The 57,671-nt window shown below is 44.7% G+C and carries 49 protein-coding genes and 1 riboswitch; of the genes, 20 read left to right on the forward strand and 29 right to left on the reverse strand.

Features of this window, described 5'->3' with window-relative positions; genetic code table 11:
- The coding region (locus RH86_RS17035; RefSeq protein WP_009387540.1) for a VCBS domain-containing protein at nt 1-893 on the reverse strand (893 nt) is incomplete at its 3' end.
- 824 nt (nt 894-1,717) lie between these two features.
- On the opposite strand from RH86_RS17035, the gene RH86_RS17040 reads away from it, so the two are divergent.
- The 3 genes from RH86_RS17040 (at nt 1,718) to RH86_RS17050 (ending at nt 6,586) form a co-directional block, all read left to right on the forward strand.
- Nucleotides 1,718-3,343, forward strand: coding sequence for a methyl-accepting chemotaxis protein (locus RH86_RS17040; protein ID WP_009387541.1), 1,626 nt, complete (start codon nt 1,718-1,720; stop codon nt 3,341-3,343).
- A 457-nt stretch (nt 3,344-3,800) separates the two neighbouring features.
- Complete coding sequence (locus tag RH86_RS17045; protein WP_009387542.1) at nt 3,801-6,146, forward strand: glycosyl hydrolase family 18 protein; 2,346 nt, start codon at nt 3,801-3,803, stop codon at nt 6,144-6,146.
- Nucleotides 6,147-6,334: 188 nt separating this feature from the next.
- Nucleotides 6,335-6,586 (forward strand): hypothetical protein, encoded by a 252-nt coding sequence (locus tag RH86_RS17050; protein WP_009387543.1) that lies wholly within the window; start codon nt 6,335-6,337, stop codon nt 6,584-6,586.
- Between the two features lie 97 nt (nt 6,587-6,683).
- On the opposite strand, the gene RH86_RS17055 is transcribed toward RH86_RS17050, so the two are convergent.
- Nucleotides 6,684-7,583 (reverse strand): DMT family transporter, encoded by a 900-nt coding sequence (locus RH86_RS17055; RefSeq protein WP_190275925.1) that lies wholly within the window; start codon nt 7,581-7,583, stop codon nt 6,684-6,686.
- A 256-nt stretch (nt 7,584-7,839) separates the two neighbouring features.
- On the opposite strand from RH86_RS17055, the gene RH86_RS17060 reads away from it, so the two are divergent.
- Nucleotides 7,840-8,646, forward strand: coding sequence for a lysozyme inhibitor LprI family protein (locus RH86_RS17060; protein WP_009387545.1), 807 nt, complete (start codon nt 7,840-7,842; stop codon nt 8,644-8,646).
- A gap of 110 nt (nt 8,647-8,756) precedes the next feature.
- On the opposite strand, the gene RH86_RS17065 is transcribed toward RH86_RS17060, so the two are convergent.
- Nucleotides 8,757-10,238 carry a carboxypeptidase M32 gene (locus RH86_RS17065; RefSeq protein ID WP_009387546.1) on the reverse strand — a complete coding sequence of 494 codons (1,482 nt, stop codon included), beginning with the start codon at nt 10,236-10,238 and terminating at the stop codon, nt 8,757-8,759.
- 194 nt (nt 10,239-10,432) lie between these two features.
- On the opposite strand from RH86_RS17065, the gene RH86_RS17070 reads away from it, so the two are divergent.
- On the forward strand, nt 10,433-11,062 hold the full coding sequence (locus RH86_RS17070) for a LysE family translocator (protein ID WP_009387547.1): 630 nt from the start codon (nt 10,433-10,435) through the stop codon (nt 11,060-11,062).
- 135 nt (nt 11,063-11,197) lie between these two features.
- Here the strand turns inward: RH86_RS17070 and RH86_RS17075 are convergent, their stop codons facing one another.
- Together RH86_RS17075 and RH86_RS17080 are read right to left on the reverse strand one after the other, a co-directional pair.
- Complete coding sequence (locus tag RH86_RS17075) at nt 11,198-12,568, reverse strand: alanine/glycine:cation symporter family protein (RefSeq protein WP_009387548.1); 1,371 nt, start codon at nt 12,566-12,568, stop codon at nt 11,198-11,200.
- Between the two features lie 123 nt (nt 12,569-12,691).
- Nucleotides 12,692-12,799, reverse strand: a riboswitch (glycine riboswitch).
- 422 nt (nt 12,800-13,221) lie between these two features.
- Entirely contained in the window at nt 13,222-13,563 is a 342-nt protein-coding gene (locus tag RH86_RS17080; protein ID WP_005597672.1) for a 50S ribosome-binding protein YggL, read from the reverse strand.
- A 228-nt stretch (nt 13,564-13,791) separates the two neighbouring features.
- Between RH86_RS17080 and RH86_RS20590 the strand changes: the two genes are divergently transcribed.
- Both RH86_RS20590 and RH86_RS17090 read left to right on the forward strand, forming a co-directional pair.
- Entirely contained in the window at nt 13,792-13,950 is a 159-nt protein-coding gene (locus tag RH86_RS20590; RefSeq protein ID WP_005597669.1) for a hypothetical protein, read from the forward strand.
- A gap of 17 nt (nt 13,951-13,967) precedes the next feature.
- Nucleotides 13,968-14,708, forward strand: a complete 741-nt coding sequence (locus tag RH86_RS17090) for a chromosome segregation ATPase (RefSeq protein ID WP_009387549.1) — start codon at nt 13,968-13,970, stop codon at nt 14,706-14,708.
- Between the two features lie 99 nt (nt 14,709-14,807).
- Here the strand turns inward: RH86_RS17090 and RH86_RS17095 are convergent, their stop codons facing one another.
- The 3 genes from RH86_RS17095 to RH86_RS17105 all read right to left on the reverse strand — a co-directional run bounded on the left by RH86_RS17095 (nt 14,808) and on the right by RH86_RS17105 (nt 17,976).
- The gene (locus tag RH86_RS17095) at nt 14,808-15,353 is read right to left on the reverse strand and encodes a hypothetical protein (protein WP_009387550.1); all 546 of its coding nucleotides are present in this window, start codon (nt 15,351-15,353) and stop codon (nt 14,808-14,810) included.
- Nucleotides 15,354-15,531: 178 nt separating this feature from the next.
- Nucleotides 15,532-16,029: a response regulator gene (locus RH86_RS17100; RefSeq protein WP_009387551.1), complete on the reverse strand. Its 498-nt coding sequence runs from the start codon at nt 16,027-16,029 to the stop codon at nt 15,532-15,534.
- Nucleotides 16,030-16,047: 18 nt separating this feature from the next.
- Entirely contained in the window at nt 16,048-17,976 is a 1,929-nt protein-coding gene (locus RH86_RS17105) for an ATP-binding protein (protein WP_038219881.1), read from the reverse strand.
- A 230-nt stretch (nt 17,977-18,206) separates the two neighbouring features.
- Between RH86_RS17105 and RH86_RS17110 the strand changes: the two genes are divergently transcribed.
- Together RH86_RS17110 and serC are read left to right on the forward strand one after the other, a co-directional pair.
- Entirely contained in the window at nt 18,207-19,475 is a 1,269-nt protein-coding gene (locus tag RH86_RS17110; RefSeq protein ID WP_009387553.1) for a DUF945 family protein, read from the forward strand.
- Between the two features lie 141 nt (nt 19,476-19,616).
- A complete protein-coding gene (gene serC, locus RH86_RS17115) occupies nt 19,617-20,699 on the forward strand; it encodes a 3-phosphoserine/phosphohydroxythreonine transaminase (protein ID WP_009387554.1) in 1,083 nt (360 codons plus the stop codon).
- A 109-nt stretch (nt 20,700-20,808) separates the two neighbouring features.
- Here the strand turns inward: serC and RH86_RS17120 are convergent, their stop codons facing one another.
- Entirely contained in the window at nt 20,809-23,229 is a 2,421-nt protein-coding gene (locus RH86_RS17120) for a YgiQ family radical SAM protein (RefSeq protein WP_009387555.1), read from the reverse strand.
- Between the two features lie 236 nt (nt 23,230-23,465).
- On the opposite strand from RH86_RS17120, the gene RH86_RS17125 reads away from it, so the two are divergent.
- Entirely contained in the window at nt 23,466-24,170 is a 705-nt protein-coding gene (locus RH86_RS17125; protein WP_009387556.1) for a hypothetical protein, read from the forward strand.
- Between the two features lie 126 nt (nt 24,171-24,296).
- Nucleotides 24,297-24,497, forward strand: coding sequence for a DUF4250 domain-containing protein (locus RH86_RS17130; RefSeq protein WP_005597651.1), 201 nt, complete (start codon nt 24,297-24,299; stop codon nt 24,495-24,497).
- An 86-nt stretch (nt 24,498-24,583) separates the two neighbouring features.
- Here the strand turns inward: RH86_RS17130 and RH86_RS17135 are convergent, their stop codons facing one another.
- Nucleotides 24,584-25,495 carry a LysR substrate-binding domain-containing protein gene (locus tag RH86_RS17135; protein WP_009387557.1) on the reverse strand — a complete coding sequence of 304 codons (912 nt, stop codon included), beginning with the start codon at nt 25,493-25,495 and terminating at the stop codon, nt 24,584-24,586.
- Nucleotides 25,496-25,782: 287 nt separating this feature from the next.
- Here RH86_RS17135 and metE point away from each other — a divergent pair, with 287 nt between their 5' ends.
- Nucleotides 25,783-28,065: a 5-methyltetrahydropteroyltriglutamate--homocysteine S-methyltransferase gene (gene metE / locus RH86_RS17140; RefSeq protein WP_009387558.1), complete on the forward strand. Its 2,283-nt coding sequence runs from the start codon at nt 25,783-25,785 to the stop codon at nt 28,063-28,065.
- An 86-nt stretch (nt 28,066-28,151) separates the two neighbouring features.
- On the opposite strand, the gene RH86_RS17145 is transcribed toward metE, so the two are convergent.
- The 3 genes from RH86_RS17145 to RH86_RS17155 all read right to left on the reverse strand — a co-directional run bounded on the left by RH86_RS17145 (nt 28,152) and on the right by RH86_RS17155 (nt 31,375).
- Nucleotides 28,152-29,834, reverse strand: a complete 1,683-nt coding sequence (locus RH86_RS17145) for an aspartate:alanine antiporter (protein WP_005597647.1) — start codon at nt 29,832-29,834, stop codon at nt 28,152-28,154.
- A 209-nt stretch (nt 29,835-30,043) separates the two neighbouring features.
- Entirely contained in the window at nt 30,044-30,310 is a 267-nt protein-coding gene (locus RH86_RS17150; RefSeq protein ID WP_005597645.1) for a GrxA family glutaredoxin, read from the reverse strand.
- 237 nt (nt 30,311-30,547) lie between these two features.
- Nucleotides 30,548-31,375 carry a delta-class carbonic anhydrase gene (locus RH86_RS17155; RefSeq protein WP_009387559.1) on the reverse strand — a complete coding sequence of 276 codons (828 nt, stop codon included), beginning with the start codon at nt 31,373-31,375 and terminating at the stop codon, nt 30,548-30,550.
- Between the two features lie 563 nt (nt 31,376-31,938).
- Here RH86_RS17155 and RH86_RS17160 point away from each other — a divergent pair.
- Nucleotides 31,939-33,192, forward strand: a complete 1,254-nt coding sequence (locus RH86_RS17160) for an iron-containing alcohol dehydrogenase (RefSeq protein WP_009387560.1) — start codon at nt 31,939-31,941, stop codon at nt 33,190-33,192.
- Between the two features lie 86 nt (nt 33,193-33,278).
- Here RH86_RS17160 and RH86_RS17165 read toward each other — a convergent pair whose 3' ends face one another.
- From RH86_RS17165 to RH86_RS17185, 5 genes are all read right to left on the reverse strand, one after another.
- On the reverse strand, nt 33,279-34,133 hold the full coding sequence (locus tag RH86_RS17165) for a MurR/RpiR family transcriptional regulator (RefSeq protein ID WP_005597641.1): 855 nt from the start codon (nt 34,131-34,133) through the stop codon (nt 33,279-33,281).
- A gap of 291 nt (nt 34,134-34,424) precedes the next feature.
- Nucleotides 34,425-36,065 (reverse strand): pyridoxal-dependent aspartate 1-decarboxylase PanP, encoded by a 1,641-nt coding sequence (panP, locus tag RH86_RS17170; RefSeq protein WP_038219870.1) that lies wholly within the window; start codon nt 36,063-36,065, stop codon nt 34,425-34,427.
- 201 nt (nt 36,066-36,266) lie between these two features.
- On the reverse strand, nt 36,267-36,779 hold the full coding sequence (locus RH86_RS17175) for a hypothetical protein (RefSeq protein ID WP_005597637.1): 513 nt from the start codon (nt 36,777-36,779) through the stop codon (nt 36,267-36,269).
- Nucleotides 36,780-36,866: 87 nt separating this feature from the next.
- On the reverse strand, nt 36,867-37,772 hold the full coding sequence (locus RH86_RS17180) for a lysine exporter LysO family protein (RefSeq protein ID WP_009387562.1): 906 nt from the start codon (nt 37,770-37,772) through the stop codon (nt 36,867-36,869).
- Between the two features lie 16 nt (nt 37,773-37,788).
- Nucleotides 37,789-38,709 carry an HDOD domain-containing protein gene (locus tag RH86_RS17185; protein WP_009387563.1) on the reverse strand — a complete coding sequence of 307 codons (921 nt, stop codon included), beginning with the start codon at nt 38,707-38,709 and terminating at the stop codon, nt 37,789-37,791.
- A 363-nt stretch (nt 38,710-39,072) separates the two neighbouring features.
- On the opposite strand from RH86_RS17185, the gene RH86_RS17190 reads away from it, so the two are divergent.
- The 3 genes from RH86_RS17190 to RH86_RS17200 all read left to right on the forward strand — a co-directional run bounded on the left by RH86_RS17190 (nt 39,073) and on the right by RH86_RS17200 (nt 40,763).
- Nucleotides 39,073-39,660, forward strand: a complete 588-nt coding sequence (locus tag RH86_RS17190; protein WP_005597633.1) for a TfoX/Sxy family DNA transformation protein — start codon at nt 39,073-39,075, stop codon at nt 39,658-39,660.
- Nucleotides 39,661-39,772: 112 nt separating this feature from the next.
- Nucleotides 39,773-40,162 carry a ribosome recycling factor family protein gene (locus RH86_RS17195; RefSeq protein WP_009387564.1) on the forward strand — a complete coding sequence of 130 codons (390 nt, stop codon included), beginning with the start codon at nt 39,773-39,775 and terminating at the stop codon, nt 40,160-40,162.
- 172 nt (nt 40,163-40,334) lie between these two features.
- The gene (locus RH86_RS17200; protein ID WP_009387565.1) at nt 40,335-40,763 is read left to right on the forward strand and encodes a VOC family protein; all 429 of its coding nucleotides are present in this window, start codon (nt 40,335-40,337) and stop codon (nt 40,761-40,763) included.
- 95 nt (nt 40,764-40,858) lie between these two features.
- Here the strand turns inward: RH86_RS17200 and copI are convergent, their stop codons facing one another.
- The 6 genes from copI to RH86_RS17230 form a co-directional block, all read right to left on the reverse strand.
- Entirely contained in the window at nt 40,859-41,380 is a 522-nt protein-coding gene (copI, locus tag RH86_RS17205) for a copper-resistant cuproprotein CopI (RefSeq protein ID WP_009387566.1), read from the reverse strand.
- A gap of 10 nt (nt 41,381-41,390) precedes the next feature.
- Nucleotides 41,391-44,540, reverse strand: a complete 3,150-nt coding sequence (locus RH86_RS17210; protein WP_009387567.1) for an efflux RND transporter permease subunit — start codon at nt 44,538-44,540, stop codon at nt 41,391-41,393.
- Nucleotides 44,537-46,267 carry an efflux RND transporter periplasmic adaptor subunit gene (locus tag RH86_RS17215; protein WP_009387568.1) on the reverse strand — a complete coding sequence of 577 codons (1,731 nt, stop codon included), beginning with the start codon at nt 46,265-46,267 and terminating at the stop codon, nt 44,537-44,539. The genes RH86_RS17210 and RH86_RS17215 overlap by 4 nt, the downstream gene beginning before the upstream one ends.
- A gap of 9 nt (nt 46,268-46,276) precedes the next feature.
- On the reverse strand, nt 46,277-47,692 hold the full coding sequence (locus RH86_RS17220; protein WP_009387569.1) for a TolC family protein: 1,416 nt from the start codon (nt 47,690-47,692) through the stop codon (nt 46,277-46,279).
- Between the two features lie 107 nt (nt 47,693-47,799).
- On the reverse strand, nt 47,800-48,198 hold the full coding sequence (locus RH86_RS17225; protein ID WP_009387570.1) for a hypothetical protein: 399 nt from the start codon (nt 48,196-48,198) through the stop codon (nt 47,800-47,802).
- Nucleotides 48,199-48,330: 132 nt separating this feature from the next.
- Nucleotides 48,331-49,437, reverse strand: coding sequence for a M20/M25/M40 family metallo-hydrolase (locus RH86_RS17230; RefSeq protein WP_009387571.1), 1,107 nt, complete (start codon nt 49,435-49,437; stop codon nt 48,331-48,333).
- A gap of 329 nt (nt 49,438-49,766) precedes the next feature.
- On the opposite strand from RH86_RS17230, the gene hppD reads away from it, so the two are divergent.
- From hppD to maiA, 4 genes are read left to right on the forward strand one after another with little or no spacing between them, the layout of a single operon-like run.
- The gene (gene hppD, locus RH86_RS17235) at nt 49,767-50,840 is read left to right on the forward strand and encodes a 4-hydroxyphenylpyruvate dioxygenase (protein ID WP_009387572.1); all 1,074 of its coding nucleotides are present in this window, start codon (nt 49,767-49,769) and stop codon (nt 50,838-50,840) included.
- Nucleotides 50,833-51,963 (forward strand): homogentisate 1,2-dioxygenase, encoded by a 1,131-nt coding sequence (locus RH86_RS17240; RefSeq protein ID WP_009387573.1) that lies wholly within the window; start codon nt 50,833-50,835, stop codon nt 51,961-51,963. The genes hppD and RH86_RS17240 overlap by 8 nt, the downstream gene beginning before the upstream one ends.
- Nucleotides 51,964-51,990: 27 nt before the next feature.
- On the forward strand, nt 51,991-52,998 hold the full coding sequence (locus RH86_RS17245) for a fumarylacetoacetate hydrolase family protein (RefSeq protein WP_009387574.1): 1,008 nt from the start codon (nt 51,991-51,993) through the stop codon (nt 52,996-52,998).
- The gene (gene maiA, locus RH86_RS17250; RefSeq protein ID WP_009387575.1) at nt 52,998-53,648 is read left to right on the forward strand and encodes a maleylacetoacetate isomerase; all 651 of its coding nucleotides are present in this window, start codon (nt 52,998-53,000) and stop codon (nt 53,646-53,648) included. Before RH86_RS17245 ends, maiA begins: the two co-directional genes overlap by 1 nt.
- A 78-nt stretch (nt 53,649-53,726) precedes the next feature.
- Here maiA and RH86_RS17255 read toward each other — a convergent pair whose 3' ends face one another.
- The 5 genes from RH86_RS17255 to RH86_RS17275 form a co-directional block, all read right to left on the reverse strand.
- The gene (locus tag RH86_RS17255) at nt 53,727-53,912 is read right to left on the reverse strand and encodes a hypothetical protein (RefSeq protein ID WP_005597603.1); all 186 of its coding nucleotides are present in this window, start codon (nt 53,910-53,912) and stop codon (nt 53,727-53,729) included.
- Between the two features lie 168 nt (nt 53,913-54,080).
- On the reverse strand, nt 54,081-55,121 hold the full coding sequence (locus RH86_RS17260; protein ID WP_009387576.1) for a J domain-containing protein: 1,041 nt from the start codon (nt 55,119-55,121) through the stop codon (nt 54,081-54,083).
- A gap of 139 nt (nt 55,122-55,260) precedes the next feature.
- Nucleotides 55,261-55,929 carry an OmpA family protein gene (locus RH86_RS17265; protein WP_009387577.1) on the reverse strand — a complete coding sequence of 223 codons (669 nt, stop codon included), beginning with the start codon at nt 55,927-55,929 and terminating at the stop codon, nt 55,261-55,263.
- A 164-nt stretch (nt 55,930-56,093) separates the two neighbouring features.
- On the reverse strand, nt 56,094-56,777 hold the full coding sequence (locus RH86_RS17270; RefSeq protein ID WP_005597597.1) for a DUF2786 domain-containing protein: 684 nt from the start codon (nt 56,775-56,777) through the stop codon (nt 56,094-56,096).
- Nucleotides 56,778-56,979: 202 nt separating this feature from the next.
- Complete coding sequence (locus RH86_RS17275; RefSeq protein ID WP_009387578.1) at nt 56,980-57,663, reverse strand: DUF3334 family protein; 684 nt, start codon at nt 57,661-57,663, stop codon at nt 56,980-56,982.
- Between the last annotated feature and the right edge of the window lie 8 nt (nt 57,664-57,671).

Raw genomic sequence — 57,671 nt, forward strand, 5'->3', positions numbered from 1 at the left:
CCGAGCGCGCCAGCTGGAGTGATTACGCTAGTTGGGTCAAATTTGGCTTCGCCGGTATCGGCATCAGTCAGGGTTAATACGCCTGAATCTGTTAGCACCGGATCGGTATCATCTTCCGTCACGGCGCCAATTGCATCGCCGGAAATAACGGCACTATCGTTGACCCCTGTAATGGTAATAACAATATCGTGAGTGGTGCCATCCACCGAGGCAACAGTGAATGTTTCAATTTTGGTTTCGTCTTGGGCAAGGTACTGCACGCTCTCGTTGTTTACGGAGTATGTCCAATTTCCTTGAGTATCAATCGTTAGCTCACCTAGAGCGTCTCTTGGGGTGACAATATTGTTTGGGTCAAAATTAGCATCACGTTTATTGTTGTCCTCAATGGTCAGTTTCCCAGAGTCGATCAGCAATGGAGAGGTCGCATCTTCAGTGACGGCTCCGCTATCGTTACCATCTATTGTCGCGGCAAGCTCGATACCTGAGTTAGTTTCATCGCTAAGAGCTAAAAGTGAAGGACGGTCACTTGGCTGATCGTTGGCATTAGTGTCAAAAAACGTTTCCGCGATCGTTGTTTGATTGTCTCTTGCTACCTGTGGAGAGAGCGTTGGTGCAGAACCTTTATTTTGGCCTGCCGCAGGATCTAAGCTTTCTTGTTGAGTCGGATCTTGGCCAAGATCTATGAGGTTTTGTACGCTTTGAATATCATCGGAGGAAGTTGTGGCAGTATCGGACACAATACGGATATCATCATTTGCAAGTAATGCAAAATCTTGTTCAGAATAAACGACTTCATTTTCTTTTGGTTGTTGGCCATCAGCAAGGACGCGTATTTCACCCTCTTGATTGACCGCAACTTTTGCTCCGGCAGGAATTAGCATTACCTTTTTCATAGTCACTCCTCATCGGTATCCAGATGCTATGAAATTTGTCTCGCATTCATAACTTAGCTGATGTATCGCAATCTTTATGCCAATAGAGTTGATGAAATAAGTTGTTTAAAAACAGTAAGTAATGTGTCTAATGACGAAATTTCTTCATCTATTTGGATTATGAGAATCAAAATAAAAATCAGGATGCGCTAGTTTTGATTTGTTGCTCAATATGGAGTGGATTCGATGGTAGTTGAGTGTCGCTGTTGAATGGCCGTTTTAAATCCTGTTCGTTTGGGTAAATCATTATTCTGCAAGTATGCGTGTTGAATAGCTCATTTTTTGGAAAAAAGATCACGTTTTATTGTCGATAAATTGGCGCTACCTTTTTGACAGTCAGTGTAATCCGCTTCGGAATTAACATTGTTAAAACCAATTTTAAACTTGTTTGAGTGTAAATTTTGTGATGTTTTTTTACTATTGTCACATGACGGCTCCGGCAAAGGTTTGCGTTGGGCTATGGTGCTATAACTAACTATAAAATATAACAATTTCCAGATCTGAAATTCGCGTGAAGGATGGTGATTTTCTGATTTACTTTATTGTATAAGTGCTGATATAAGGTTTTCGGGCGATGACTAAGTCATTAGACCAGTACCCTAAAGTAAGTCCCCCAATTCAGATACGCAGCGTTGTCGATTCAAGATCTCTTTGAATTACATCACCACTTATTTGCTTCAATTCACGTTTTACGTGCTTTTGTTGTGCTTCTTTTTGCTGCCTTTAGATTGGTGTGGGTATTGCCTGCGGATAAATTATTCAAACACTCCTAGGTTATGAGAATCATGAGCTACAAAGATTTGGCTGTGACAAATAAAATCGCTGTTGTATTTTCGGCGATCGGTTTAGTAATGATTGCGTTTGCATTCTTTCTATTGCAAGAGTTGAACAAAGTAGAATCGGAAGTGGTTAACTTTACCGACTCCACCATTCCAAGTGTGTTATCGGTAGAAGATATCTACTTTGATATGAATGCGTATCGTCGTAATCAATTTGCGGCGCTAACGTATCAAAAACGCGACCTTCCGCAGTTATTTACGACTATTTCATCACTTGAAAATACGATTGAAAATGATCTTGCTAAGTATCAAGCGACGGTTGTCGACGCTGATGAGCGCCGTGTATTTAGTCGCGTGATGAATGGTTGGAATAGTTACCAGCGTGTGTTGGGTGACTTTACTCAAAAGGTCAGCCGTGGGGATAAGACCCAAGCACAACTTGACCTTGTGGCAGCACTTAGTCAATTTGAAGAAGTGGGGGCGGCTATGGATGATTTGGTTAAAACAAACCTTACTTTTGTGGCCAATAACCGTCGCTCGATTATGGAAAGTGTTGATGAAGTGACCACTGCGACTAAGGTTTCCTTCTCTGCGTTGATTGCGTTTATGGTCTTTATTACTTTCTTCTTAGCGCGTCAAATTTGTCACCCACTGAATTTAGTTGTCGCACAATCCAAAGCGATTGCAGCAGGGGATTTGACCTTTCGTTTAGAGCGTGAATTGATTGGTAATGATGAACTAGGTCAATTAGCTGATACCAATATTGAAATGCAAAATCAGTTGCGTATGTTAATTGAAGATACCATTTCTGCGGTGACTCAGTTATCGGCTGCCGTTGAAGAGATGAGTGCGATATCAGAACAGTCTTCACTGGGTATGCAGCAGCAACAATCGGACATTACGGTGATTGCAGCCGCGATGGAGGAGATGAGAGCAACGGTTGCAGAAGTTGCTTGTAATACTGAAACCGCGTCTACGTCAGCTCTAGAGGCCTCGCAAGAAGCTAAGCAAGGCAATCTAGATGTTCAGTTCAATATTGAGCAAATTCAAATTGTGTCACGTGATATTGAACAAGCGGGTGAATTGGTTGAAGAGTTAGAACGCGAATCAAACAATATTAGTGTGGTCGTTGAAGTGATTCGTGGTATTGCCGATCAAACTAACCTGTTGGCACTGAATGCTGCGATTGAAGCAGCGCGTGCGGGTGAGCAGGGCCGTGGTTTTGCCGTGGTGGCGGATGAGGTACGTTCGTTAGCGGGACGAACGCAATCGTCAACCAGTGAAATTGTTAGCATTATTGAGAAATTACAAACCAGTGCTGCTCATGCGAAAACGGCGACAGAGCAAAGCTGTTCGAAGATCCGTGTTTGTGTCGATCAAAGCGTGCAAACAGGTAAAGCAATTCAGACGATTGAAGATACGATGATGAAAGTCACTGAGACCAGTATCCAGATCGCGACGGCATGCAATCAGCAAGATTCTGTGACAGAAGACCTCGGTCAAAATATTCAGAATATGAGTCTGTCGGCAAATGAAGTCGCTCAGGGCGCAGAACAAACCGCTCAATCGAGTATTGAACTTGCACAATTAGCAACGACGTTACAAATGTCATTGTCTCGCTTCAAGGTTTAGCTTACAAAGGCAAATTCGTGGGAAAAATGATGCTCTGATGATGGGGTATCATTTGAACCTATGAGGTCACTTGTGAGTAAATGAAAAGCTCTAGCTGCAATGGTTGGAGCTTTTATCCGATTTGTTGATTATGTTTTTCTTCGTCATTCTGCTAAAGAATACTTCTTCTTTTGTGCATTATTCCGGTTAGGTGTGAATTGTTAGGTTGATTATCTATCGATGATAAATATTTTTTATAAAATCGATATAATTATCTGCACTCTGTGTTTTTAATAAAATGACGTTCTAATTAAACCGCTATGTTGATACAAAAATTCACGCAACAAATGTTCGTTTGCACAATTATATTCGAACCATGCTGCCAACCTTTAAAATATCTATTCGCGTCGAAAATTAAGTAATGAAAAAGTAGTTACTGGTGAATTGACTCTCAATTACTAAGCGTGGATATAGACTAATGAAAAATCACATCAAGCTTACCGCTATTGCGGCATCTGTTGCTGGAACACTCCTTATGAGTACGGCTCTGCACGCCGCACCAACACACGATAAAAACGTGATTGGTTACCTAACCCAATGGGAAGCGTGGAAAGGGCCTCAACACGGTTTTACTGTTGCCGGTGAAGCGACTCATTTAAATGTTGATATGGATATCTATTCTATCTTGAACTATTCCTTTTTTGGCGTAGCAAAAGATGGCTCGTTGCATAGTGGGGATTTACGCAATAAGCAAATTTATCAACCAGATGCAGTGCAAGAGCCCGGCTCGTTATTGTATACCGATGTCTATTCAAGCTGGGATTTACATATTCTATGGGGTGAACTGGAATACTTATGGTCTTACCCAGGCAATGAAGCGTGGGAAGCAGAAAACTTAGCGCGTGTTCAAGCGCAAGGTTTTGTCCCTAATGGCAACGGCTGGTTGCATGAACCATCTGGTGTCAGCGGTGAAATGCCGATTCCTCTAAAGAAAGAAGGTGGCGCACCGGGTCTTATCGATTTGGCTAATGAGAAAGGCGTAAAAGTAATGGCCTCGCTTGGCGGTTGGAGTATGTCTAAACATTTCCCCGAAATGGCGGCCGATCCGGTTAAAAAAGCGCGTTTCCTTGCTGATATTGATAAGCTGATGGCATTAGGTTTTCACGGTATTGATATTGATTGGGAATACCCAGGCACTGGTGGGATGAACTTTAGCGGAACTGAAGCTGATTACGCCAATTTTGAACAATTGATGGAAGATATCCGCGCGCGCATTGGTGATGATAAGCTGATCACCGCGGCATTCAAAGCGACACCAGCAGCTTTAGAAGGCTTTAATTGGGAGCGTCTAGTGCGCTCAATGGATTACTTCAATATGATGACTTACGACCTCAATGGAGGTTGGTCAAACGTTACAGGGCATAACTCGCCACTTTATCCGTACCCAGAAGAAGAGTTCGCAGGTTTAACACTTGATACCTTGCGTGATTGGATGGTTAATGAACGCGGCATCCCGGCGGAAAAAATTAACTTTGGTGCGGCGTTTTACGGACGTGGTGTGCAAACAACCGCTTCAACGGCATATTTAGGCGCACCAACTGATAAACGCATGGTTAATTTTGAAGTGGACGGGCCAACCAACTCAGCGGTTGATATTACCAACTGGGCTAATTTCGAAGGCCAACCAAGTTATAACTATTTGACGAAACAGCCGGGTTGGGAGCATTTCTGGGATGATAATGCTCGTGTTCCTTACGCGGTAAACGGCAAATATTTCCTCAGTTACGATGACCCACAATCGATTCGTGAAAAGGCTGAGTACATTGTTAACAACGATCTTGGTGGCATCATTGTTTGGCAAGTGCATGGCGATATTGAATGTAATGGCACCTTCACCAGTTTTGGTAGTAAATTAAAGCAATGTTCAGAGCTCAGTTCACCACTGGCAGAACAGATAGATAATGTCTTTAGCCAAAATGTTGTACCCAATGCAGCGCCAGTATTAGTGGTGCCAGCGAATTTAAATGCGAATTCTGGCCAGTTAATTAGCTTTAAGGTTTCAGCGACCGACTCTGACGGCGATGCACTGACTTTCTCTGTGACGGGCGCAACGCTGGTCGATAACGGTGACAACAGTGCAACGGTAACTTTTCTAGCACCTGAAACCGCGCAAGATGTGGTTGAGCGCGTGACGGTGACGGTCACTGACGGCAAAAAGTCAGATAGCGAAGTGGTCACGATTAATGTGAAAGGCACTGGTGAAGAGGTAAATACGGCCCCAATTCTGAATGCACCAAGTTCCATTCAGGTTAACGCAGGCGATGTCGCAACAATTTCTGTATCAGCAACTGATGCAGAAAACGATACGCTTACCTTTACCACATCTCTTGGTACGATTGTGCAAACCGGTAATAGCGCGGTCATTTCAGTACCAACTTCGGAGTCGACTCAAGACAGTACCCTGAATGTCATCGTAACGGTTTCGGATGCGACCGATAATACGACGGCCGCTGTGGTTGTGAACGTTAAAGGCAATGAAGATCCAAGCGGTAATACTTGGAATAAAGACCAAGTTTATGTCGGTGGTGATTCGGTTATCTACAATGGCGTGACCTACACCGCGAAGTGGTGGACGCAAGGTGACGTACCGGGTGCGTCTGACGTGTGGCAAGAGAAAGATGACGGTTCGGTGAAAGCGTGGAGTCCAACGAAAGCCTATAACGGCGGTGATAAAGCTCTCTACCAAGGCGTAACTTACAAAGCCAAATGGTGGACAAAAGGCGATACACCGGGAACCGCTGGTGCTCCTTGGGAACAGATCTAGCTAGCCATTAATTGATTAGCAATAGCGAAAATATAAAGCTCTGGTGCAATGCCAGAGCTTTTTTGTTTTCAATAATGGGTATGCGGACAAATTTGCAATTATAGCTTGCCAATTTATCCGCGGAAGATTCTAGATTTCAGTGTTTAAAGGAGTAGATTCAGATAAGCGTTTGTAATGAGGACAAAATCATGACACCAAGTGATAAACAGTTATTAGATCAGATAGTAGAGTTAGAAGGCAAAGATCTCACCAAACTGAGCAAACAAGAAAAGCAGCTTTTCGATGCATTTGAAGCCCGGGCCCATGAGTTTGGTGTAACGATTGAAATTGCGAGTGAAGCGCCTATTGAGCAGATCAAACAGGGCACTTCATCTTACAGCATTGAACAGATGGAAAAGCATTTTCCTAATCAGATCATCATTAAGCGTACGCGAGATTAAGAGTGTTGTAGTTGAATCAATCCGTCTTCGAAAAGAGGATTTGTCTTGTGGCGTCAAAGAGTGACTTCTTGTGACTTTGAGCTGACGCCACTGAAGATTACCTCGCCCTAAACGGCGCCAGCAACTGTTTACCAAACACGTTAATTAGCGCGCCAGTAACAATTAGTCCACCACCTAGGTACGTCCAAATAGAGGGTATTTCGTTAAATACCCATACGCCAAGCAGAGCTGAGAAAACGATTTGTACATAAGAGTAGGCCGACGCTTTGCCTGCCGCTTGGGTCTGCATCGCTTTGGTTAACCCGTACTGACCAATTTGAGTAAAGATACCAACCAATACAAGCATCATGGTCAAAAACAAACTTGGCCATACAAAGCTATCCCACATCAGCAGCGTTGAGATGGGCAGTGCGACGAGTGGGAAATAGAAAATGATCACCGAGCTGTCTTCGGTTTGACTGAGTTTTCTTACAATTACGTAAGCAATAGAACTACCCAAAGCGCCACACAACGCAATCATAATACTAAATAAAGGCAACTCATCGGCGATCTCGCTATGCATATTTGGCTGCACCATTACCAATAAACCGGCCAGACAGAAGGCAATACACACGAGGGTCGATTTTTGCACACGTTCTTTGAGAAATAACATGCCAAGAAGAGCGGTAAAGACAGGGTGGACGTATTGTAAAATCGTCGCTTCAGCAAGCGGTAGCATCGTTACCGCGGTGTAAACGCACATCAGTGAGGCGGTGCCAACCGCACCACGTAAAAATAGTAGTGGTTTATTTTCTCCCCATATTGAAATCTTTTTTCGTTTTACATCTATGTAGCTGATAAGCAAAGAAACTAATGCCCTTGCAGCTACAATCTCAAACACCGGAATACCATAGTTGCTGACGTATTTGACACACGCAGACATTAACGCAAAGCCAAACGCAGAAAGGATCATAAATCTAACCCCGACAGGGATCAGAGAAAAAGAGAAGGCAGCCATAAGGTTTCAATCTAGTCGAGGGATAAGGAATCATAGCTTACTTTGGTCGGGGATCTATGTATTTCTGCTAGTTGCCGATATTTTGCTCTCAAGCGATCCCGTTATGACACTGACGCTCTTTTTGGTGAAATCTTGAGTCGTTTCAGCGTCTATAAGCCGGCAAACATGTTTTATTTCAATGTGATGTGACTCAGCATGTCCTTATTCTTGATAAGCTTGTATATAATGCCTACAACTAAAGAATTTGAGAAAGTAAATGAAATACCAATGGCTTTTCGTGGCTCTATCCATAACCCCTAGTTTTTTTCTTCAGGCAGCAAGCTTCGATTGCATTAAAGCGGCTTCTCCGACAGAGAAGATGATTTGCCAAGATCCAATATTAAATACATTGGATGAAATATTGGGTGAACAATATAAAGAGTTACGAACCCAATTAACGCAACCGCAACAACAGGCATTGAAGCAAGAACAATTGAATTGGTGGGAACAGCGCGACGGTCAATGCTCTCTTGGTATCTCGAAGTGCATTCCTAGTTATGGTCAGCGCATTGGTGAATTGCATCATCAGCTTGCTCTTGAATCGCTCAAACAAGAGCTACTACAAGTTACGAGTATGGAGCAGCTCATCAATAGCTCCAACTATCATGAGTTTTTAGCGGCGCGTTATACATTATTTGATCACATTTTCGAAACAGAAGATTACGTACGGAAGATGGGCTCAACAACGAGTATGTACTACGCACTGAAAGGAAAAGGGGATGAGTTTTCATTTGAAAATGGTCTTCTATTCGGTAGCGCGTGTGAACCTTCACATTGTGAACGAAAGGGGTTCATTCTGGTTGATCCTAAGACGTTGGATGCGGTATTTGGCATCATCGCGTTTAACGACAAATTTGACCGATATTTCTACGATAAACCTCAGTTGATTTTGTTTTACAACAATGATGAGTTTTTTGAAGCAAACCTACCGCTGATGGTGAATAAAGTAAAAGCGACGACGAAAGTGGAAAAAGTGATCCCCGTGAGAGCCAATGATTTTAACGATGATACTTCTTACTATTGATTCTTTTGGCTAAACAAGCTTGGCTTTGGCTCATAAACGTCTGACGCGATTTAAGGTAATCGAGCAAGCCGGCAGGTCATAGTGTAAACCTGCCGGCAGCTTTGTTGGTTTTATAGATAACGACTTATCAAATGCTGCTTAAAGTGAGCAGCATTGAGCGTTTCACCCGTGGCTTGCTTCACAAGTTCATCCGTTGTTAGCAAGCTGCCCTTACTCCAAATATTATCTGATAACCAAGTAAAGATAGGGCTCAGATCGCCACTGCGAATCGCCCCATCCACATCCACTGTATTTTTCATCACTGCCATGTATTGCGCTGCATACATCGCGCCGAGTGTGTATGACGGAAAGTAGCCGAATGCGCCGTCGGTCCAATGGATATCTTGCATGCAGCCGTTTTTGTAGTTTCCTTCGGTTGATAAACCTAGGTATTGCTGCATCTTCAAATTCCACAGCTCTGGTACGTCGGTGTGTTTGATATTGCCGTTGATCAGGTCTCGTTCGATTTCATAACGCATGATCACATGTGCAGGGTAGGTGAGTTCATCGGCATCAACACGGATAAAATCTTTCTTCACTCGAGTGTAGAGCTTTTGAAAGTTGTGCTGTGAAAAAAGTTCTGGGTTTGCCGTGTTGAAATGCTGTCCTGCAAGCCGCGCTAAATGTGCAATAAACGCATCGCTACGACCTACTTGCATCTCAAAAAACAGTGATTGGGATTCGTGAATACCCATTGAACGCGCTTCACCTGCTGGTGTGCCCGCTAACGATTTTGGTAAACCTTGCTCATAACGAGCATGACCCGTTTCGTGTACGATCCCCATTAGTGATTGGACAAACTCATTGTCATTGTAACGCGTGGTAATGCGAACATCGCTAGGAACACCGCCGCAAAACGGATGGACACTTTCATCTAAGCGACCGTGGTTAAAATCAAACTGTAGAAGTTTCATTACCTCAAGACCAAGGGCTTTCTGCGTTTCAGTGGCAAATTGTCCGTTTGGTTCTATGAAGCTTTCGTTTGATTGTTTATCGATGACTTGGTTGATGAGCTCCGGTAGCCATGATTTTACGTCAGAAAATAGCGTATCAAGCGAGGTCGTGGTCGTGCCGGGCTCGTAAATATCGAGCATCGCATCATAAGGGGTGAGGTTATTGGCTTCAGCGCGGATCTGTGCTTCTTCTTGGGACAGTTTAACCACTTCAGCCCAATTCTTTTCAAAACCTTGCCAGTCATTTTCTTTGCGTTGTGTTCGCCATGCATGTTCGCACTTCGAGCCTGCGAGCGACTTAGCTTGCACTAACGCTTCAGGAAGCAAGTTGGCTTGCTGCCATTGGCGCTTTAGTTCACGTAGGCTGGCTGTTTGTTCATTAGACAGTGATTGTTGTTCTGCCTCGGCAAACCAATCTGCCAGTTGCGGCTGAGTGTGAAGTGAGTGAACATGAACGGATAGCTCTGCCATGGCTTCAGAACGAGCTTGGTTGCCACCTGATGGCATCATTGAAGCTTGATCCCAACCGCAGATGGCAGCAAGGTGGTTAAAATGGGCAATTTTCTGTGAATGAGAAACCAGTTTTTCGAATGCGCTCATGGGGATATCTTCATCATGTGGAGTGAATTATCAGTCTAGCAATCAAGGCTGCGAAGATAAATTGTTTGTGGTGAGGAATTTATAGCGGTATAACGGTATAGCCGTCTATCTTAATGCCGTGAAAATCTTAGCGTCTATTTTTATGCGCGAGAATCACTCCATTTTACTAGTAATATTACAGGGAAGAAGTCGTTATGATCGTTAACTTTGAGGCGTTTCTCGTCGCCATTACCATTCTCACTTTGACGCCGGGACTCGACACTGCGTTGGTTATTCGTAATTCTTCACGCGGTGGTTTTTCAGATGGCGCAACCACAAGTTTAGGTATTTGTTTGGGCTTGTTTGTCCATGCGACCTTTTCAGCGATTGGTATTTCAGCCTTGTTGGCGCAATCTGCACAACTGTTTGCTGCTGTAAAAATGATTGGTGCGGCGTATTTGATTTGGCTTGGATTGAGTAGTTTACGCGCGATTATGAAAGGACAAGTCGCACCAGCGGCAGAACTCGCATTAGCGAGTCAGAATCTGAACTTAAAACGCTCTTTGCGTGAAGGTTTCTTATCAAATGTACTGAATCCAAAAACGGCGGTTTTCTATTTGGCGTTCTTGCCACAGTTTATCGATCCGGCGGGTTCGGCGTTTTTACAATCGCTACTGATGGCAGCGATTCATTTTGTTATTGCAATGGCGTGGCAATGTGGGCTGGCCGGAGCGCTCGATAAGGCGAAGGGATTATTAAAAAACAGCCGTTTTATGCTGTGGATGGAAGCAACAACCGGAGTAGTTCTCGTCGCCTTGGGCATAAAATTAATGCTGGAAGAGTAGGTGATGTAGCAAGACGAAAAGAGAGCAGTTACACGTCTACACAGTATGGAAAAGAAAGTGCTAGAAAAAAACGTGAAATAAAAAACGCGGCTGATGATAGCCGCGTTTTTTTATTTATATTCTATGGTCGCTATTTTAGGCTTTGGCTGATTCGAATTCATCGTTTTCAGTGGAAGCGAAAAATAGTCTGGTTTCTTCAACTACGACTTGGCGAAGGGCAATCAGACCAATGAGGTTTGGTATTGCCATCAGGCCGTTAACGATATCGGCAATAATCCAAATCATATCGAGATGTAGGAAAGCACCAGAGGCAACCAAACAAACGAAGATAATTTTATATGGCAGCACCGCTTTTGTGCCCATAAGGAATACGACACAACGCTCGCCGTAGTAGTTCCAACCCAAAATCGTGGTAAAGGCAAAGAAGATCAAGCCAATCGAAACCAGCATTGGACCGAAAGTATCCATGTTCAGACCGACGGCAAATGCGTGAGTCGTCATCGCGGCACCTGCCAGATCACCCTGCCATGCACCAGTTAGAATCAGAGCCAAGCCCGTCATGGTACAAATGATGATGGTATCGATGAAGGTGCCCGTCATTGAGATCAAGCCTTGCTTCACACATGAATCTGTCTTGGCTGCTGCTGCCGCCATTGGCGCACTACCTAGACCTGATTCATTTGAGAAGACACCACGAGCAATACCCGATTGAATGGCGAGCATGATACTGGCACCTAAGAAGCCACCCGTTGCTGCGGTTGAGGTAAAGGCTGAAACGAGAACGAGCTCTACCGCATCCAACAATTTGTCGGCGTTCATAATGATAACGCTTAGACAAGCCAGCACGTAGAACAGAGCCATGGTTGGAACGACTTTACCCGCCACTTTGGCAATAGATTGAATACCACCAAGGGTAACAAAGGCGACTAATAGCGTCAGAATGCTGGCTGAGATTTCACGTGATACGCCAAATGAAATTTCTGTTGCATCAAGAATGGCGTTGACTTGTGGGAAAGTACCAATACCAAAGCAGGCAACCCCAAGAGCAAATACAGCAAACATGATCGCTAATGCTTTAGAGCCCACACCATATTGTAGGTAGTACATCGGTCCGCCAACCATTTGGCCTTTGTCGTCGACTCGGCGATATTTCACTGCAAGTAGACATTCAGCGTATTTGGTTGCCATACCGAATAAAGCCGCAAGCCACATCCAAAATAGTGCGCCAGGGCCACCCAGTTTGATTGCGGTTGCAACACCAACAATGTTACCAGTACCGATGGTTGCAGAGAGGGCTGTACAAAGTGCAGCAAAGCTAGAAACGTCGCCTTGCTTATCAGAATCATCTTTACTAAAGATCATTTTGAATGCAGTTGATAAGTACCTAAACTGCAAAAGACCCAAACGGAAAGTGAAGTAGACGCCTGTTCCCACCAAAAGAATCAGTAGTGGTGGTCCCCAGACAAAGTTGTCGATTGTTTTTAGTAAAGATTGGAAGTTATCCATGGTTTCCCCTTAATTAAAAAAACTTTTAAGGAGAAGAGGGAAAGGTATGACGACATGAAGCATATCATCAAAAAATGAGTAGCATACTCGGCATATGAATACGCCAAGCTACGGATATAGTCTTTCCACTCCTCTGTCCTTTTGCCTGAGAGTTTCACCCTGCATTGTTGAAACAATGTAGGACTTGCTCCTTCGGCGACCGATTTAACGGTTCTCTCCAGAGGTTCCTCCAACTACAGTCCTCGCTACCCTAAGGTGGCACCTGAAAGATTTACTTCTTCGGTAGGTTATTATGCTCAAATGTTACCATTTAGTTAATAACCGCTCTCCTGCAGTCTTCATCGGAACAATTACTCAATTATTGAGTAAATGTAAGTCAATAGTGCTGGTCACTTTTGACCAAAGAACTGTATCACTTTTTTTGATCAATTCAACAAGTTTTTAAATCAAATTACGAAAAGATTTGACAGAGGATACGATTAGTCTAGCGAAGTGGATTTTTAGGCGAGAAAGGAGGGCGGTTACTTAAAAAGCGAGTATAAAAAACGCCCCACAAAGGAGCGTCTCAGCAATATAGAACTAAGCTACCGTGTTTGATCTCACTACGCTGTTGTATTCGCGAGCGGTATCTGGCGGCGGATTAGTGATATCGATTAGTAGAAGTAGTTCGCGTCAACTAATTCGCTAGCGATCAGTTCACTGACTTCTTCACGAGCGTCTAGCCAAGCCATTACTTGAGCTTTCTGCTCTTCAGTTACGCTTAGGTAGCGCTCCGATGCACAGATAAAACCTTCGAACAGTTCAAGACCGCCGCCGCCAAAGCAAAGGCCTAGGCTATCGATATAGTCGATGAAGTCGTCTACAAACACATCATAACGGTCGAAATCTGCAATGTTTGTTTTGCAGCTTACTTCAAAACCCATCATAGCGAATTCGCCTAGGTAAAGTTTTTTCAGGATACGACGTTTTTTGTTTTGCTGATTTAATGGTTTCATTTCTTTGCCTCGAATAAAAGGAACGGTTCTTTATACCCTAAATCTTGGTATTGCCCAAACTTAATGCCAGATTTATTATTTTATAGTACGGTAATCCACCAACTCTTTAGCTGCGAACGTCGATGATCTACATTTAAAGTAATAAAACGACATCGTTCTGACCTATTTTAGGTAAAAAATGGTATAAATGAGGCAGTTAAATTGGTGAGATTAGCCTAAGGAGAGGGTATGACAAGACTGATTGCAATCGTGTTTTTAATTGCGCTAGCTTATGTACTAGTTCGATATCGCACCAATGAAAAATTACAGAAATACGTGGTAATCACTCTGCTCTCAGGGTTTGTCGTGTACGTTACCACATTGATGATCACCGAACTTATGCGCTGAGCCAGTAGGAGCGAAGAGTGAATAACCAAACTGATATTGAAAGCACCGATGATGATGTTGTCGTGATAGAGGAGCGTGATAAACGCACTTATCTTTATATCGTGGTCGCTGGTGTATTGGGGTTAGCAATCGGTGGATTGATTGGATCTTCATTCACGGCCAAGCAATGGCAAAGTACGTATCTTGAGCTTCAAGAACAATACAAATCTCTAGAGCAAGATAGAGAGACCTTGGTGGTCACTGTAGAAAAACGTGTTGCTAAAGTGGATGACGAAGTTGAGCAAAAGCTGAAAGCGGCGATGGTTGAGCAACAAGCGAAGTTTGATCAACAGTTGCAAACGATGAATACCCAAGTGGCAGAATTGGAAAAAGCCAATCTTTCGCTCGAAGAGCAACTCGATGGTCAGAAGAAACAATTGGCGGATGCGAACAAAGCCAACAATAAACTTAACTATCAAGCCAACATGCAAGTTACTTTATTGGAACGTTCTCGTGAATTGTTCCAACGCGAACTACAAGTTAAACAGGAATTAGAAGCCTTGATGCAAGAGCGTCAAGAACTTGAACCTAAACTCGAAGCGTTAAAAACAGAGTGTGATACGTATTTAGATGGCACCTCTTGGGATGCAAAATCAGATTCTTGTGATAAACAAGATGAAGCGAGTTCGAGAATTAGCCAGATCAATCAAATGATTCGAGTACATCAGATGGATTTGGAGCAGATTAAGGCAATAGCTGAGCAGCTGGGTATGGAATAGGTTAGTTTACTATTTAATATCATGGTATTAAGAAAAATCCCGCCATTTTGGCGGGATTTTTTATGCTTGCCAAATAACTTCTTGGCCAAATCGCTAAACTTAGAAGCGGAAACGAGTGGTGAACATCACTTGGTCACCATAGAATTCGTTGATGCGAGCTTCTGCCCCTAGCGAGAATAGTTCAGTCGCGTGGAAGCGAGCATATGCAGCGCCCAACCAATCTTCGTTGTCAGAAATTGATACGTAGCCTAGCTTGCCACCAACCTCAAGTTGTGGACCAAGCCATTGGCGTACGCCAAGGTTCAGTTCCATACCCGTATCTGTGCTGATTGCTTTTGTATCTACCATGCGAAATAGGATTTCACCAGTTAGATCCGCCCAGTTGTTAATTGGCGCATGGAAGCCAACACCTGTTGACAAATCGTAGTCACCAGAAAACTCAGAATCAAGGCGAGCAACGGCGTGAGCGTTAGGGTGGATTGACTTGCTAATACCTGCACCGAACGTACCAGGGCTTGCACCGATACGTGCTTCAACGTAATCGTAGCTAAAGTTGCTCATAACCGTTGGGCTGTTTGGATCGTCCATCGCAAGTGACTGACCAGATACCAGCACTAGCGCCGCAGCTAAGATTGTTTTGCGCATAAGTAGATTAACCTATAATAATTAAATTCTGTGTTAGGGCGATTTGCCCGCAAAGCAGTGCGTATAATACTGGTTCATAAGCTCTGCTCACAAGGCAAAATGTCATTGTTTTGGCGTTATTTTTCCAATATTGAAACTAGCAGCAAGTGTTATGCCAGTTGCTTTGGTTAAAATGTGACTACTCTCCAAAACTCAAGCGATTTTCCGCAATGGCGTTAAAAATCTGTTCGGTGTTGAGAACGGCAGCCCATGGCATCAGTTCTGGCTCGTTGTCGATCATAAATTGAGTGAGCTGATCTTTGACTACTTGACGGATTTGATCGCCATCCCATGGTTTCGCTAAATAAAAATCGAGGCTTGCATGATTAATCGCTTCTACCGTGTCTTCTAAACCTGCTTGTCCCGTTAATAGCAATTTTCTGGCTTTGTTGGTTTCACGGTCTTCGCTTAGTTCAATCAAAAAACTAATTCCGGTTTGTTCTGGCATGATGTGGTCACACAAAATCAACGCAAGTTGTATCCCTTCACTTTGTGCTTCTTGAATGATTCCCTTTGCTTCAGCGACAGATTCTGCCCCTTCCAATACGAAGTGCTCTTCAAAACAGTCGAGATCTTGAATAACGCTATCTAATACTTCTCGTTCGTCATCGACACATAGGATCAGGTATTTATTCATGGTTTCTTCCTCGCTGAATTAAGCTTGCGCCTCTATCGGTAGCCATACCGACATTTGCGTGAATTGGTTTTCGACAGATTCGACTTCAATCTTGCCACCGTGCTGTTGAATTATCTGTTGGCATACCGATAAGCCAATACCGAGGCCAAAGTTGCCTTCACGTTTGGTAGTGAAATTGAGTTCGAAAATTTTCTCTTGCAGTTCCTTGGAAATCCCACAACCATTATCTTTTATTGCAATCACAGCCCACATTTTTCCGTAACGGGTCGTCGCTCTCGTGGTTACCGTCAGGCTTCCTTTATCTGGAAATACATCAATCGCGTTGGAAATGAGGTTGGTCCACACTTGTTGTAGCGCTATAGGCAAACAACGAATAGGTGGCAGTTCGGCGTAGTGCTTTTCGACGTTGTGGCGTTTGAGTTTATTTTCAAAGATCACTAACGTATCTTCAATGCCTTCATGAATATCGACGTAGTGAAAGGTTTCATCATCGGGGCGCGCATAGCCTTTTAAGCTTTTAACCATGTCAGCAATACGCTGAGCACAGACATTGATCGATCGTAGAGTTGCCCCCGCAAGGTGGTAATTTTCCAGCTCTACTAAGTCGTAGGTCGCCTGCTGCTGATCGCGCTTAACGCGTTGTGCCCAGTCGGCATCATTTTCTAACCCTAACTTAACCAACTTTTTGGCTAAACGACGATCGCCCACTTTTTGCTCGGTCTCTTTAGTGCGTTTTCGCTCATCGGCGGTAGAGCTAGGTCGTGATGATAGGGCTCGAGTTAAGATTTCGTCACCTTGTGTTTTGTTATCAGAGCTTTGATTGGCGACAAGCTGATGGATATTATCGGTAAGGGTATCGGTGCCTCGTAAAATGGCGGCAATTGGGTTGTTGAGTTCATGTGCCACTCCGGCAACGAGTTGGCCAAGCATTGCCATTTTTTCACGTTCGATAAGTTGCTGGTGGGCGGATTCGAGTGATTCAATGGTTTTTTGCAGCTGCAATTTAGTATTGATACTGCGTTGCAGACGGCGGTTAAAGTGCCGTAAGAGTAAGTTGGTAAACAAAGGCAGTAGAGCGGTGTTGGATTGCATGACTTTACTAAACTCATCACGATCGAGTTTGATGACATCAGTATCGGTTAACGTTACCGCGGTAGAAAAGGATGGTTCACCCGTCACAAATGACATTCCGCCGATTAAGTTGCCTTTGCTGTGACGAACCACTTCACGTTGCATGCCTAATTCATCTTTTTTGTACAGTGCCACTTCACCATTGGTGATGAACCACAAGAAACGGTTTTCTTCACCTTCTACGGTTAATAAATGGTCGCTTGAATAGTGTCGAATCGCTTGGTTTTCATCATGATCAGCAAAAAAGTCCGACAGGGCATCAATCACTTGTTCAGCTAATTGTGAATCGGATAAGCGGTGATGGTCAGAAATAAACCCTGCTTGGTAGTTGGCCATTTTCTGGTCGATATGTGCACGCAAGAGCTTTTGCTGTTCGAGAATTAGACTGTATGAGAGCAGGTTTTCTTTGTCATTCTCCACCACAAAAGTGGTGAGTTCTTTTTGTATGGTTTTGTAGACGAGGTTATCTTGCAACGGTTTGGTTAAACAGTGGTCCAATCGACCTTCGTTAACGGCAGAAAGGATGGCTTGAATATCTTGGCCGCAACTAACTAAGATCCTCCGTGCGTTTTGTGTCAATGGAGATTTATCAAGCTGGTTGAGAAAGTTCGCCCCGTCGAAATTTTCGTGGTGGCTGGCGATAACCAGCGCGACAGGTTGATCGTTATCCATGCAATACTGCAACGCGCAATGCGCATCTTCAATGCTGTCAGCGCAATGCACATCAAATTTTGATGTGAAGGCATTCAGCTCGCCACGTAGCTGTTCAATGCTAATAGGGTTGTTATCAAGGCACAGTAGGGCATATTGGTTCAATTCGTTTCGCAACCTGTAATTCGTTGGTTTAGACAAGTTACCGTAGCAAGAAACAAGCGTGGCTGCTGAGAGCTAAGTTATAGAAATCTTGCATCAATAAGAATTCAGTCAATACTCTGATTTATCTCAATGTTTTTTGGTGTAAACTGTAACGATTATTCGTCACGTTTGGCACAGCCGAATGGGCGAGATGATTCACGCTATAATTGAAACTACGGATACTTTAAATCATGAGTGACATGCAGCAATTAAAAAAATACGCCGCGATTGGTGGTGCTATCGCCCTCGCATTTTGTTGGCCTTTAGCCGTTGGTCAAATTGGGCAGAATGTCATTCAAGATGGTGTGACTCAGATGAATAACGACGCAATCACTGCGGAAATTGTTCAATACGATCGTGGCTATCTTTCTTCTACCGTTCAAACTCGCTATACCATTACCGATCCACTTCTTGTTGCTCAATTGGAGGCGGATGGTGTTCCTGCGCAGATCATGGTTGATAGCCAAATCAAACATGGCTTATTAAGCATCAGTGCTGATTCAGAAATGACGAATTGGCCTGATTTACCGTTAACATTGCATACGGTGACTCAGCTAAACGGTAACACCGACTTTGAGTTTAAATTGGATAATTGGCATCAAGTGAGTGAAGGAGAGCAGGGCGCTATGTTGTCTGTGACTCCATCAACGCTAAAAGGCCATGTCACGGTGTTGGGCGAAGTGAGCTACCAGCTTGATATTCCATCGATCGAAGTTGACTTTAACAGTGGTGAAAAGTTACTGGTCTCTGGCATTACTGGTGATGGAGAAGGTAAGCAGGTCAATAGTTTCTGGATTGGTGACCAGCAAATTTCACTGGCTGATATGGCGGTATTGGATGGTGATCAAACACCACTGTTTGCGTTGAAAAAAGCCAAGTATGCTTATTCTTCATTTATGGATGAGCAATCAAAACGTGTGACGACTAAGCACAATATCACGATGGCTGATCTATTAATGGAACAAGAGAAAGTCAGTAATTTTGAAGTTGATTTCGCCTTGGGTGATCTTGATGCTGTTGCGTTTGAACAGCTTGTATTAGCGTATCAAAATGCTCCAATGATGAATGCTGACGATATGCAAAACATTATTCCGCATGTTGATAGTTTGTTCTCGAATGGTTTTTATCTTTCTATGGATAAACTTGCCCTAACAATCGGCCAAGGCGAGTTTACTTCTCAGTGGAAGTTAACAGTTCCGCAAGGGACGAATGATGTATCACGTAACCCAATGAGCATCATGCCTGCACTGCAAGGCCATATTGATACCTTCGTATCGAATGGCTTGGTTGAACAATACCCAGCGTTACAGCAGGGTGTTGATGAAGGCATGATCATGGAGTTTGTTAAGCAAACAGACAATGGTTACCGTGTAAAAGCAGAGCTTAAAGAAGGCAATTTTGTCTTTGAAAATGGCCAGAAAGTGCCATTAATGAGCTTGCTATTGCCTTTGATGATGTAGCTTTTACTTTGGAATAAAGTAAAAAGGGATACGATTAAAATCAAAAGAGGTCTTAAGACCTCTTTTGTCACTTTTTTACTCGTTAAAAAAGTGGTATTAATGTGAACAGTCTTACACAAAGCATGAGCAAGGAAAGAATCCGTGGACAACGTATTTAATTTTAGCGCCGGACCAGCGGCTTTACCGAAAGCGGTAATGGAGCAAGCCCAGTCTGAATTGGTGAACTGGAATAATCTTGGTACATCGGTGATGGAAATCAGCCACCGCAGCAAAGAGTTCATCCAAGTTGCTGAAGAAGCAGAGCAAGATCTGCGTGATCTATTAAACATCCCAAACAACTACAAAGTATTGTTTTGCCAAGGTGGTGCACGTGCACAGTTTGCTGCCGTGCCTTTAAACCTATTAGGTCAGAACAATAAAGCGACGTATATTGATGCAGGCTTCTGGGCAGAAAGTGCCATTGATGAAGCTCAGAAGTATTGTGAAGTTGACTCGTACGTCGCTAAGACAGAAATTGATGGCAAGATTGCCGTTACGCCTGCTAGCGATTGGATTGTGGCGGAAGACTCAGCCTATGTGCATTTTTGCCCGAACGAGACCATTGATGGCGTGGAGATTTACGATCTACCGCAAACGGATAAGCCAATCGTGGCAGATATGTCCTCGAACATTCTTTCACAACGCATTGATGTGTCAAAGTATGGCGTGATCTATGCGGGCGCGCAGAAAAATATTGGCCCATCAGGATTGTGCATTGCGATTGTACGTGATGACTTATTAGATTTAGCGAGCCAAGTTGTACCTAGTTTCTTGAACTATAAGGTATTAGCTGAAAAAGACTCAATGTTTAATACGCCACCTACGTTTGCATGGTACCTATCTGGCCTCGTTTTCAAATGGTTGAAAGCGCAAGGTGGGGTAGAGGCGATGGAGCAACTAAACCGTGAAAAAGCAGCGTTGCTTTACAACTACATTGATAGCTCTGATTTCTATCGTAATTCAGTTCATTCAGCTAACCGTTCACGTATGAATGTGCCCTTCCAATTAGCGAAACCAGAATTGGATGAAGCATTTCTTGCTCAAGCAAAATCACGTGGTTTAGTTGCACTGAAAGGCCACCGAGTTGTAGGTGGTATGCGCGCTTCAATCTACAATGCGATGCCATTAGAAGGTGTACAAGCACTGGTAGACTTTATGCGCGAGTTTGAGGCCGCTAACGCTTGAACTGCTCCTCTTAGTTTCTTTTAAGCTGAGAGCGCGTTTATCGCGATAATATAGAAAAGCCGACGTGGTGAACGTCGGCTTTTTTGATCTTGAAACTTAGCGAAATCTCTTAACGATGTTTCGGCTTGCGGTTACCCGAAGAGGCAGGTCGGTTACCTTGCGCACCTTTGCCCGATGAACCTTTCCCTTGTGAACCATTTGTCCCGCGGCTTTGGTTATTCCCATTACCTTGGTTATTGTTTCCACGTTGGTTTGGTTTAGCGAAACCACCCTTTGATTGGTTTTGACCATTGCCTTGTGGTTTTTGCCCAGAGCGTTGCGGGTTGCCATCGTTATTGCGTTGGCGATTATCTCCGCTTTGTTTGCCACCTTGCTTGCCACCTTGCTTACCCTCACGATTCCCTTCACCGCGTAAGCTGCCAAAACCAGGTTGGTTTTTGGTGTGTTTGGTAGCAAAGCGCTGCGAACCATGACGACCAGACTTACGACGCTGAGCGGGTGTCAGTACATCATCGTTGGTTTCTGGCACCAGACAATTTGGTTTATCACCGATTAGGTGTTTTTTACCCATGTTGGTGAGTGCTTCACGAATCAATGGCCAGTTATCTGGATCGTGGTAGCGAAGCAGTGCTTTATGTAAACGACGTTGGCGTTCACCTTTCGCAACGGGAACATCTTCACGCTTTTTGTATTTCACGCGTTTAAGTGGGTTCGTCTCTGAGTAATACATCGAGGTTGCATTACACATCGGCGATGGGTAGAAGTTCTGCACTTGGTCAGTTTCAAAGTTGTTCTTTTTCAGCCACAGTGCAAGGTTAACCATGTCTTCATCTTCAGTACCTGGGTGAGCTGAGATGAAGTAAGGGATCAAGTATTGCTTCTTGCCTGCTTCTTGGCTGTATTTTTCAAACATCTCTTTGAAGCGATCGTAAGTGCCCATTCCCGGTTTCATCATCAGATCCAGAGGGCCTTTTTCAGTATGCTCTGGTGCAATCTTCAGATAGCCACCCACGTGATGAGTAACGAGTTCACGCACATATTCTGGTGATTCGATTGCCAAATCGTAACGAACACCTGAGGCAATCATGACTTTCTTCACGCCATTGACGCGACGAGCTGCACGATACAGATCGATGGTGTGTTGGTGATCAGTATTAAGTTTGTTACAGATCCCCGGGAACACACAAGACGGACGACGACAGTTTGCTTCTGCTTTAGGATCGCTACAGCCAAGACGATACATGTTCGCCGTTGGGCCACCTAAATCGGAAATTGTGCCAGTAAAACCGGGTACTTTATCGCGGATCTCTTCCAGTTCTCCAATAATTGATTCTTGAGAACGGTTTTGGATGATTCGACCTTCATGCTCTGTAATTGAACAGAATGAACAGCCGCCAAAACAGCCACGCATGATGTTGACCGAGGTTTTGATCATGTCGTAAGCCGGAATTTTTGCTTTGCCGTACATTGGATGAGGTACACGCGCAAAACTAAGACCAAATACATAGTCCATTTCTTCGGTGCTTAGTGGAATCGGCGCTTGGTTTACCCAAAGTTCACGATCGCCATGGCGCTGAATCAGTGCACGACCAGAATATGGGTTGGTTTCCAAATGCATCACGCGACTTGCATGTGCATATAAGATACGGTCGTTATTGAGTTTTTCAAACGGCGGTAAGCGTACTGCGGTCGTTGCCGCATCATGACGAGAAGGACGAATCGTGATCGCTTTCGCTTCAGGCTCTGCTTTTTTAGTTTCACATTGCTCTTCCACCGCGTATGGGTTTAGCGGTACAAAAGCCTCTTTACGCGGTTTTTCAATGCGCGAAGAGTCAATGATAGTGAAGTGCTCTGGCTCTGCCGCTAAGTTAACCGCGGTACCACGAATGTTGGTTAGCGTTGAAATGTCTTCACCATCGGCAAGGCGATGTGCCACTTCAACCAGTGCGCGTTCTGCGTTACCAAATAACAAGATGTCTGCTTTGGCATCAAATAGTACAGAGCGGCGTACTTTGTCTGACCAGTAATCGTAGTGGGCTAGGCGACGTAGGCTCGCTTCAATACCACCCAATACAATTGGGATGCCTTTGTAGGCTTCACGACAGCGTTGAGAATAGACTAAGGTTGCACGGTCTGGGCGTTTACCACCTTCGTTATTTGGGGTGTAAGCATCGTCATGACGTAGCTTTTTATCCGCGGTATAACGGTTGATCATCGAGTCCATGTTGCCTGCAGTAATACCAAAGAAGAGGTTTGGTTTACCTAACGTCATGAACGCGTCTTTATTATTCCATTCTGGTTGAGCAATAATACCAACGCGGAAACCTTGCGCTTCAAGCAGACGACCAATGATCGCCATACCGAAACTTGGGTGGTCCACATACGCATCACCAGTGACGATGATGATGTCACAACTATCCCATCCTAGGGCGTCCATTTCCTTACGGCTAGTCGGTAAAAAAGGAGCCGTACCAAAGCATTCCGCCCAGTATTTTTTATGCTCATGAATTGGAGTGATGTCGTTGTACATATTTTGCTCTTAGTTCCAGTGAGGGCGAATTATAGCGGCTAATTACAATGGTATCTAGCCTTCTATTTGCAGATAACTCAATTGGGCGAAGGCCTTATATTAATTAGGGTTAAGCCTGTTACCGCATGCTTGCGTTGTGTCGCTAAATCCAATTTTAAAAGGCGTAACAATCTAGCGAAAAACCACCAGTTTGCTATTATCCGCGACAAATTATTATTCTCGTGAGCTATTCACATATGATTCAGCAATTGTTAGCAACGTTTGCACCTATGCTATTGGGTGCGCAACTCATCTTAACACTCGTGTTGGTCAAGGGCGAAATCTGCCCAGGACAACGCGGCCGCGTGCATAAAATGCTGACCCCTTTGGTCGTGTTATGGCTAGCTGTCGCTTCTTTAAAAATTGAAGCTTTCATGGTGGCAGCCGCAATCGGTTATTTTTATTCTCAGGTGCAAACCGGAAAAACGCGAGAAAAAGGCCCGTTATGGCTGTTGTATCTCGCTAACGGTCTCGCAGTTGCTTACGTTGGAATTATGATTGGCGAGCAAACGAGTATCGCATCAGGGGCGAATATTTTGGTGCAAGTCCTGCTTCTTGGTGGCTGTTTTGGCCAGCTGTTGCTCGTGGTCGCGCGTTCACGTCTGCAAGCTTTTCAGCGTATTTTACCAGTTGTTGGCGTATTAGCGGCGATGTTGACGGCGATTACTTTAGTCTTTCGAGCGTACAGTTTGAGCGAAGAAGCACTGCTGGCGATCAGCTTACCAACCATCCTAGGCATGATTTTACTTATCTCAGCCGTGGTCGTGTGGTGCTTCCATCTATTTACTACCAAAGCAGTCAGCAAAGGCCAATTGGGCTTCGCTTTGGTTATTTTAGTGGTAGTGACGGTCGTCAATCAGCCTATGTTTGATCAAGTCTTTAGCCAACCACTCGTCGGCTAACAGGCGCTTAAACGAAATTCGATCTGCCTCACTTTTAATTTCGCTAATCAGAGCTAGGCTTTTAACTATGAGCTTGGCAACAAGTCTGTTGGTAGGCAATGCCTTGAAATGATAGGGAGTGGAGTTATGGATTTAAGCGACGTTCGTGGTTTTGATAGCATTATCCTTCTCGGTATCGTCAATGAGAAGTTGCGCCTAGAGTGCGATAGCTTCGATGATCTGGTCAGTATGTATGAGATGGATGTAGAGCAGGTCGTTGGTAAGTTGGATGTTTTAGGCTATCAATATGATCCGCTCACAAATCAATTCAAAGCCTACCAGCGCTAATGTAATCGTGGCAGGTATGATAACCACCAATAAAAAGAGGCATTGATTGCCTCTTTTTTATGTTTAGAACATCATTCCCACAACGATTAGGCGAGGGTAATCCCTTCTAAGTGGCTTTTACACTGCTGTTTCGCTGTCGTGAAGAAGGCTTGTAGATAGCGTTTTTCTTTCTCTGAATTACGTGTTGCTGCAAACAGACGCCGAGACAGACCATCACCCAGTGGTACACTGCTGATCAACCCTTGGCGTGAAAATTCACTGATTGCCCAATTAGGTAATGCCGCCACACCCAATCCCGCTGACACCATTTGCACCAGCATTAAGGTATTATCGCACTGCTTCCATTTTGCGGGCTCGACTCCTGCTGGTTGTAAGAAGTGCTTAACCACATCTAAGCGCTGCTTTTGCACAGGGTAGGAGATCATGGTTTGATCGGCTAAGTCTTGTGGCGCAATCTGGGTTTTATTAGCGAGAGGATGATTGACTGCAGTAATCAGGCGCATCTCAAAATCAAAGAGAGGTTCAAAATGCACTTCTGAACGGGGTTGAATATCGGAGGTGATCACTAAATCCAATTCTCCGCTCATTAAGGCTGGTAAAGGCTCAAAGCCAAAACCAGAAGAAAAATCGAGCGTGACACTGGGCCAAGTAATTTGATATTCCTTCAGCGCAGGCATCAACCATTGAAAGCAAGAGTGGCATTCAATCGCCATATGCAGTCGGCCGTTCACATCTTCTTTTAAACTTGCCAGCTCATTTTCTGCTTTTGCTAGTCGTGGCATGATGTCATCAGCAAGGCGCAACAAAATTTCACCTTCTGAGGTAAATTTGACTGGCCGTGTTTTGCGTAGAAACAACTGACCACCAAGGCGTGATTCAAGATCTTTGATCTGATGTGATAACGCTGATTGAGTTAAATGGAGCGAGGTTGCGGTGGCCGTCAACGAACCTGTCTCTCGTAAAGAGGCGAGTGTTCTTAAATGTTTTAATTCGATCATGAATTCCCTTCAGCTGCATTTCCTTTGCATGAATAGAGTTAACCTACCTGTTTTAATATTACAAGTAAACGTCTAGACGTCTATTTATGTTTCCTTTACCTCCAAATTGTAAATTCCTTGTTGTAACACCATGAATTTTACTCATAAACAAGTTGAATAATTGTCGGTTGTTCATAGTGAAAAGAAATTGGATAGTTTGGACATCCAGACATCTTATTCGCACCTTTAATGCACAAGATGCTCTGTCACAGAATTGATACTTTGGCTTGGTAAAAGGAATTAAAGATATGACAACGACAACGCACATTTTAGGCTACCCAAGAATCGGTGAAAAACGTGAATTAAAATTCGCATTAGAGAAGTACTGGCGCGGTGAAATCGAACAGGCTGAGCTAAAACAAGTCGGGGCAGATCTACGATCTAAAAACTGGCAAACTCAAGCGGACGCGGATTTGAGTTTCGTAGCGGCAGGTGATTTTGCTTGGTATGATCATGTGTTAACCACAACATTGCTGCTTGGTCATGCACCGAAACGTCATAGCGATGGCTTTCCTGATTTGGATACTCTATTCCGTGTTGGTCGCGGGCAATCACAAGCAAACTGTGGCTGCTCTGGCAGTGCCGCATCCGATATGACCAAATGGTTTAACACCAATTATCACTATATCGTGCCTGAGTTTAGCAAAGACGACAGTTTTGAAGTGAGCTGGCCACAGCTTTTTGAGGAAGTGAACGAAGCAGTCAAAGCCGGTCACAATGTAAAGCCCGTTCTGCTTGGTCCTCTTAGTTATCTCTACTTAGGTAAAGAAGTGAAAGAAGGGTTTGACCGCTTAACACTATTGCCTCGTTTACTCAGTGCATACCAAGCGATATTGGCTAAATTGGCCAAGCAAGGTGTTGAATGGGTGCAAATCGATGAGCCAATTCTTTCGCTAGAGCTGGAAAAGCCTTGGTTAGATTCGTTTAAATTAGCGTATCAAGTGATTCGTAGCGATGTAAAAGTGCTCTTAACCACTTACTTTGATTCGGTTGAAGATACCTTAGATCGTATTGTCGCTTTAGAAGTGGATGGTTTACACATTGATGCCTCGGCGGCGCCTGCGCAATTGAACACGGTTGCTGAAAAGCTGCCTCAAGGCTGGGTACTTTCAGCGGGTGTGGTTAATGGCCGTAACGTATGGCGAGCGGATCTGGCAAGCCAACTAGAGACCTTGCAACCGCTTAAAGAAAAACTGGGTGACAAGCTATGGGTTGCAAGTTCATGTTCGCTTTTGCATAGCCCGGTGGATCTTGAATTAGAAACCAATTTATCAGAAGAGGTTCGCAGCTGGTTTGCTTTTGCTAAACAGAAAGTTTCGGAAGTCGCTCTACTTGGTAAGGCGCTCGATGGTGACCAAGCCGCCATCGCTGCGTGTGAGTCTTACAGCGCGCCAATCAAAGCGCGTAAGAGCGCAACACATGTAAATAAACCACAAGTGCAACAACGTCTAAGTGGCATCACAAAAGCTTTGGCTGAGCGAAGTGCGCCGTATAAAGAGCGTGCAGCTCACCAAGCTGAGGTCCTCGGTTTACCGCTGTTCCCAACCACGACGATTGGCTCGTTCCCTCAAACTAGCGAAATCCGTTTGCAACGTAGCGCGTTTAGATCGGGCAAATTGTCTCAGGCAGAGTACGATGTTGCATTGAAAGGTCATATTGAAGATGCCGTTAAGCGCCAAGAAGCGCTTGATCTTGATGTACTGGTTCATGGTGAAGCGGAACGTAACGACATGGTGGAGTACTTTGCTGAGAATCTGGCCGGTTTCCAAACCACGAAATTTGGTTGGGTACAAAGTTACGGCTCTCGCTGCGTGAAACCTGCGATTGTGGTTGCGGACATTGAGCGTGAGCAACCAATGACCGTGGGTTGGTCTACTTATGCGCAGTCTTTAACCAGCAAGCAGATGAAAGGCATGCTGACTGGCCCTGTGACGATTCTATGTTGGACATTCCCTCGAGAAGATATCACTCGTGAGGAGATTGCGAACCAATTGGCTCTCGCCCTACGTGATGAGGTGTCGGACTTACAAGATGCAGGCATTAATATTATTCAGATTGATGAACCTGCTATTCGGGAAGGGTTACCGCTCAAGAAACGCGATCACAAGGCGTACTTGGAGTGGGCCGTCGATGCCTTTAAGATTTCTGCTGCCAGTGCAAAACCAGAGACGCAAATTCATACGCACATGTGTTATTCGGAGTTCAATGAAATCATTGATTCAGTTGCCGCGCTAGATGCTGACGTGATTACCATTGAAACCTCACGTTCAAATATGGAACTGCTGAAAGCATTCGAGGAGTTCAATTACCCGAATGAAATTGGCCCTGGTGTTTACGATATTCACTCACCAAACATTCCATCAGAAGAGTGGATTGAGGGTTTGATTAACAAAGCCGCAGAGCAGATCCCTGCACAGCGTTTGTGGGTGAATCCAGATTGTGGTCTCAAAACCCGTAACTGGGCGGAAACGGAAGTCTCGCTAGCGAACATGGTTTCAGCGGCGAAGAAGCTGCGTAAAGAATTTGCTTAATCTCTAGCTAGGCATCGCTTAAACGAACAAGACCCACTCAATGAGTGGGTCTTGTGGTTAGCAGAGTGATTAAATTCGCTTAGGTGTTAACTGAGGATAATCAGCAGCGTACCGCCAAGCGTCATTAAGATATTGGCGATAGCGTAGGTGCCTGCGTAACCTAGTGCGGGAATGGTCGATTTTGCGTGTTCATTAACAATGTCCATTGCTGGTCCACACGTACGAGCACCGATGATGGCACCAAACAACAGCGCGCGGTTCATCTTCAATACATAAGCACCAACCAAGTAAGCAAAAACCACGGGTACAACGCTGACCAAGAAAGCCAAGCCAATCACTTGTGGGCCGGTATGAGTGAGATGCTCAAACATTTTTCCACCCGCACTTAAACCAATCCCCACCATAAAGAACATTAAACCAAGGTCTTTGACCATGTTCAGCGCCCCTTGTGGCACATAACCAAAAGTAGGGTGGTTGGCACGTAAGAAACCTAGCGTAATCCCTGACAACAATAGGCCAACGGCGTTACCAAGGCCGAATGAAACTTGACCGAAAGTCATGGTGATCAAGCCAAATAGAATGCCTAAGATAAAGAAGCTACAAAAGGCGAGGAGATCGGCCATTTGGCTATGAATCGAGATGAAACCGATTTTTTCCGCCAAGCCATGTACGCGACTTTTTTCACCACTGACCTGTAATACGTCGCCTTTGGCCAGGACGATATCAAGATCCATTGGCATTTCAATTTGTGCACGTACTACACGGTTTAGGAAACAACCGTATTCCGATAAATTCAAATCAGAAAGGCGCTTGCCTGCAATCGAATCGCTTTTGACCACGATCTCTTCTTCTGCGATACGCAGGTCGAGCAGGTTACGGTCGAACACTTCTTTACCATTACGGAAGCTCGGATCAAGACGGGCATGGCTATCAGGGAAACCCACTAGCGCAATTTCATCGCCCTCTTGCAAAATCGCATCGCCATCAGGGTGAGCAAGAATGCCACCACGGCGAATACGTTCAATATAACAACCAGTTTGGCGATAGATGCCCAACTCACGTAAGTTCTTACCGTCAGTCCAGTCGATCAGCTCTTGGCCCACGCGATAAGCACGAATGATCGGCAAATAGACTTTTCGTTGACCGGATGTGCCAAGGCCGCGCTCTTGGGCGATCTTCTGCGCTGAGTCAGACAGATTCTCTTTTTGCAGTTTTGGCAGTAATTTGGCAAACATAATCATACTGATCAGGCCAATCAAGTATGCCATTGCGTAACCTACGGATAGGTTTTCCAGTACAAGACCGAAATCCATATTGCGTGGAATGGTGGCTAGCCCAGAGTTCAGTGCATCTTGCGCGCCTACCAGCACGGGTGTCGACGTCAAGGCGCCAGCCATCATACCGGCGGCTAAGCCAAAATCGAGGCCAAGGTATTGACTGCTATAGTGGGTAATTAGCAATGCAGTCGAAAGCACCACCATACTTAAAATAAAGTAATGCTTCCCATCGCGGAAAAAGATACCGAAAAAGTTAGGGCCAGCTTCAATACCGACACAGTAAATAAACAACATGAAGCCGATGGTGAGTGCATCTGTATCAAACGTAAAACCAAGGTGGCCCATAATCAGCGATGTGATTAAGACACCAATGGAATTACCGAGTTGGAGATTGCCAAAGCGAATTTTGCCAATAGCTAGGCCAATCGCAAGCACTACGAAAATCAATAGGATAGGGTTTTGTTCAAGCAAGAGTACGACGTCAATGTTCACAGGGGCAATTCTTGTGCTGTGCCAGTAAAAACTCACTTACGTGAGCGGAAAGGATTTGTGCAAATTGTAGCTGAATAAATAAAAAATATAAGTAGAAACTACTATTATTTTTATTAGGGAGAAACGATTATCTGGAGTAATGCTAACGTTTTGTCAGATATGAAAAAACCGCTGCAAGCAGCGGTTTTAGGAAGGGGGAAGAGGAGTATTTACTCGTCAAATAGACCCAAGTGCTCTTTCGCGTATGCTTCAAATTCAGTACAGCCACCAATGTGATCTTGGTCGATGAAAATTTGAGGAACCGTCTCAACAGGTTTACCAACGGTTTTTTCTAGGTCAGCTTTTGAAATGCCTTCAGCTTGAATGTCAACGTAACGGTAGTTAAAGTCGTCACGTTTTGCTTTTAGAGTTTCTGCGTGTTCTTTTGCACGAACACAAAATGGGCATGCTGGGCGACCAAAAATAACGACGAACATAGATTCTTTCTCCTGTATTTTGTTACGTGTCACTATGCCTCAATCAATGGGGAAAATAAAGATCGATTTACCTCTTGATTCGATAGGTAAAATCTATTGCTAGAAAAATAAACACAACACACGATTTGGCTCTCGAAAGTCATATATGAGCAGGATCGTTAACACAAAAAGTATGAGTTATAGGTAGGTATAACTCATACTCGTATTAAGTAAATATTTAGATCAATTTTTCAGTTTCTAGTGTCCTGATGATAAAAGATCAGGGTTTACGACAAGATTGCGCACTCCATGAGCATGGTTTTCTTTAAAATCATTACCTTCTAGCCAGTTTTCGACAGAGGCGATATCTACTTTGTTTACTTGAGGGCGTACGCTCCATGTCACTTGGAGAGGCGAACCTTGTTCATTGTAACTAGGCCCAGTGGTTGAGCCCGCGTATTGAATTGGTGTCCCAGTATTATTAGGGATATTAAGGGCTTGATAGTAACTATTTTTGAGGCTATAAGCGGTCAAAGTTTCAAAATCAAGGGCGTTTTTATCATTCACTAAAACAGAAACTTGGGTTTCAACACGTAGCTGAGGATTCATCACGGAGTCGGATAAGCATGAACCTAACGTCGGTCCTGGTTTGACTTGAGCCGTTGTATATACATAGTGGAGTTCAATCGTATCACCAGATTGAAGTGAACTTTGAGCTTGGTTAAATGGCTTTAGCTCTTCTTTGGTTAGTTTACCAGTGTAGAGATAGCCGGTGTTATTACCCTTTCCATCTCCATTTCCCGCGTACTTATTAAATTCACCACCTTTGTGTTCGGCATTCTTGTGGAAATGGATGTTACATAAGTTCATTTTGGAAGCTGCTGGAGCCGTATTGAATACGCGCTGATTTTTTCCTGTTAGTGAATCTATATCTCTAGGGGATTGAGGACCGAACCCTTTACCTTGAGTGTTTTCTTGTAAAGCGGCTCGTTGTTCTGCGATAACGTAATCGTCAACAGTATCGGCAAAAACGGTTGGAGCGGCAGAGATTATTGTAAGGGAAGTAATAAGTAATTTTGTATTCATATTAGCCATAAACCTTTGTTAGTTTAGTTAGTGTCATCAATGTCATGGGTAGTACGATTACTTTGTATTCCAAATGTTGATTTTAGGTAACATGAAAGGTGTAAGTACTTGTGAATTGGTGTGAACTATTGTAAATCTCGACGTAAATGCTAGTGAAATTTCACAATCTTGAATGCAACAAAATGTAAGCGTAAATTCGAGTAGCATTTGAATTATTAGGGATGCACAAACGCTTATTTAATTGGAGATGAGAACATGAATCGTAGTGTTTATGGTTTTCAATTTTGAATATCCTCAAAAGATTTGGTTATCTTTTGCAGATTTTTAAAGAAATTATGTAAAAGGGGACTGTCGCTATTAGAACGATGAACTAAATGTGCGGCTACTCAAAAATTCATCAATCAAACTGAGTAAATTATATTAAAATGATTTGAAGCAAGGAACGGGAAGGTGGGGTTATGTTGCTATGGTTTACAAGCTATCGCCATTGATGATATTAAACTAAATTAAGTTTTGTAATTAATTGAATTTATTTAGTTTAATTTCATTTTGGAGTTTGGTGTATGTTCCAATTTATGACCTCCACACGCATCATATTTGGTGAAGGTGCGTTGCAATCCTCCCTCTCGGTTTTTAACCAATTTGGCTACAGCGTATTATTGGTTACCGGGCAGAAAATCGAGCGAGCCTCGCCGATCATCAATTACCTCAAAATGCAGAACATGCGCTATCAACACGTCGCCATACGTGGTGAACCCAATATCACCATGGTAGAAGAGACGGCGCTCGCAGGACGCAAGTTTAAACCTGATATGGTGGTGGCTATTGGTGGCGGCAGTGTGATTGATATGGGTAAGGCCCTATCTGCGATTATTCCCAACCAAGGTGATGTGTACGATTATGTTGAAGTAGTGGGGCGTAATGTTCCGCTAAAAACTAAACCCCTTCCTTTTATTGCGATTCCAACCACCGCAAGTACCGGCTCCGAAGTGACACGCAATGCTGTGTTGCGTTCAGGACAAGATCGAGTCAAAGTCAGTCTACGTAGCCCGGAAATGTTGGCCGATGTGGCGATTGTCGATCCGACTTTGACTTATGGTACCGATGCCTATACTTCGGGTCGCGGTGCGATGGATGCCTTTACCCATTTGATGGAAGCCTATGTGTGTGGTGAACCCAATCCATTGACCGATATGGTGTGTGAAGAAGGTTTGCGCCGCTTAAGCGCATCGATAGTTGCCGGATGTTTAAGGGATGACTTTAAAGCACGTTCCGATCTTTCCTTCGCGGCAATGCTTGGCGGCATGGCGATCACCAATGCTAAATTGGGAGCCGCGCACGGCTTAGCTTCAGCATTGGGCGGAAAGCTTGCTGCACCGCATAGTGTGATCACTGCGCGCCTAGCGCCATACGTGATGAAAGAAAACATCGACGCGGCCACAGCCGCGGGTAGGTCGGACATATTGGCACGCTACAGAAAGATGGCGCAAATACTCACAGGGCGAACCAATGCGAGCCGAGATGATTGCGTGCTGTGGGTTAATATGATGCTGGAAAAACTTGAGCTTCCAAAACTGAATGAGTTTGGTGTGTGTAACACTTCATTTGAAAAAGTCGCCGAAGATGCGATGAAATCAATGGCGATCAAGGGCAATCCAATCCCACTGACGGAAGAGCGTTTACTGTTTATTCTTCAACAGGTGTGTAATTGTGATGGCCGTTGTGGTGATGAGGTCTCATTTGATAAACAAGCCAAAGCCCAATTGATGGCAGAGTGGGGAGAGAGCGGCGGCGTCACGCCAAGCCATCAAACATAATGACTAGAATTGAGATAAGCTTGCAGCAACAAGCAAGCATAAAAAAACGGAGCCACTTGGCTCCGTTTTTATTTTCCGGTAACGATTTAGAAGTGAGACAACTTATCGTAACGTGAATCTTTTAGTGCGTCTTTTACGCGCTTGAGGTTTTCGCGGAAACCAGAGCCACGACGTAGTGTAAAGCCAGTCGCGAGAACGTCGATCACCGTCATTTGTACTACGCGGCTTGCCATTGGCATGTACACGTCAGTATCTTCAGGAACGTCCAAGCAAATTGACAATGAGCTCGCTTTATCCAGTGGCGAGTCCTTTGCGGTGATCGCAATAACGGTTGCGCCGTTTTCACGGGCAAGGTTAGCGATTTCAACTTGGCTTTTGGTGCGACCTGTATGCGAGATCAGCACAATTACGTCGTTATCTGTGCAGTTAATGCAACTCATGCGTTGCATTACGATATCTTCAAAACAAGTGATCGGAATATTAAAACGAATAAATTTGTTTTGTGCATCTTTGGCTACTGCTGACGAAGCACCCAAGCCAAAAAATGAAATGCGTTTTGCTTGAGTTAGCAGATCAACGGCACGGTTAACTTGCACAGGATCAAGACTGTTTTTAGCCACATCTAGACACGCCATGGTCGATTCGAAAATCTTGTGCGTGTAGGCATCTGGACCATCGTCTTCTTCAACGTTACGGTTCACATAAGGGGTACCGTTGGCTAAGCTTTGTGCTAAATGCAGTTTGAAATCTGGAAAACCTTTGGTGTCCAAGCGGCGACAAAAACGGTTAACAGTAGGCTCACTCACATCAGCCATTTTAGCTAATGTTGCAATGCTAGAATGAATAGCAGTTTGCGGTGACGCCATGATCACTTCTGCGACCTTGCGTTCAGACTTACTGAAATTCTCTAGATTTTTCTGTATTTTTTCTAATGTATTCATAGTGTTCACAAGGGTATAGAGAACAACTCGCTGGGCGAAGTTATCATTGTATTTAAGCTAGAAACGGTGTTTTCTAACAACGTAATTTTTCGCCAGCGCCATTGAGCCAGTATAAACCTAACCCTAAGTATTACAGTAATTTTTCTACGGACCAATTCCTTAGAATATGACAAGCCTCAAACAATATTTTGTGAAAACTACACAAATTCGATCGAATAAGGCTCATATTGCACGTTAATTAGCCTGTGATGATGCCAAGTTACATAAATCAGAAAGAAAATTTCAGTTTACTCAGAGTTTACTGGCAAGCGATTCAATTTTCTCTAGTAGGCTTGGTGCGCCATGTAGGGCGATTTCACGTTGTTCTTCTAAGACACTTTGTAAAATGTCACAAGTAGTGAGTGGGTTTGCAAGTACTACACGGAAGACGATGGTGTTTAAGTCGTCCCAATGAACCGGGTTCAAGCGCGTACGGGAAACAAATGAACGACCATTTTCACGTTGGCGCTTTTGCACAAACTTGGTGAGTTCATTCAATAGACCGTTAAGTTCGGTGCGTTGTGCTGGGGTTGCTTTTTCTAGAGCTTCACGAACATGACGTGGCAGATAGCGATAGGTTAGCAGACATAATTCCGGCTGTGAAACCAGTTCAAAGTCTTCTTGCTGCTCGATGAGATCGGCAAAGTATCGCGCTTTTTCGATGCTTTGGTTGATCAGCAGTTCGTAGCCAGGTCGGCTAATAATATGCATTGCAGCATACACCAACATAGCCATGCCAGAGCGTGAACCCTCTAAGGTATGGCTGCCGAGATCTTTTGAGCCTTTACGCAAAATATATTGTGCATGGTGCTCGATTGATTTCATTGAGCTTGGGTCTTTGAACAAGACCATACCAGCACCCATTGGAATATAAAGCTGTTTGTGTGCGTCGATGGTGACGGAGTCGGCCAATTCGATACCATCCAATAGATGACGGTAACGGTTAGACATCAAAGTGGCACCGCCCCAAGCAGCATCAACGTGGAAGTGACATCCTTCTGCTTGGCAGATTGCCGCCATGGCTTTTAGCGGATCGATATTACCCGTTTCAGTTGTACCTGCGACGCCAATGACAGCGAATGGTTTTATCTTTTTGTCTTTCAGCTCTTTGATTTTGAGCTTGAGATCATCAGGGCAGATGCGGTTGTTGCTGTCTGTTTTTACCGCAACAAGGCCATCTTGACCAATCCCTAATACATCGGCTGCTTTTTTCAATGAGTAGTGGCCGCGTTCAGAGACTAAGATAGCTAAACCTTCATAACCATAGTGTTTCATGGCTTTGAAGAGGCCTTCTTTTTCTACGCCGCGGAAATGGCCTTGTGCGCGCAATGCATTATTACGTGCAACCCATAGAGCAGTGATGTTAGCAATGGTACCACCAGAGCAAAATGCACCGAGTGAGTGGTTGGCACTGTGCATCCATTGCTGATAGAAACCGTGATCTTGTGAATAAATGAGACGATGAAGCATCCCCAACACTTGACGTTCAAGTGGGGTAAAGGCTTTCGATGTTTCAATTTTAACCAGGTTTTGGTTAAGTGCGATCATGATCTTTGACAATGGCATTAAGAAATAAGGTAATGCGGATGTCATATGACCAATAAAACTTGGTGCAGAAGTATGAACGGAATGCGACACCAGCGTATCAAGCAGGTGTTGGGTATGTTCGGAAACAAACTCGGGCTGCTCGGGGATCACCGCGCAGGAGAAATCTTTCTCAATTTCTCGTAAGGGCTTTTCTTCAGCCACAATATGTTCTCGTAGAAACTTATTTAAGTTACGAGACAGTTCTTCTTCAATTTGAGTCAGTGTTGAGTCTGGGCCTTCTGGGACGGTAAAGATTCGAAGTAAACTTTCGAAACTTACGTCAGCCATTCTTTGTTCCGATACCATGCAATTACGTTGCTCTTATCTTTTTATTGCAGCGCAACAATCTAAACGAAAAATAAAGCAATGTCCCGTCTTAATTAAAGAAACTTAAGTTACAGATTAAATGCATGTGAATGGGAAAGGCAAAGGTGCCGACTAAATAAGCAAATTGATGTCAACTTACCCATTTAGTCGTAGATAGGTTACTAGCAGCAGATAAATAGATCAGTTACAGCTCATTAATTCTACTTGTGCAATCGCACTATTGTAGCGTTGTAGAGCAGTATCGATTTTGGTTGGATGACTCAGCAAATCGGCAAACGCTGAGCGTAATTCGTAGTTTTGTTTATGTGGAACGGCTTGACGGTCGGCAAATGTTTTTGCCGCAATTTGACCTAATTCATCGTCACGGTTCGCCAACGCTTTAATCTCTTGCTGTTCTAGTTGCAACCAACCTTCAACCGGTTTTTGGGTTGCCACTTTAGATGGGTCGTTGGCTAAATAATATTTTACAGCGGCTGCGTTGAGATCGAAGTGATTGCGGCGCGCATCCAAATACCATTGGCTGACTTCTTTAAGGTCGGGATATTGTTCTGCAGTGAGTTGCGACAGATCTTCATACCAATGCATTGACGCTTCTATGTAAGCATCGTACTTCTGAGATAGACAGTCATTGTCTGCTGAAAATGCAGCGCTTGAGCTAACGCTGAGCAACAATGCAATCATGACTCGATTCATAGTTAACATCCTAGTTGTCGTTATTGTGAGTATAAGAACGAATTCATTGGCCATAGTGTAGGGAAATTCTGCAAAATTTCCCGCGATCTAACCCGCAAGTGAGACAAAGAACAGCATCATTACTGGAACCAATAAACTCAAAATAAAGCCGCTAACAATCGCGACTGGCACGCAGCGCACACCGCCTGTGGTTTGGATTACGGGTAGGGTAAAATCCATTGCGGTTGCGCCAGCGTAGCCAATAGCAGTACATGGCCGAGAGCGGATCAGTAATGGGATAAGCACCAGCGCAACGAGTTCACGGAGTAGCTCAATCATAAATGACACACCGCCATATACGGGTCCAAACGCGTCACCCATTAAAATACCGGCTAATGAATACCAGCCAAAGCCTGACGCCATGGCAAAACCACGGTAAAGGTCGATATCAAGGATGGTCGCGGCAATTGCCCCACCGACTAGTGAGCTACCAATGACCAAAGCGGCAATGCACATGCCTTGCTTATTGATCAAAATTTGTTTGAGGGTCAAGCCACTGTTGCGCAGTTGAATGCCAATAAAAAACAGTAGGACAAATAGAATCCACTCGCTGGCAGTCTCAACCCATGAAAGGTCGATTGGCAATAATAAACCGACCGCGAGGCCACCCCCGACCACAAAAATCAGTTTGACCGATTCAAGCGCCATACTAGAAAGAGGCAGGTGAGTTTGCTTAGCGTCAGCTTCGAGCGGTAAAAATTTGTCGACTAAAGGAAGCACTGCGATATTGCATAAGCCTAAACAGATAAAGAAGGTTGCCGTGTAGCTGACAATGGTTTGTAGATTTTCGCTAAGATTGTCGAGCGCCGCTAGGCTTAAGCCCATGAGCGCCAAAATAACTAAAACTAACCGGGCTGTCGTTGCATTGATTTGGTCAAGCAGACGTTGATTTGAAACCGCAATTAAATACCCCACCACAAGTGGGGCGAAGATGAATAACATCCCTGTGAACATACAAATTCCTGAAGTGCTATAAACCGCTAGCGCAGATGAGCTCGTTGATTTTTAAACGGAACTCACTATCTCCCAAATTGGTTAATTTGTACAGAATATCTGCACCCGTCACATCGATTTCAATTTCGTGTTCATCGAGGCGATCGTCTTTACGGCGGAACATCAGAATATGATTTGCGATCCGTGCAATATCTAGGTAGTTGACATCAAAATCGAGATGTTGATTGTCTTGGTTGGTCGCGACATCAATAAAGTCTTTATCGAATCCCCATTTACTCAGTACCAGTTTACTCGCGGCAGGGCAGATTGAACTGAATATGCGCAGTGCTAATTCAGGGTCGAGGTAATTGCCTCTTTCTAGATAAAGGTGGTACTCATTCAAAATGCAAAATAGGCCAATATCAGCCAGCAAACCAGTGAGAAGTGCTTTGTCAGAGTCGAGATGTTGATAGTTTGTAGGAGTGGCTAGCTTAAACTCTTTGGTAACCATGACCATGGTGGCCGAGAGTTCTTTTGAGGTACGGGCACTTTTACGTAAAAGTGCATTACATTCGTCGCTAAGGTTAACAGAGTTTTTCAGTTGTTCGATCGATTGGGCGGTGACGATATCACGTACTCGCAAGATACCAAGGCGGGAAACGGCGGTAACAATGTCGGTGCACTCAATATTACGACGATTAAAAATAACCGAGTTCGCGACACGAATAACGACCGCTGCAAGACCGGGGTCTTCCGTCAAACTATCGGCGATATCGAAGATGGTCGTGGTATCTAGGTTACAAAGTCGTTGAATGTTTAGAACGACTTCAGGAATAGGGGGTAAGGTGATTTTTCCAGAGTCAATTGAGTTTTCAAGGAAGTGGGTGAACTCACTTTCGATGCCTTGCTCAATCAATTGTCGGTTTTCTGGCAGCCAATAAAAAGATAAATGAGTCATAGTAATTTTATTATGTATTTTGGGTGGAGTTTACCGTTTATCTAAGCAAACAAGCAATGGGAAATCTTATTCATTGATATTTCACTAAGTTATTCTAACTTACTCGCAGAGTGGTTTTTTTGACGCATGCGAATAACGGAATTCCGGCACTGTGATTTTTGTCTCATTTTTAAGCAATTCGGCTCTTATTGATGTGAAGTATGACCAGACTTAATTCGTTTCGTTAACTATCATTTTAGGTATCAAATAAAGGGTCAAGCTTTTGATAATAAATACACTATATGACCCTAAAAAATAATTTTTTCGCTAAAACGCTGCTATCTGGTGATCACAAGTAATCGGGGTTAATGATTAAAAGGATCAATGGATATGACAGAGCAATTGTTTATTGAGTATGTTGGCAAATTTGGTGACTTCCAAAAGCGTTCAATGTTCGGAGGAACGGGTCTATTCAAAGACGATGCAATGTTCGCATTAATCAGTAGTGATCATATATTTATTCGCGGTGGAGATGGTTTGGATGAAGAACTCATCGCGTTAGGTTGCGAAAAGTATCGTCATATTAAGAAACAAACGACAGCAACTGTAAATTACTACGATATCACTGAACATTTTAATACGAAGAGCGCTGAGCTAGATAAGGTTGTAAAACAATCTATCGACCATTCAGTGTCTCAGCGTAAATACAAGCGTTCTTCAGCTAACCGTCGTCTAAGAGATTTGCCAAATATGCAATTGACCTTAGAACGCATGGTTAAGAAAGCGGGCATCGATGATGTTGAAGAGTTTATTGAATTAGGGGCGGCACAGGTCTTTTCTCGTGTTAAGCAAACCTATGGTAGCGATGTTGACGTTAAGTTGTTATGGAAATTTGCCGGTGCAATCGAAGGTATTCACTGGAAACTTATCCAAGAACCGCGTAAGCGTCAGCTACTCGCAAATTGCCACTAAAGTAGCCGCAGTAATTTAATTGCATTAGAAAATAAAAACACCGAACTTGTTTCGGTGTTTTTTTATTGGTTTTGAATTAGAGTGGCATCATTGAATTTTTGAACCTGTTGCTATGTCTGATTCGCTGATTACTATCGCATTACCCTCTCTTATTCACCGAATTGGTCGAACTTCTATGTTGACGGCCAGAGAGCTTGCCCTGCAATACGAATGTGAGTTGAAAAGGGTTAGACGCTCGCGCCATTGGCAGTTGGTGGGAGAGTTTGCTCAACTAGAACTGTTTAAGCAGGCGCTTATTGATACTGATGCCATTGTTTATCAGTTTATGCTTGCCAAGATCACGACAGCTTTGGTCAATGTTGAACCGCCATTGACGCTAGAGCAGCAGTTAGCTCAATTGATCATCAATAATCCTACAATCACAATTGCTGAGCTGGTTAGTTTGACGCATTGCAGTGAGGCGGAAGCGCGTGTGGCCCGCTTTAATAACGAGACGCTGTAACCTTTTTATTATTCTCTTCTGTTACTGTCCAACTTCTTCAACATTAATTATCAAACTCGACGAATACATTCGAACAATAATGATTATAAAGTGTTTACCTCAAGTTAACTTGGGGTATTAAAGTGTTTGCAACAACATAAAGAAGCATGCAATCACTTAAAGGACTAAGAGTATGAAAAGTTATTTAGAACACGCCAATATATCCGTTGTCGATCCACGTCAAACTATCGAGTTTCTGCTTTCTGCATTGCCAGACTGGCAAGTTCGGGGGCGAGGGCGCTATGTTAATGAGCGCGACGAACAGATCGAGTGGTTCCACATTGGCGATGAACAATTCTATATTGCCATCGATTCATTGGGCGAAGGCACGGCTCCATACTGGACTGAGCGTTTTACCGGGTTAAATCATTTGGGTTTTGCGGTACCTAACGCTGAGCAACTGATTGAACGTTTAAAGCAAGCAGGATATGAACTCGATCATTGGGGCGCGGAACATCCTCATCGGAAGAATGTGTATTATATGGATCCGCATAAGATGCAGTTTGAGTTTGTCGAATACTTGTCACTCCAAGATGACGAGCGTAACGATTACCAGCTATAAGTCATTAAATTAGAGATGCCCACCGCGGGTTGGCTCTTCATCCGCGGTGGGCGTGTTCATGACAAGCGGCAATAAGTCGCTTGTCTGATTTTAGGTTAATTGATCATGAGTGATTTACTATGTTGCTGGTGGCCGTTGATGTTACAGGCGATCTCAACGTGTTTATCACCATGAAAATGCCAGGTAAACTGACGCGCCTTTTTCGGTGCAACGATGATAGAACTGCTAGTGTCATGCTCCATACCGGCCATTTGCGCCATCATTTTGTGATGACGGCTTAACTCATCTTTGGAGCCAATAGCAAATTCATGGCTTGTAGTTCCACTATTCATTACCACAAACTGAACGACATCGTTCTCTTCTATATTGACATCTTTTTTGAACTGGATCGGTTTATCGTCACTTAGGATTACATGGATGACCTTATCGGCTTTGGCACCTTGCGCAGGCATGCCGACTTGAGTCATACCGGGCATGGACTGCATTTGGCTGTGGCTCATGTTGCTATGATCGGTGTTGCTATGGTCGGTATTGCTATGATCCATCTTGCTATGATCCATATTGGCATAAGCAAAAGAGGTACTAAGCATTAAACTGATTAATATTACGAGTTTCATGATGTCTTCCTTATTTCATTTCGTTGAGCTTACGTTGTGATTGTTTGAGTTGTTGCTGTTTCCATAATTTGAAAATGGCCGGTAAAACTAATAGCGTTAGTAATAATGCCGAGGCCATACCGCCAATCATCGGCGCGGCGATACGCTGCATCACTTCAGAACCTGTACCATGGCCATACATGATTGGAATGAGGCCGATGATCACCGTACTAACGGTCATCATCACAGGTCGAACGCGCAGGCCTGCACCTTGGCTAATGGCATCATTGAGTTGTTGGTCTGTCAGTGGCTGCTGAGTTGCTTGTGCGGCTGTGAGTCGCTCATCCCATGCTTGGTTGAGATAGACCAACATAATTACGCCAATCTCAACCGCAACGCCGGCAAGGGCAATAAAACCGACGCCAACCGCAATAGAGAAGTTAAAGCCGAGTAGGTACATCAACCATAAGCCGCCAATCATCGCCAGAGGGAGTGTGGCCATGATGATCAATACTTCTCCGACACGGCGGAAACTCAGATAGAGCAGCAGCACGATGATGGCCAAAGTCACAGGCACTACAACACTCAAACGTTCCTTGGCGCGTTCCATGTATTCGTATTGGCCTGACCATGTCAGTGAATAACCGGCAGGAAGCGTGAGTTGTTCGGTGACGGTTTGTTGCGCTTCTTTAACGTAGGAACCTAAATCTCGGCCCTCGATATCAACAAATACCCAGCCGTTTGGTCGTGCATTCTCGGTCTTGATCATTGGTGGGCCGTCTTCGTAGCGAATATCAGCCACATCAGCAAGGGCAATGCGCGCGCCATTTGGGGTGACGAGTGGTAAATTCTGCAGTTTGACCACCGAATCACGATAATCTTGCGGGTAGCGGACATTAATTGGGTAGCGCTCTAATCCTTCTACTGTTTCTCCAACCTTCATTCCACCAACCGCAGTGGCAATCACTTGCTGTATATCGCGGATGTTAAGACCGTAACGGGCCGCTTGACGGCGATTGATATCAATCGTGACGTAACGACCGCCAGCGACTCGCTCCGCATAAACAGAGGTTGTGCCTGCAATCGGAGCGAGTATTGGCTCTAGTTTTGCGCCGAGTTGCTCAATCACCTTGAGATCGGGGCCTGCGATCTTAATGCCAATCGGGGTTTTGATCCCCGTCGCTAACATGTCGATACGAGTCTTGATTGGCATTACCCAAGCGTTGGTTAAGCCGGGAAATTGCACCAAATCATCAAACTCTTTGCGTAGCGAGTCGGTGGTGACACCTTCACGCCACTCTTCACGTGGTTTGAGTTGAATGGTGGTTTCGATCATTGTAAGAGGCGCTGGATCGGTGGCGGTTTCGGCGCGACCAATCTTGCCCCAAACGGTTTCCACTTCAGGAACCGTTTTAATTAATTTGTTGGTTTGTTGCAGTAACTCGCGAGCTTTACCAATCGAGATTCCTGGGTAGGTCGTTGGCATGTACATCAGATCGCCTTCATCCAACGGGGGAATGAATTCACTGCCAAGTTGCTTGGTTGGATAGTAGGCTGATGCTAATAACACCAACGCAAAGCAAATCATGCTTTTCGGATAGCGCAAGCTGAGGTTTAGCATGGGGCGATAGAGTGCAACCAAACCACGATTGATAGGATTTTTATGCTCAGGAAGAATTCTGCCTCGCACGAAATAGCCCATCAAAACGGGCACTAGCGTGATTGCCAAACCTGCCGCGGCCGCCATTGCATAAGTCTTAGTAAATGCCAACGGAGAGAACATTTTGCCTTCTTGACCTTCAAGGGCAAAGACGGGCACAAAGCTTAACGTAATGATCAACAGCGAGAAAAACAGTGGTGCGCCGACTTCTTCAGCGGCTTTACTGATTACCTGCCAACGATTCTCATCCGTTAGAGGCGTTTTCTCGATGTGCTTATGCACGTTTTCAATCATCACTATCGCGCCATCAACCATGGCGCCAATAGCAATGGCGATGCCACCTAATGACATAATATTGGCATTGATACCTTGCCAGTGCATCACGATAAAGGCGGATAGAATACCGATGGGTAAGCTAATGGCTATGACTAATGATGAGCGAATATGGAACAGAAACAGTGCGCAAACGACGGCGACAACTAAGAACTCTTCGGCCAGTTTTTGCCAAAGATTATCAACGGCTGAATTAATTAACGTTGATCGATCATAGGTGGTGACGATTTCAACGCCTTCAGGCAGTCCCGCCTGAAGTTCAGCCAGTTTGATTTTGACATTATCAATCACTTGGCTGGCATTTTCGCCAAAACGCATCACGATAACGCCGCCAACTGCTTCACCCTCGCCATTAAGCTCTGAAATACCTCGGCGCATTTGTGGCCCTAAGCTAATATCTGCCACATCACCCAGTAGCAGTGGTGTGCCTTTTGGTGTTACTTTTAACGGCAATGCTTGTAAGTCATCAATGCTTGAGAGATACCCCGATGAGCGCACCATATGTTCCGCTTCAGCGACCTCAATCACTGAGGCGCCACTCTCTTGGTTGCCGTTATTGATGGCTGAGTTGACTTGTTGTAATGTCAGATCGTAAGCACGCAATTTGGCGGGATCGATTTGTACTTGGTACTGCTTAACCATACCACCCACAGTTGCAACCTCTGATACGCCCGAGACGGTTTGCAGCTCATATTTTAAGAACCAATCTTGCAGGCTGCGTAATTGAGCTAAATCGTGTTGGCCAGTTTTATCTTGCAGTACATAGCTGTAAACCCAGCCCACGCCGGTTGCATCCGGGCCAAGGGTCGGCTTTGCTTGAGAGGGCAAGTTAGGGGCAACTTGGCTTAAATACTCTAACACTCGCGAGCGAGCCCAATACATGTCGGTATCATCGTTAAAAATGATGTAGACGTAAGAATCGCCAAAAAATGAGTAGCCGCGCACCGTTTCCGCTCCAGGCACCGCGAGCATAGCCGTAGTGAGGGGATAGGTGACCTGATCCTCGACCACTTGCGGCGCTTGGCCGGGATAACTGGTTTTTATGATCACCTGCACGTCAGATAGATCAGGGATCGCATCGACAGGGGTGTTTTTAACGCTGTATAGCCCTGCAAATGTCAGCAATATGGCGGACACTAACACCAAAAAGCGATTGCTAATAGACCAACGAATAATAGCTCCAATCATTGTTGGCCTCCTGCTACTGCTTGTTGTTCAGTGGAGGGAATAATCTGTTTCAGCTGCCATTCACCCATTTGATTCGTGACTAGAAATCGAACCCTTTGGCCCTCGCTAAAGGGGGACAAATCGAAGTTATCAGCCACTTCAAAGTTTTGCTCTCCCGCTGACCATTTGAGTGACTCAACGTTTTGATGCGAAAGTGTCACCATATTGAAGTCACTCATTAACATGGTGATCTTACCGTCGATCCATACCTGGTCTGCAGGGCTTTGCGCAGGTTTAATTTGTGTAATTAGGTAATCCCCTTGAGCGCTTTTCTCCATCTCAAAGTCGATGGACTGGCCCTGCTTGAGTGCTGCAATATCCAGTGATGGGTGGAGTGTAAAATTCATCACCATGCCAGGCCAATTCCAGGCTTCGACAGGTTGGTGATTAATTGTCACCATACGGTGATCTGCCATGATGTCGGTGATTTGTCCATTTGCCCATGCCGTCACCGGCGAACTATCGGTACCATTAATTCTCGAAAGATCAGCGCTTTGGCTCGATTCTGAGTCCAGCATAAATTGTGCTGAGATCACGACATAATCGGCGGCAGTTAAGCCAGATAATATTTCAATTCGGTCGGCGGCTTCTCGGCCTGTCTCGATTCGGGCTGAACGATATTTACCATCGCCTAGGGCAAGTACCACTCGGCTCATCGCTCCTGAGCGGATGACGGCTGAGCGAGGAATGGTTAACACTTGATCTTCGCTCACGGGGGTTAAGCGAATGTTGGCGAACATGTTTGGCTTTAACTCACCTTGAGGGTTGTCGAACTTGAGCCTTACCCGCAAGGTACGCGTGGCCGGATCGAGGATCGGGTAGACATAATCGACCAAGCCTTGCCAAGTTTGACCGGGAATCGCATCCAACGTCATATTGGCTTGGCTACCCGATTTAACCCAATGGCCTTGGCGTTCAAACAGTTCAACATCAACCCAAACATGGTCTAGTGGGCCAGCACTGATCGCCGTTTGCGCCGGAGTTAAATAGCCACCTTCACGCACGTTTAAATTGGCGATTACGCCATCAGCAATGGCTTTGATCTCAATGTGTTGTTTGGCCTTGCCACGGCGATAGATTTGTTGAATTTGCGCCTCATCAATACCGAGCGCACTGAGTCGTTGCTTAGCGGCGCTAATAATTGCTTTGCGTCCAGTACGGCTTGCATTGAGCAGTTCTTCTTGTGCTTTGACTAAGTCAGGTGAATAGAACGTAAATAACACGTCACCTTGTTTTACTTTTTCGCCGACAGCATCGACATAAAGTTTTTCCACCCAGCCACTGGTGCGGACATTCGTTTGCCATAGCGTGCTTTCATCAAACGCAACATAGCCAACAGCATCGATTGTTGGACGCAGGGGCTGTAACTCGACTTGGGTTGTTTTGACTCCAAGATTGTTTTCTACCGCGGCGGAAATGGTGACGGTTCCTTTAGCTTGAGGTTGGTTTGAGTCTTCTGCGTAAACAGGGACCAAATCCATTCCCATAGGGGATTTACCCGGTTTATCTCGTTGATAATTTGGGTCCATTGGTGCGACCCAGTAAAGTGGTTCTTGCGAAGATTCGTGGGTGCTGCTTAGTGATGTCGATGCAGTGGAGTGCGAAGCTGGCATCAACCATTGATTAGCGGAAAATCCAAGAGCACTACCCACGAGTAGGGCAACCGTAGCGATTTTTAAATTTTTCATGAAATACTCCTAGCGATGTTCGTCGGTTGTAAACGTGAGCTGTGGCTCTATGTTGAAAGCGCCGACTAAATTGGCTAATTGATTGTTGATAATGTTGAGATCGGTCAGTAAACGCTGGTATTCAAGTTCAATGGCTAACTGGTTAGTTGAGCTTGTGACAATGTCACTAAATTTGGCGCTGTTGTTTTGATAACCTTGTTCAACTGCCTTGCGCTGAGCATTGGCTTGTTTAAGCAGCGTCGAGCGGTAGCGCTCGATACGTTCGAGGGTGAACTGACGATTAGATAGTAGAGCTGAGAGTTGACTATTAAGCTTTGCTAACCACGCATCTTTTTGTGCTTGCGCCGAACCGACTTGGTATTGTGCTGCTGCGTGGGCTTTATCTTGTTTATTCCCCGTAAAGAGCGGCACATCGAGAGTGAGATAAGCACTTACCATATCGGGGGCGGGCTCTCCTCGCATATTATTAGCTTGGCGATGGGCATACATAAGCTCAACACCGAACTGCGGTGAGTAAGCTTGTTCGGCGAGAGATACTTGCGATTTTGCCGCGAGAATGGACGCATCAAGTGATTGCAACATAGGATGTTGGCGTAATAGCGCATAGCGATCGTTTGGGCTCTGCAGTGTCGCTAATTTGCTGTTAAGCCGTGTCCAGTTGATTTGATTAGATGCTTTGATATGACTTAGGTCTAGCAACGACATCTCGACAGAGCGAGCTGAAATAGCAGGAAACCATTCAGAAAACTGCGCAACAATGCCTTGTTGCATCTGTTGATTAGAGAGCAGTTTTTGTTCCAATTGGCTGACGCGAAGTTGTGCGGTAATCACATCCTGTGATTCGCTTAACCCTAATGCGTAATTGCTATCAAGACTTGATTCCAATTGAATCAACCAGCGTTTTTGCTCTTGTAATAACTGTGCTGCCGTTTGGTTATACCCAAGCTCTAACCAAAGCGTGGTGATTTGCATTGCGACTTCTTGCGCGCGCAAATTCGCTTGATTGAGCCCGACATTGGCTTGATTTTTGGCTTGTTCTGCTTGGTAGACTGTACTATCTCCGCGGTCAAATTTTTGCATTATCCCTAACGAGATGTTGCTCATTGGATCCTCGTCCAGCGCAAAACTATCGACAGGCACGCCGCCAAAACCCACTTTAATGGTGGGATCGGCCAGCGTTGCTTTCGCAAGGCCACTATTTAGACTTGCTTGAGATTGGCCGATTAACTGTTGACGCGTTGCGTCACCAGCGATGGCAAGATTGATCAGTTGCTCAAGGTTAACCGAACCATCGACACTGTTAGCCTTGGCAAAGGTCGTTTCTGAGGCGGATGTTGGTCTATTTTGCTCTGCAGCCATGGCAGGGGTGAGTGAGCTCATTGCAGTTGCGAGCGCAAACATCACCAAATTTAGATGAAATTTCACAATTCAATCCATTCATAGTAAATGCGCGTGGAGCGAATCCACGGGCATTGAAAGTAGGGTGTTTACAGCGCGTGTTGCGATGTAAACAGTACTGAAATGAATAGAATTTAAGCGTTAGGCGGGCGATAGAGTGATCGAGCTATTTCAATAATATCTCGATGGGATTCAAGCGGAAAACTCACCGCGTGAGCAATGCGAATGTGTTCGGTTGGTTCAGCAAGTAACGCTGCTAAGACGGTAATACAAGTGGTATCACAGCATTCATGATAAAGAGAGTCGTTACTTGAACAATCTTCAGTAGCGCTAGATGACGGCATCATGTGATGATGACTCGTTGCGGATGCCATATCAGACATCATCTCCGGCGTGCATGAGCTTAGATTGTTTTGGCTCATTTGCAGCATTTGAATTGGCATTAGTGTTTTGCTCGACGCCATATTTGACGCGACAAGCGTCAATGCCGTAAGCAACACTAACCAAATTGTACGCAGAGATTTTGCGTGCATATTGAGACCAATTCAAAAAGAGAGGTGTTTAAAATAATCCTTCCCCCTAGGGGAAGGTCAAGAAAAAAGGCCTGATAAATTGCAATTTATCAGGCCTAAAGCGTTTATTTATCGGTCACTAACCGGAAATGATTAGTGTGTTAAGTAGTGCTGCACAAACTCAGTGACTTTAACCATGTCATCAATAGCAATGAACTCTTCCGTGGTATGTACTTTAGACATACCGGTTGAGATGTTTACTGTCGTTAGACCCAGTTTGTTGAAGTTATTTGCGTCGCTACCACCACCCGTTGCTTTGGTGATTGGCTCTGCGCCAATGGCGCTGAAAGAGGCTTTTACTTGCTCGATATGTGGGTGATCATCTGCAATAACAAAACCATCGTAAGCTCGGGTTGATTCAATCTCTACCGTTGCACCATGCTTATCTGCTGCTGCTTGGAAGGTATCAATCATGTGCTGAACTTGTTTTGCTAGCTTATCGTTATTGAGCGAGCGAGCTTCAGCGATGATGTTCAGTTCAGGCATAACGATGTTCGTCGCATTACCACCTTCAACGATACCGATGTTTGCGGTAGTTTCTGAATCAATGCGTAGCAAATTCATTTGGGTAATTGCATCGGCAGCAACACCAATCGCACTGATGCCTTCTTCAGGTGCAAGACCTGCGTGTGCAGGGCGACCAATAATTTTGGCAACGATTTTTTGTTGGCCAGGCGCTGCGTTAACGATGCTGCCAATCGGGCCACCGGTATCAAGTACAATCGCTTTATCCGATTTGATGAAGCTCATATCGAAGTGTTCAGAGCCGTGTAGGCCACCTTCTTCATGGACAGTAAAGGCGATTTCTAGCGTTTTGTGCTCAAGGTTTTCAGCTTGGATACAACGGACTGCTTCCATAATCGCAGCAATGCCTGATTTATCATCGCCACCCAGAATGGTATTGCCTTTAGAGCGAATGATGCCATCTTCAATGATAGGCTCAATGCCTTTGCCCGGAGTCACTGTATCCATATGGCAGCTCATTACCACGCTGTCTGCAAGTGTGCCTTCTAAGCGTGCATAGATGTTGAAACCATTAGTGTACTGTTCTGGTACTGGTAGCTTATGAACGGTGAAGCCAAGCTCACCAAGTTGTTCTGCAAGCGCTTCAGCAATCTCTTTCTCAAAGCCTGTTTCACTGTCGATTTTAATTAGTTGGCAGAAATGCTCTACCAGGCGATCACGGTTAATTGGATTCATTGTTATATCTCATTAGGGAACAGAGGCAGTTAACATAGCCCTGATTTGCAGGGGTATACCCTGATGTAAATCAAAGTTTCTCCCTATCTGTCTGCAACAATTACACGATGTAAACCAATTGTTACGGGTGGTAAATTTTAATTGTCGATAAATCAACGAATTGTACTAAAAACAAGCAGTGGCAAGTTGGTTTTACATTTGTCAGGAAGTCTCTTTCCCATTCAAGTTACCGTCCCAGTTTTCCATGTTCAGCTCCGTAGGCCAAAGTTAATTAAAGCAGTCATTTCAACGACCAATGACAACGGCTATATACGGACAGCGAGGTTAAAATGAACAGTGAATACAATCCATTAGGGACAGATGGTTTTGAGTTTGTTGAGTACACCGCCGCGGATGAGCAAGGCATAGAACAGCTTAAATCTCTGTTTGCATCACTGGGTTTTGCTGAAATTGCAAAACATCGTTCGAAAGAAGCGTGGTTGTTTAGGCAAGGGGAGATTAATTTTATCGTCAACGCTCAGCCACATAGCCAAGCCCATCGCTGCGCTAAGCAGCATGGCTCATCTGTCTGCGGTATGGCGTTTCGGGTGGAGAATAGTGGCGAGGCCATGCGCTATGCATTAACCAATGGCGCCACTGAATACCAGACGGAAATTGGCCCTATGGAGCTTTCAATTCCGGCTATTCATGGTATCGACGGCAGTTTGATCTACTTTGTCGATCGTTATGGTGAACAGAGTATTTATGATGTCGATTTTTGTTTTTATGCCGATGCTGAACAGCGCTGTCGTGAACAAAGTGTTGGCTTGTTTGAGGTCGATCATTTAACCCACAACGTTAAACAAGGCCATATGGACGTGTGGTCGGGATTCTATGAACGTATCGGCAATTTTCGTGAGATCCGCTATTTTGATATAGAGGGCAAACTCACCGGATTAGTGAGCCGAGCGATGACATCACCTTGTGGGAAAATACGCATTCCAATCAATGAGTCATCAGATGATAAATCGCAGATTGAAGAGTTTATTCGCGAATACAACGGCGAAGGTATTCAGCATATTGCGCTGAGTACTGATGATATCTACCAGACCGTCACCGATCTTCGTGCGCGGGGAATGCTGTTTATGCCAACCCCCGATACCTATTATCAGAAGGTGAATCAGAGAGTGGAAGGACATCATGAAGATTTAGAACGATTAAAGCAGTTACGTATCTTGATTGATGGCGCGCCGATGAAAGATGGTATTTTGCTACAAATCTTCACTCAAACAGTTATCGGCCCGGTATTTTTCGAAATCATTCAACGAAAGGGCAATCAGGGCTTTGGGGAAGGTAACTTTAAAGCGCTGTTTGAGTCGATTGAAGAGGATCAAATACAGCGAGGAGTGCTAAAGGATGCGTAAAGGGATCACTTATCCGCACCGCGAAGGGATTTGCTCAAAACAAGCTCACGCTGATTTCCCTAAGCAAGCCATCTATGAAAGAGAAGCTGGGCGCTCTGGCTTTTTTGGCCCAGCGGCCCATTTTCACCATCAACATGCGCCAACAGGTTGGCAAGAGTGGCAGGGCGAACTACGGCCACGTGCGTTTAACTTCAATCATGTCGAGCAAAGTAAGCAAACTTCGCCTTGGGATGTTCCACCCTTATTGCATAACGCACAGTGCAAAGTTCGCGTGTGGCGGCTCAAGGAAAACATGCCTTTTCTTGCCCGCAATGCCGACGGTGATGAGCTGTTGTTTATTCATCAAGGCTCTGCGGAACTGTTTTGTGATTATGGCCATTTAAGTGTCGTGACGGGTGATTACGTTTTGATCCCGAGGTCAACCAATTGGCGCTTAGAACCCCACGAGCCAATGTTTCTGTTAATGATTGAGTGCAGTGATGGTAGCTATGGTTTGCCAGAGAAAGGCTTAGTCGGTCAACATGCGATATTTGACCCCGCAGCTTTGGATGTACCTCAAATCAACGAGGCTTTTCAAGCTCAGTACAGTGAAGCCACCACGCAGGTATTGGTTAAACGACATAATCAAGTCAGCACCATTACTTATCCCTTTAATCCGCTTGATGCCATTGGTTGGCATGGCGACTTATCGGTCGTTAGACTCAATTGGCGCGATATTCGCCCACTGATGTCCCATCGTTATCATTTACCACCGTCTGCCCACACGACGTTTGTCGGAGAAGGGTTTGTGGTGTGTACGTTTGTGCCGCGCCCAATAGAAAGCGATCCAGGTGCACTTAAAGTGCCGTTTTATCATAACAATGATGATTATGACGAAGTGCTGTTTTACCACGAAGGCGATTTTTTCAGTCGTGACAATATTGAAGCGGGCATGGTGACGTTTCATCCCGCAGGTTTTACTCATGGCCCTCATCCTAAGGCCTTTGCCGCCAGTCAATCAAATCCGAAAAAACGCACTGATGAAGTTGCCGTGATGATTGATACCCGCCATGCACTTGAGTTTTCTTCTGCGGCGCAGGCGGTTGAATTACCGGACTATGTTTATAGTTGGCGATCTGCCTAACTGAGCCACTTTAGGGAGTGAAGAAGTATGAAACTTGCCACACTAAAAAATCAAACTCGAGATGGCTTGCTGGTGGTGGTCAATCGCGCGATGACACATTGCATTGCCGTGCCGAATATTGCCAATACGATGCAGCAATTGCTTGATAATTGGCATCAGTTAGAAACGCCTTTGCAAGCGGTGTATCACGCCCTTAATCAAGGAGAAATCGAAGGCATACCGTTTGAACCACACCGTTGTGAATCTCCGCTGCCGCGCGCTTATCACTGGGCCGATGGGAGTGCTTATGTCAATCATGTTGAGTTGGTGCGTAAGGCCCGTGGTGCCGACATGCCGCAAAGCTTCTGGCATGATCCGCTGATGTACCAAGGTGGTTCGGATACGTTTATTGGCCCCTGTGACGACATCGTTTTTTCCTCTCAAGAGTGGGGCATTGATTTTGAAGCGGAAGTGGCGGTGATCACTGATGATGTGCCGATGGGTTGTAGCGTGGAACAAAGTGAGCAGACGATCCGCTTGTTGATGCTGGTCAATGATGTTTCTTTGCGTGGTTTGATTCCCGCAGAGCTCGGCAAAGGCTTTGGTTTTTATCAATCTAAGCCGTCTTCGGCATTTTCGCCGGTGGCCGTTACGCCGGATGAGTTGGGAGATGCGTGGCGTGAAGGAAAACTGCATCTTGCGATGCACAGTTATTACAACGATGAGTTGTTTGGCTGTCCAGATGCTGGATGCGATATGACGTTTAACTTTTACCACTTGATCGCTCATGCAGCAAAAACGCGCGCATTGGGGGCGGGGACAATTATTGGCTCGGGCACTATCTCGAATAAGCAAGGTACAGAGCACGGTAGTGCAATCAGTGAAGGCGGGTTAGGCTACTCGTGTATTGCGGAGTTGCGGATGATTGAGACGATTCGTGATGGTCAACCCACCACCTCTTTTATGCGCTTTGGTGATCGGGTAAAAATTGAAATGTTAGATTCATACGGCATCAGTTTGTTCGGTGCAATTGAACAAAAGGTGGTGCAGAACTAATGCAATTATACGGTTACTGGCGATCCTCTGCAGCCTATCGCGTGAGGATTGCGCTCAACTTAAAGCGTATCCCATATCAGTATATTGCGGTTAACCTGCTTAAAAATGGTGGAGAACAACATTCGCCTGAATTTCATGCCCTTAACTCGAATGAGCTTGTTCCGGTACTGGTACATGGTGGTTTGCGCTTGAACCAATCTTTGGTGATCTTAGATTATCTGGATGAGCAATTTCCCGAGCCCTTGTTAGTACCTCTCTCAGGTGAAAAGCGCTATCTGATCAGAGCTTTAGCGCACGATATTGCGGTTGATATTCATCCACTGAATAACCTACGTGTGCAACAATATCTGACTGCCCAAGCTAAGTTGAACCAACAGGCAAAGGAGAAATGGTTAAAACATTGGATGTATCGTGGTTTTTGTAGCTTGGAGAATACGTTAGCCGACAGTGCAGGGAAATACAGTGTGGGTAGTGAGGTGTCGTTGGTTGATGTTTGCCTCGTACCTCAAGTTTATAATGCCTTGCGCCTCGAGATGGACCTTGAGCTGTTTCCAACCATTGAGCGGTTGTATCACACGCTTAATCAGAAAGAAGCCTTTGCGATGGCACAGCCTGAAAGGCAGCCCGATGCGGTATTGAGCAAACCGTAAAGCAAAAGTTGATAGCATAAAAAAACCACCATTAGCTGGTGGTTTCTCGCGAGTCATTCTTTTTACAATGATGATGAATTATTGCATTACCTGCGCCTGACGGGCTCTTTGCTGTAATTCAGCAATATTAAATTGGCGCACGTCCAGCGCTGCCAAGTCGAAACACTCTTTACAAGAGTGGTGACATAAACCATCAATATATTCATGTTTGGCAAGTAAGCTTGGCTTCTTGCACCAATCGCATACGCCTTCGATAGTGTACATGTTAGGCTCCCGCCGTTATGACTAGGGGTTATCTTCGCGACGTATTATGACACATTTAGTTATTGCGGGTTAATATTTTGTTACTTGAACTGAGAGGGTGATCGATTGCTCAGGCATTGGTATGCCTAAGTTTTCACCGTAGGTAAGGTTTGTGTTTTTAATGTGTAACTATTTATTAACAGTGCTGAGAAGAAGTTTTAAACACGTGTTTAATCGTTTCATTTCTTCTTCGCTACCTTTTAGATCAGGATGATAGATTTTACTTAGCTGTTTGTAGCGTTGCTTAATCTGTTTTTCGTCAGGCAACTGTGCTGGCTTATAGCCAAACATTGCGCAAGCGAGATCCATATGGGGTGTTTGGCTGCTATTTGCAGTAGTGGATTGCATTGATTGTGCTTTCAATGCCAATTGTTGTTTTTTCAACTGACTGTAAAGCAATTCTAACTGCTGCTTTTGCTTGCGCAGCGCTTTATCTTGCTGCTGAATCTGTTGTTTGAGCTCGTCGTTTTGCGATAAGTTTTGTGCTGAATGAGTATGAATTTGACCAATGGATTTTTTTTGTCCACGCCATAACCATACAAGGATCATCGATAATGCAGCCACGAGCGTGAGAAGGACAAAACTAAGCGGGTTGAGCAGGGAACTTAGCGTATTGGTCGCACTGTGGGTACTTTGTTCTCGATGTTGATCATCAAGTTGTTCTATTGCTGCTAACTGTTTAGCTCTTTGAGCATTGAATTCTTGTTCTAAAATGCTCGCTAAAGCTTCTTCTGCTTTAGGGTTACTGGCTGCTGCGATTTGATACCACAATTTAGCTTGGCCTAATGTATCCACCTTATCGCTATCAGTTTGGTACAGTTGCCCCAGCTCAAATTGAGCTTGGTCGTCGCCAGAGATCGCCAATTTAGTTAGCCAATAAAAAGCCTGTTCTTGATTGGGCTTGCCTAAATCACCGTGGAGATAGTGGTCGATGAGTTCTCGTTGTGCGAGCTTATAACGATTGTTGGCCGCTTGTTCTAACCAATAGAGAGCTTCTTGTGATGATTGAGTAACGCCATCACCAGTCTTATAGGCTTGGGCTATTTGGTATTGAGCGCGAGGGTTGTTAAGTTCGGCTTGTGCCGTTAGTTCATCTATCGAAGTCGAGTTAGCGAAAGTGACGGAAGAAAACAATGCAAGTGAAGCAATGAATGTCTTTAGCGTATGCATGATAGTGGGACTTCCTATTCCGTGGCTATTCATTCGTTCGATGTCGCTATGGTTGTTTATTCGCTGCGCGGAGGTAGAACTATAACAACCATGCCGCAGGGCGCAAACCCATTGGCATGGCAAATAGTCAGTAAACTGATTATTTTAGAGGTAGGATCTGAATTTCTACGCGGCGGTTACATGCTCGGCCACTGGTGGTTTCGTTTGAACATAGAGGGAAGCGTTCGCCGTAACCACGTGCAATAGCGCGACCAGGGGCAACACCTTGTTGAACTAGGTAGCTACGTACTGATTCAGCACGGCGCTCAGACAGTGTTTGGTTCATTTGGTCGTTACCAGTGCTATCGGTGTAGCCATTGATCACTAGGCTAGTATCTGGGTATTCAACCAAAATTGTAGCCACACCACCAAGAGTACGGTGGATTGAAGGATCAAGTTGGTATGAGCTAGACGCGAAGCCGATGCCGTTTTCTAGACGCAGGATCAGTTGGTTTTCGCCAACACGTTCAACTTGTACGCCTGAATCAAGTAGTTGCTTACGCAATGCCGCTTCTTGTTGGTCAAAGTAATAACCAGCACCACCACCAATTGCTGCGCCACCCGCTGCGCCAATCAGCGCATTTTTACGACGTTCTTTCGCATCATCGCCAGTTGCTAGACCAATCGCTACGCCTGCAATCGCACCGATAAGTGCGCCAGAGGTTGCCGAGTTAGTTTCGCTTTCGCCAGTTGTTGCGTTTTGACGCTGGGTTGCTTGACAGCCAGAAAGTGCAATAGTTAAAGCTAGTGCAAGAGTGAGTTTTTTCACAGTGAGCCTCTCCATGTGAGGAATACATACAGCAAATTGATGGGATGCAATTAACCTTATGATGTCCGTTATGTCAAATGTACTTTATGATATTTGACAAAAGCTTAACGTGGCATGAATGAATTGTTCACTATGCCACCAATTAGCGAGGGTTTGAGGCAAAATTAGTTGAGCAGTTTACGAGCAGGTGCACCGTCGATTGGGCGACTAACTGAGAGTGTACGGCCTTTTTTAAGGCCAACTTCATAATCATCGGTGAGGTTTTTCATCGCTTCACGCAGTTGCTGCTTAAAGGTCTCACGGTCGATATTTTTGAATTCTTTATCAATATAATCTTCGATTTTATTTGCCGACTCTTCATCAGGAGAAATTATCGGCAATTTCTCGAGTGCGCCTTCGACCCAGCCTGAAACATAAGAGTTAACGCGACGGGTAACTTCTAAGCTAGATGTACCACTGCCGGCAAAACTGTTGCGGAACTTACCAGTATGCTCATTAAGCTCGCGATAAACGATGTCAAAGGCAAAGGCGGCAAAGATTGCACGATCGGCTTCACCAATAAATTCAACACGTTTTAACCCTTTGTGGTTGAGCAGCACCGCTTCAACGCCAAATTTGGTATTAATACCACGAATGACACGCAGTAGGGTTGAGCTCACACTGGTTGGCAGTAGATGGGTTGATTGCGTTTTGCCCATCTTGATAAACTCAATATCGTCCTTATCCAAGCCATACTTGAGCATGAGGCGATGCGCCATTTTGATCGCATTCGCAGCTTCATTGACGTTGGCAGAGTTACCAAGTTCTAAACACTTGGCAATCTTTTTTAAGGCTTTTTGTTTATGCATAGATCGCGGCAAAACTCGTAAAAATAACAAAGTCGGCTATTTTAACGTGTTCTTGCTGTGGCTCGCAACTCTCGCAGCCATTATCGGCGGCAAATTTTGCTCATGGGGTAGCCAGAAAGTAGCAAAGGCTCCTATCAGAGTATGATTAGGAGCCTTAAAAGTAACAAAGCTTCGTTTTTACGGCTGATGTTATAGCGAAATACTACAAGCCGAGTTCGCTAAGCAAATCATCGGCATCGCTATTGCTGCTTGCTTGGTTTTTCTTCTCATTTGCTTGCATTTGTTGACGAGCAGACTCAAGGATATCGTCTGGATTCTCATCTGCATCCACTTCAAATTCTTCTAGTTGGATAAACTCAGTTTTGTCCATCGCCAATTCAAGGTAGAAAATGTTGCCTTTCTCGGTAGAGAAGGTCACTCGACGCGCCTGGGGGCGGTCAAGATTAGTGTCTACAGACAAGATGACTTGCTTGTTCAGCGACAGCATTTTTGGTTGGTTTTGTGTGATGTGCGTTTGCAGCTCTTTACGGATCTTGTTGGTAAAGTCACCAACAAGTTGGTTCATAAGCTCACCCAAAACATCGCCCACTTCATCGGAGGTGTGAGCAATCGCGAGTTCTTCTGCAGGCATGCCCATGTTACGCATGTAGTTAGTGTAAATTTCTAATGCTGATTTTGCAGTAAAGTTAATGACGACAAGGCCAGAGAAACCACCATCAAATAATACGAAGCAGCCAAAATCAGGCTTTAGGCTGGTTTTATTGATCTTTTGCACCATGGCAGAGTAATTCACAGGGGAATTGGTGGCGGCAGTTAAGACACCAGTCACTGACTGACAAAGCTTGAGAAGGATATCTTCTGTGGTTACGATTTTATTTTTCTTCATTTTAATGC

Source organism: Vibrio sp. N418 (assembly GCF_000222565.1).
Taxonomy (GTDB): Bacteria; Pseudomonadota; Gammaproteobacteria; order Enterobacterales; family Vibrionaceae; genus Vibrio; species Vibrio scophthalmi.

Coding starts and splice junctions, on each gene's coding strand:
- RH86_RS17040 (WP_009387541.1), top strand. CDS start 1,718: ATGAGCTACAAAGATTTGGCTGTGACAAATAAAATCGCTGTTGTATTT.
- RH86_RS17045 (WP_009387542.1), top strand. CDS start 3,801: ATGAAAAATCACATCAAGCTTACCGCTATTGCGGCATCTGTTGCTGGA.
- RH86_RS17050 (WP_009387543.1), top strand. CDS start 6,335: ATGACACCAAGTGATAAACAGTTATTAGATCAGATAGTAGAGTTAGAA.
- RH86_RS17055 (WP_190275925.1), bottom strand. CDS start 7,583: ATGGCTGCCTTCTCTTTTTCTCTGATCCCTGTCGGGGTTAGATTTATG.
- RH86_RS17060 (WP_009387545.1), top strand. CDS start 7,840: ATGAAATACCAATGGCTTTTCGTGGCTCTATCCATAACCCCTAGTTTT.
- RH86_RS17065 (WP_009387546.1), bottom strand. CDS start 10,238: ATGAGCGCATTCGAAAAACTGGTTTCTCATTCACAGAAAATTGCCCAT.
- RH86_RS17070 (WP_009387547.1), top strand. CDS start 10,433: ATGATCGTTAACTTTGAGGCGTTTCTCGTCGCCATTACCATTCTCACT.
- RH86_RS17075 (WP_009387548.1), bottom strand. CDS start 12,568: ATGGATAACTTCCAATCTTTACTAAAAACAATCGACAACTTTGTCTGG.
- RH86_RS17080 (WP_005597672.1), bottom strand. CDS start 13,563: ATGAAACCATTAAATCAGCAAAACAAAAAACGTCGTATCCTGAAAAAA.
- RH86_RS20590 (WP_005597669.1), top strand. CDS start 13,792: ATGACAAGACTGATTGCAATCGTGTTTTTAATTGCGCTAGCTTATGTA.
- RH86_RS17095 (WP_009387550.1), bottom strand. CDS start 15,353: ATGCGCAAAACAATCTTAGCTGCGGCGCTAGTGCTGGTATCTGGTCAG.
- RH86_RS17100 (WP_009387551.1), bottom strand. CDS start 16,029: ATGAATAAATACCTGATCCTATGTGTCGATGACGAACGAGAAGTATTA.
- RH86_RS17110 (WP_009387553.1), top strand. CDS start 18,207: ATGAGTGACATGCAGCAATTAAAAAAATACGCCGCGATTGGTGGTGCT.
- RH86_RS17120 (WP_009387555.1), bottom strand. CDS start 23,229: ATGTACAACGACATCACTCCAATTCATGAGCATAAAAAATACTGGGCG.
- RH86_RS17125 (WP_009387556.1), top strand. CDS start 23,466: ATGATTCAGCAATTGTTAGCAACGTTTGCACCTATGCTATTGGGTGCG.
- RH86_RS17130 (WP_005597651.1), top strand. CDS start 24,297: ATGGATTTAAGCGACGTTCGTGGTTTTGATAGCATTATCCTTCTCGGT.
- RH86_RS17135 (WP_009387557.1), bottom strand. CDS start 25,495: ATGATCGAATTAAAACATTTAAGAACACTCGCCTCTTTACGAGAGACA.
- metE (WP_009387558.1), top strand. CDS start 25,783: ATGACAACGACAACGCACATTTTAGGCTACCCAAGAATCGGTGAAAAA.
- RH86_RS17150 (WP_005597645.1), bottom strand. CDS start 30,310: ATGTTCGTCGTTATTTTTGGTCGCCCAGCATGCCCATTTTGTGTTCGT.
- RH86_RS17155 (WP_009387559.1), bottom strand. CDS start 31,375: ATGAATACAAAATTACTTATTACTTCCCTTACAATAATCTCTGCCGCT.
- RH86_RS17160 (WP_009387560.1), top strand. CDS start 31,939: ATGTTCCAATTTATGACCTCCACACGCATCATATTTGGTGAAGGTGCG.
- RH86_RS17165 (WP_005597641.1), bottom strand. CDS start 34,133: ATGAATACATTAGAAAAAATACAGAAAAATCTAGAGAATTTCAGTAAG.
- panP (WP_038219870.1), bottom strand. CDS start 36,065: ATGGTATCGGAACAAAGAATGGCTGACGTAAGTTTCGAAAGTTTACTT.
- RH86_RS17175 (WP_005597637.1), bottom strand. CDS start 36,779: ATGAATCGAGTCATGATTGCATTGTTGCTCAGCGTTAGCTCAAGCGCT.
- RH86_RS17180 (WP_009387562.1), bottom strand. CDS start 37,772: ATGTTCACAGGGATGTTATTCATCTTCGCCCCACTTGTGGTGGGGTAT.
- RH86_RS17185 (WP_009387563.1), bottom strand. CDS start 38,709: ATGACTCATTTATCTTTTTATTGGCTGCCAGAAAACCGACAATTGATT.
- RH86_RS17190 (WP_005597633.1), top strand. CDS start 39,073: ATGGATATGACAGAGCAATTGTTTATTGAGTATGTTGGCAAATTTGGT.
- RH86_RS17195 (WP_009387564.1), top strand. CDS start 39,773: ATGTCTGATTCGCTGATTACTATCGCATTACCCTCTCTTATTCACCGA.
- RH86_RS17200 (WP_009387565.1), top strand. CDS start 40,335: ATGAAAAGTTATTTAGAACACGCCAATATATCCGTTGTCGATCCACGT.
- copI (WP_009387566.1), bottom strand. CDS start 41,380: ATGAAACTCGTAATATTAATCAGTTTAATGCTTAGTACCTCTTTTGCT.
- RH86_RS17210 (WP_009387567.1), bottom strand. CDS start 44,540: ATGATTGGAGCTATTATTCGTTGGTCTATTAGCAATCGCTTTTTGGTG.
- RH86_RS17215 (WP_009387568.1), bottom strand. CDS start 46,267: ATGAAAAATTTAAAAATCGCTACGGTTGCCCTACTCGTGGGTAGTGCT.
- RH86_RS17225 (WP_009387570.1), bottom strand. CDS start 48,198: ATGCACGCAAAATCTCTGCGTACAATTTGGTTAGTGTTGCTTACGGCA.
- RH86_RS17230 (WP_009387571.1), bottom strand. CDS start 49,437: ATGAATCCAATTAACCGTGATCGCCTGGTAGAGCATTTCTGCCAACTA.
- hppD (WP_009387572.1), top strand. CDS start 49,767: ATGAACAGTGAATACAATCCATTAGGGACAGATGGTTTTGAGTTTGTT.
- RH86_RS17240 (WP_009387573.1), top strand. CDS start 50,833: ATGCGTAAAGGGATCACTTATCCGCACCGCGAAGGGATTTGCTCAAAA.
- RH86_RS17245 (WP_009387574.1), top strand. CDS start 51,991: ATGAAACTTGCCACACTAAAAAATCAAACTCGAGATGGCTTGCTGGTG.
- maiA (WP_009387575.1), top strand. CDS start 52,998: ATGCAATTATACGGTTACTGGCGATCCTCTGCAGCCTATCGCGTGAGG.
- RH86_RS17255 (WP_005597603.1), bottom strand. CDS start 53,912: ATGTACACTATCGAAGGCGTATGCGATTGGTGCAAGAAGCCAAGCTTA.
- RH86_RS17260 (WP_009387576.1), bottom strand. CDS start 55,121: ATGCATACGCTAAAGACATTCATTGCTTCACTTGCATTGTTTTCTTCC.
- RH86_RS17270 (WP_005597597.1), bottom strand. CDS start 56,777: ATGCATAAACAAAAAGCCTTAAAAAAGATTGCCAAGTGTTTAGAACTT.
- RH86_RS17275 (WP_009387578.1), bottom strand. CDS start 57,663: ATGAAGAAAAATAAAATCGTAACCACAGAAGATATCCTTCTCAAGCTT.